General features: G+C 70.0%; 46 protein-coding genes, 1 other RNA gene and 9 pseudogenes (1 of these 56 cut by a window edge). 35 read left to right on the top strand and 21 right to left on the bottom strand.

All coding sequences use genetic code 11. The annotated features are described in order from the left end of the window. From ABD357_RS39720 to ABD357_RS39695, 6 genes are all read left to right on the top strand, one after another. Positions 1-425, top strand: partial view of a carbohydrate ABC transporter permease gene (locus ABD357_RS39720; RefSeq protein ID WP_344396263.1) — the end only. Its footprint begins 505 nt before the window's first position; 425 of the gene's 930 nt are visible here — the last part of the coding sequence; the start codon falls outside the window, past its left edge; the stop codon is at positions 423-425. A 4-nt stretch (positions 426-429) separates the two neighbouring features. Continuing rightward, complete coding sequence (locus ABD357_RS39715; RefSeq protein ID WP_344396262.1) at positions 430-1,380, top strand: carbohydrate ABC transporter permease; 951 nt, start codon at positions 430-432, stop codon at positions 1,378-1,380. 80 nt (positions 1,381-1,460) lie between these two features. Further along, positions 1,461-2,795: an ABC transporter substrate-binding protein gene (locus ABD357_RS39710; protein WP_344396260.1), complete on the top strand. Its 1,335-nt coding sequence runs from the start codon at positions 1,461-1,463 to the stop codon at positions 2,793-2,795. 48 nt (positions 2,796-2,843) lie between these two features. Continuing rightward, the gene (locus ABD357_RS39705; RefSeq protein WP_344396259.1) at positions 2,844-4,886 is read left to right on the top strand and encodes a beta-galactosidase; all 2,043 of its coding nucleotides are present in this window, start codon (positions 2,844-2,846) and stop codon (positions 4,884-4,886) included. 111 nt (positions 4,887-4,997) lie between these two features. After that, positions 4,998-7,049: an RICIN domain-containing protein gene (locus tag ABD357_RS39700; RefSeq protein ID WP_344396258.1), complete on the top strand. Its 2,052-nt coding sequence runs from the start codon at positions 4,998-5,000 to the stop codon at positions 7,047-7,049. 158 nt (positions 7,050-7,207) lie between these two features. Then, entirely contained in the window at positions 7,208-8,623 is a 1,416-nt protein-coding gene (locus tag ABD357_RS39695) for a DHA2 family efflux MFS transporter permease subunit (RefSeq protein ID WP_344396257.1), read from the top strand. Between the two features lie 234 nt (positions 8,624-8,857). Here the strand turns inward: ABD357_RS39695 and ABD357_RS39690 are convergent, their stop codons facing one another. Genes ABD357_RS39690 through ABD357_RS39675 form a run of 4 tightly spaced genes read right to left on the bottom strand, consistent with a single transcriptional unit; the run spans position 8,858 to position 12,518 of the window. Continuing rightward, positions 8,858-9,490: a response regulator gene (locus ABD357_RS39690; protein ID WP_344396279.1), complete on the bottom strand. Its 633-nt coding sequence runs from the start codon at positions 9,488-9,490 to the stop codon at positions 8,858-8,860. Positions 9,491-9,542: 52 nt separating this feature from the next. Further along, positions 9,543-10,826, bottom strand: a complete 1,284-nt coding sequence (locus ABD357_RS39685; protein WP_425585197.1) for a sensor histidine kinase — start codon at positions 10,824-10,826, stop codon at positions 9,543-9,545. Between the two features lie 33 nt (positions 10,827-10,859). Further along, positions 10,860-11,579, bottom strand: a complete 720-nt coding sequence (locus tag ABD357_RS39680; RefSeq protein WP_344396278.1) for an ABC transporter permease — start codon at positions 11,577-11,579, stop codon at positions 10,860-10,862. 18 nt (positions 11,580-11,597) lie between these two features. Continuing rightward, on the bottom strand, positions 11,598-12,518 hold the full coding sequence (locus ABD357_RS39675) for an ABC transporter ATP-binding protein (RefSeq protein WP_344396255.1): 921 nt from the start codon (positions 12,516-12,518) through the stop codon (positions 11,598-11,600). A gap of 288 nt (positions 12,519-12,806) precedes the next feature. Here ABD357_RS39675 and ABD357_RS39670 point away from each other — a divergent pair, with 288 nt between their 5' ends. The 3 genes from ABD357_RS39670 to ABD357_RS39660 all read left to right on the top strand — a co-directional run bounded on the left by ABD357_RS39670 (position 12,807) and on the right by ABD357_RS39660 (position 15,797). Next, complete coding sequence (locus ABD357_RS39670; RefSeq protein WP_344396254.1) at positions 12,807-13,667, top strand: MaoC/PaaZ C-terminal domain-containing protein; 861 nt, start codon at positions 12,807-12,809, stop codon at positions 13,665-13,667. 21 nt (positions 13,668-13,688) lie between these two features. Further along, a complete protein-coding gene (locus ABD357_RS39665; RefSeq protein ID WP_344396253.1) occupies positions 13,689-14,765 on the top strand; it encodes a Zn-dependent alcohol dehydrogenase in 1,077 nt (358 codons plus the stop codon). An 84-nt stretch (positions 14,766-14,849) separates the two neighbouring features. Further along, on the top strand, positions 14,850-15,797 hold the full coding sequence (locus ABD357_RS39660) for a 3-oxoacyl-ACP reductase (RefSeq protein ID WP_344396252.1): 948 nt from the start codon (positions 14,850-14,852) through the stop codon (positions 15,795-15,797). A 288-nt stretch (positions 15,798-16,085) separates the two neighbouring features. Here the strand turns inward: ABD357_RS39660 and ABD357_RS39655 are convergent, their stop codons facing one another. Together ABD357_RS39655 and ABD357_RS39650 are read right to left on the bottom strand one after the other, a co-directional pair. Then, positions 16,086-16,277 carry a hypothetical protein gene (locus ABD357_RS39655; RefSeq protein ID WP_344396251.1) on the bottom strand — a complete coding sequence of 64 codons (192 nt, stop codon included), beginning with the start codon at positions 16,275-16,277 and terminating at the stop codon, positions 16,086-16,088. 88 nt (positions 16,278-16,365) lie between these two features. After that, entirely contained in the window at positions 16,366-17,658 is a 1,293-nt protein-coding gene (locus ABD357_RS39650) for a hypothetical protein (RefSeq protein ID WP_344396250.1), read from the bottom strand. A 245-nt stretch (positions 17,659-17,903) separates the two neighbouring features. On the opposite strand from ABD357_RS39650, the gene ABD357_RS39645 reads away from it, so the two are divergent. The 4 genes and pseudogenes from ABD357_RS39645 to ABD357_RS39630 all read left to right on the top strand — a co-directional run. Beyond that, entirely contained in the window at positions 17,904-18,941 is a 1,038-nt protein-coding gene (locus tag ABD357_RS39645; RefSeq protein ID WP_344396249.1) for an ABC transporter substrate-binding protein, read from the top strand. A gap of 46 nt (positions 18,942-18,987) precedes the next feature. Next, on the top strand, positions 18,988-19,911 hold the full coding sequence (locus ABD357_RS39640; protein ID WP_344396248.1) for a Nif3-like dinuclear metal center hexameric protein: 924 nt from the start codon (positions 18,988-18,990) through the stop codon (positions 19,909-19,911). Then, positions 19,908-20,651: a zinc ribbon domain-containing protein gene (locus ABD357_RS39635; protein WP_344396277.1), complete on the top strand. Its 744-nt coding sequence runs from the start codon at positions 19,908-19,910 to the stop codon at positions 20,649-20,651. The genes ABD357_RS39640 and ABD357_RS39635 overlap by 4 nt, the downstream gene beginning before the upstream one ends. A gap of 22 nt (positions 20,652-20,673) precedes the next feature. Beyond that, positions 20,674-21,345 (top strand): annotated as a pseudogene (locus ABD357_RS39630) (histidine phosphatase family protein); the annotation flags it as partial. Here ABD357_RS39630 and ABD357_RS39625 read toward each other — a convergent pair. Genes ABD357_RS39625 through ABD357_RS39610 form a run of 4 tightly spaced genes read right to left on the bottom strand, consistent with a single transcriptional unit; the run spans position 21,320 to position 24,258 of the window. After that, positions 21,320-22,009, bottom strand: coding sequence for a bifunctional 4-hydroxy-2-oxoglutarate aldolase/2-dehydro-3-deoxy-phosphogluconate aldolase (locus tag ABD357_RS39625; RefSeq protein ID WP_425585196.1), 690 nt, complete (start codon positions 22,007-22,009; stop codon positions 21,320-21,322). The pseudogene ABD357_RS39630 and the gene ABD357_RS39625 overlap by 26 nt on opposite strands. A 60-nt stretch (positions 22,010-22,069) precedes the next feature. After that, the gene (gene yaaA / locus ABD357_RS39620; protein WP_344396245.1) at positions 22,070-22,852 is read right to left on the bottom strand and encodes a peroxide stress protein YaaA; all 783 of its coding nucleotides are present in this window, start codon (positions 22,850-22,852) and stop codon (positions 22,070-22,072) included. Between the two features lie 12 nt (positions 22,853-22,864). Then, positions 22,865-23,422: a hypothetical protein gene (locus tag ABD357_RS39615; protein WP_425585200.1), complete on the bottom strand. Its 558-nt coding sequence runs from the start codon at positions 23,420-23,422 to the stop codon at positions 22,865-22,867. Positions 23,423-23,466: 44 nt separating this feature from the next. After that, positions 23,467-24,258 (bottom strand): MerR family transcriptional regulator, encoded by a 792-nt coding sequence (locus tag ABD357_RS39610; protein WP_344396242.1) that lies wholly within the window; start codon positions 24,256-24,258, stop codon positions 23,467-23,469. Positions 24,259-24,433: 175 nt separating this feature from the next. Between ABD357_RS39610 and ABD357_RS39605 the strand changes: the two genes are divergently transcribed. The 5 genes and pseudogenes from ABD357_RS39605 (at position 24,434) to ABD357_RS39585 (ending at position 28,173) form a co-directional block, all read left to right on the top strand. After that, complete coding sequence (locus tag ABD357_RS39605) at positions 24,434-25,012, top strand: Uma2 family endonuclease (protein ID WP_344396240.1); 579 nt, start codon at positions 24,434-24,436, stop codon at positions 25,010-25,012. 45 nt (positions 25,013-25,057) lie between these two features. Further along, a pseudogene (locus ABD357_RS39600) lies at positions 25,058-25,942 on the top strand (helix-turn-helix transcriptional regulator). A gap of 19 nt (positions 25,943-25,961) precedes the next feature. Further along, positions 25,962-26,542, top strand: a pseudogene (locus ABD357_RS39595) (EamA family transporter); the annotation flags it as partial. Between the two features lie 202 nt (positions 26,543-26,744). Then, positions 26,745-27,157, top strand: an RNA gene (gene rnpB / locus ABD357_RS39590) — RNase P RNA component class A. A 533-nt stretch (positions 27,158-27,690) separates the two neighbouring features. Then, complete coding sequence (locus tag ABD357_RS39585) at positions 27,691-28,173, top strand: hypothetical protein (RefSeq protein ID WP_344396239.1); 483 nt, start codon at positions 27,691-27,693, stop codon at positions 28,171-28,173. Here ABD357_RS39585 and ABD357_RS39580 read toward each other — a convergent pair. Beyond that, on the bottom strand, positions 28,159-29,256 hold the full coding sequence (locus ABD357_RS39580; protein ID WP_344396238.1) for a LacI family DNA-binding transcriptional regulator: 1,098 nt from the start codon (positions 29,254-29,256) through the stop codon (positions 28,159-28,161). The genes ABD357_RS39585 and ABD357_RS39580 overlap by 15 nt on opposite strands. A 181-nt stretch (positions 29,257-29,437) precedes the next feature. On the opposite strand from ABD357_RS39580, the gene ABD357_RS39575 reads away from it, so the two are divergent. The 5 genes and pseudogenes from ABD357_RS39575 to ABD357_RS39555 form a co-directional block, all read left to right on the top strand. Continuing rightward, the gene (locus tag ABD357_RS39575; protein ID WP_344396237.1) at positions 29,438-30,220 is read left to right on the top strand and encodes a TIM barrel protein; all 783 of its coding nucleotides are present in this window, start codon (positions 29,438-29,440) and stop codon (positions 30,218-30,220) included. Between the two features lie 120 nt (positions 30,221-30,340). Beyond that, the gene (locus tag ABD357_RS39570) at positions 30,341-31,360 is read left to right on the top strand and encodes a sugar ABC transporter substrate-binding protein (RefSeq protein ID WP_344396236.1); all 1,020 of its coding nucleotides are present in this window, start codon (positions 30,341-30,343) and stop codon (positions 31,358-31,360) included. A gap of 95 nt (positions 31,361-31,455) precedes the next feature. Next, complete coding sequence (locus ABD357_RS39565; RefSeq protein ID WP_344396235.1) at positions 31,456-32,475, top strand: Gfo/Idh/MocA family protein; 1,020 nt, start codon at positions 31,456-31,458, stop codon at positions 32,473-32,475. Between the two features lie 73 nt (positions 32,476-32,548). Beyond that, a complete protein-coding gene (locus tag ABD357_RS39560; RefSeq protein ID WP_344396234.1) occupies positions 32,549-33,511 on the top strand; it encodes a sugar phosphate isomerase/epimerase family protein in 963 nt (320 codons plus the stop codon). A 149-nt stretch (positions 33,512-33,660) separates the two neighbouring features. After that, positions 33,661-33,906, top strand: a pseudogene (locus tag ABD357_RS39555) (transposase); the annotation flags it as partial. 160 nt (positions 33,907-34,066) lie between these two features. Here the strand turns inward: ABD357_RS39555 and ABD357_RS39550 are convergent. Further along, positions 34,067-34,990 (bottom strand): helix-turn-helix domain-containing protein, encoded by a 924-nt coding sequence (locus ABD357_RS39550; protein ID WP_344396232.1) that lies wholly within the window; start codon positions 34,988-34,990, stop codon positions 34,067-34,069. Between the two features lie 173 nt (positions 34,991-35,163). Between ABD357_RS39550 and ABD357_RS39545 the strand changes: the two genes are divergently transcribed. The 3 genes and pseudogenes from ABD357_RS39545 to ABD357_RS39530 all read left to right on the top strand — a co-directional run bounded on the left by ABD357_RS39545 (position 35,164) and on the right by ABD357_RS39530 (position 39,583). Then, a complete protein-coding gene (locus tag ABD357_RS39545) occupies positions 35,164-36,510 on the top strand; it encodes an aldehyde dehydrogenase family protein (protein ID WP_344396231.1) in 1,347 nt (448 codons plus the stop codon). 553 nt (positions 36,511-37,063) lie between these two features. Then, a pseudogene (locus ABD357_RS39535) lies at positions 37,064-38,128 on the top strand (alkene reductase); the annotation flags it as partial. Between the two features lie 366 nt (positions 38,129-38,494). Beyond that, complete coding sequence (locus ABD357_RS39530; RefSeq protein WP_344396230.1) at positions 38,495-39,583, top strand: alkene reductase; 1,089 nt, start codon at positions 38,495-38,497, stop codon at positions 39,581-39,583. Positions 39,584-39,585: 2 nt separating this feature from the next. On the opposite strand, the pseudogene ABD357_RS39525 reads toward ABD357_RS39530, so the two are convergent. The 4 genes and pseudogenes from ABD357_RS39525 to ABD357_RS39510 all read right to left on the bottom strand — a co-directional run. Beyond that, a pseudogene (locus ABD357_RS39525) lies at positions 39,586-39,897 on the bottom strand (Tat pathway signal sequence domain protein); the annotation flags it as partial. Then, positions 39,894-40,190, bottom strand: coding sequence for a glycoside hydrolase family 88 protein (locus ABD357_RS39520; RefSeq protein ID WP_344396276.1), 297 nt, complete (start codon positions 40,188-40,190; stop codon positions 39,894-39,896). The gene ABD357_RS39520 and the pseudogene ABD357_RS39525, both read right to left, overlap by 4 nt. Positions 40,191-40,707: 517 nt before the next feature. Continuing rightward, positions 40,708-40,911 carry a hypothetical protein gene (locus tag ABD357_RS44975; RefSeq protein WP_425585195.1) on the bottom strand — a complete coding sequence of 68 codons (204 nt, stop codon included), beginning with the start codon at positions 40,909-40,911 and terminating at the stop codon, positions 40,708-40,710. 141 nt (positions 40,912-41,052) lie between these two features. Next, complete coding sequence (locus ABD357_RS39510) at positions 41,053-41,193, bottom strand: pyrroloquinoline quinone precursor peptide PqqA (protein WP_344396229.1); 141 nt, start codon at positions 41,191-41,193, stop codon at positions 41,053-41,055. A 253-nt stretch (positions 41,194-41,446) separates the two neighbouring features. Here ABD357_RS39510 and ABD357_RS39505 point away from each other — a divergent pair. Next, positions 41,447-41,687, top strand: a pseudogene (locus ABD357_RS39505) (aldo/keto reductase); the annotation flags it as partial. A gap of 369 nt (positions 41,688-42,056) precedes the next feature. Then, on the top strand, positions 42,057-42,776 hold the full coding sequence (locus ABD357_RS39500) for a glycoside hydrolase family 75 protein (RefSeq protein WP_344396227.1): 720 nt from the start codon (positions 42,057-42,059) through the stop codon (positions 42,774-42,776). Positions 42,777-42,922: 146 nt separating this feature from the next. On the opposite strand, the pseudogene ABD357_RS39495 reads toward ABD357_RS39500, so the two are convergent. The 4 genes and pseudogenes from ABD357_RS39495 to ABD357_RS39480 all read right to left on the bottom strand — a co-directional run. Then, a pseudogene (locus tag ABD357_RS39495) lies at positions 42,923-43,168 on the bottom strand (pilin); the annotation flags it as partial. An 8-nt stretch (positions 43,169-43,176) separates the two neighbouring features. Then, a pseudogene (locus ABD357_RS39490) lies at positions 43,177-43,302 on the bottom strand (IS982 family transposase); the annotation flags it as partial. Positions 43,303-43,382: 80 nt separating this feature from the next. Further along, a complete protein-coding gene (locus tag ABD357_RS39485; RefSeq protein ID WP_344396226.1) occupies positions 43,383-43,778 on the bottom strand; it encodes a hypothetical protein in 396 nt (131 codons plus the stop codon). Continuing rightward, complete coding sequence (locus ABD357_RS39480) at positions 43,768-44,247, bottom strand: cupredoxin domain-containing protein (protein WP_344396225.1); 480 nt, start codon at positions 44,245-44,247, stop codon at positions 43,768-43,770. Before ABD357_RS39480 ends, ABD357_RS39485 begins: the two co-directional genes overlap by 11 nt. Positions 44,248-44,401: 154 nt before the next feature. Between ABD357_RS39480 and ABD357_RS39475 the strand changes: the two genes are divergently transcribed. Together ABD357_RS39475 and ABD357_RS39470 are read left to right on the top strand one after the other, a co-directional pair. Further along, positions 44,402-44,983, top strand: coding sequence for an RNA polymerase sigma factor (locus ABD357_RS39475; protein ID WP_344396224.1), 582 nt, complete (start codon positions 44,402-44,404; stop codon positions 44,981-44,983). Beyond that, positions 44,976-45,776, top strand: coding sequence for a zf-HC2 domain-containing protein (locus ABD357_RS39470; RefSeq protein WP_344396223.1), 801 nt, complete (start codon positions 44,976-44,978; stop codon positions 45,774-45,776). Before ABD357_RS39475 ends, ABD357_RS39470 begins: the two co-directional genes overlap by 8 nt. A gap of 309 nt (positions 45,777-46,085) precedes the next feature. Here ABD357_RS39470 and ABD357_RS39465 read toward each other — a convergent pair whose 3' ends face one another. Then, positions 46,086-47,531, bottom strand: a complete 1,446-nt coding sequence (locus tag ABD357_RS39465; RefSeq protein ID WP_344396222.1) for an ATP-binding protein — start codon at positions 47,529-47,531, stop codon at positions 46,086-46,088. Positions 47,532-47,680: 149 nt separating this feature from the next. Between ABD357_RS39465 and ABD357_RS39460 the strand changes: the two genes are divergently transcribed. The 5 genes from ABD357_RS39460 to ABD357_RS39440 are packed head-to-tail and all read left to right on the top strand — an operon-like array spanning position 47,681 to position 56,520. After that, positions 47,681-47,803: a hypothetical protein gene (locus ABD357_RS39460; RefSeq protein WP_344396282.1), complete on the top strand. Its 123-nt coding sequence runs from the start codon at positions 47,681-47,683 to the stop codon at positions 47,801-47,803. A 59-nt stretch (positions 47,804-47,862) separates the two neighbouring features. Then, positions 47,863-49,551, top strand: a complete 1,689-nt coding sequence (locus ABD357_RS39455; RefSeq protein ID WP_344396221.1) for a TIGR02677 family protein — start codon at positions 47,863-47,865, stop codon at positions 49,549-49,551. Further along, positions 49,551-50,945, top strand: a complete 1,395-nt coding sequence (locus tag ABD357_RS39450; protein ID WP_344396220.1) for a TIGR02678 family protein — start codon at positions 49,551-49,553, stop codon at positions 50,943-50,945. Before ABD357_RS39455 ends, ABD357_RS39450 begins: the two co-directional genes overlap by 1 nt. Further along, positions 50,942-55,189 carry a TIGR02680 family protein gene (locus ABD357_RS39445; RefSeq protein WP_344396219.1) on the top strand — a complete coding sequence of 1,416 codons (4,248 nt, stop codon included), beginning with the start codon at positions 50,942-50,944 and terminating at the stop codon, positions 55,187-55,189. Before ABD357_RS39450 ends, ABD357_RS39445 begins: the two co-directional genes overlap by 4 nt. Continuing rightward, the gene (locus ABD357_RS39440) at positions 55,186-56,520 is read left to right on the top strand and encodes a TIGR02679 family protein (RefSeq protein ID WP_344396218.1); all 1,335 of its coding nucleotides are present in this window, start codon (positions 55,186-55,188) and stop codon (positions 56,518-56,520) included. The genes ABD357_RS39445 and ABD357_RS39440 overlap by 4 nt, the downstream gene beginning before the upstream one ends. The last annotated feature ends 579 nt before the right edge of the window (positions 56,521-57,099 follow it).

Genomic DNA, 57,099 nt, shown 5'->3' with positions numbered 1-57,099 from the left:
CCGACCTGGTCCTGGCGTCGATCGGCAACATCGTCACCTGGGAGTTCGTCGGCTACAACATGCTGATCTTCTACTCCGCGCTGCGGGTCATCCCGCACTCGCTCTACGAGGCCGCGGAGATCGACGGCGCCGGACAGTTCCGCGTCATCACCGCGATCAAGCTCCCCGCCATCCGCGGCGCCCTCGTCATCGCGACGATCTTCTCCATCATCGGCAGCTTCCAGCTCTTCAACGAGCCGAACATCCTGCGGCAGTTGGCGCGCAACGCCATCACGACGGACTACACGCCGAACTTCTACACGTACTCGCTGTCCTTCAACGGCCAGCAGCAGAACTACTCCGCGGCGGTCGCCATCATCATGGGGCTGATCACCATGGTGATCGCCTACATCGTGCAGCTTCGCGGCATGCGCAAGGGAGCGTGACCCGATGAGCACCCCTCTCACCGCCGCCGCAAAGACCCCGACCACTCCGGCCGCAGGCTCCGGCAAGGGCACGCCCCGGCTGCGTACACCCAGCAAGAAGCACACCCCGGGGCGCCCCAAGCGCAGCGTGCTGCTGACCGTGCTCACCGGCCTGATGCTGCTCTACACCGTGGTGCCACTGATCTGGCTGGTCATCAGCGCCACCAAGACACAGGAGGGTCTTGCCGACTCGTCCGGGCTGTGGTTCGCCGACGACTTCGCCCTGTGGTCCAACATCAGCGACACGTTCACGTACAACGACGGCATCTTCACCCGCTGGCTGCTGAACACCCTGCTGTACGTCGTCCTCGGCGCCGGCGGGGCCACCTTCCTGGCGATCCTGGGCGGCTACGCGCTGGCGAAGTTCGACTTCCCCGGGAAGCGCGGCGTCTTCGCCACGGTCATCGGAGCCGTCGCCGTCCCGGGCACCGCCCTCGCGGTGCCGACCTTCCTGATGTTCAGCAAGATGGGGCTGACCGACACCCCGTGGGCGGTGATCCTGCCCTCGCTCGTCTCGCCCTTCGGCCTGTATCTGATGTGGGTCTTCGCCACCGAGGCCATCCCCACCGAACTGCTGGAGGCGGCCCGGGTCGACGGAGCGAGTGAGGCGCGCACCTTCTTCCAGGTCGCCCTGCCGCTGCTCGCCCCCGGCATCGTGACCGTCCTGCTGTTCACCACGGTCGCGACCTGGAACAACTACTTCCTGCCGCTGATCATGCTCAAGGATCCGGACTGGTACCCGCTGACCCTGGGACTGAGCGCCTGGAACTCCCAGGCCGAGACGATCGGCGGTGACGTGATCTTCAACCTGGTGATCACCGGTTCGCTGCTCACCATCGTGCCGCTGATCGCCGCGTTCCTGCTGCTGCAGAAGTACTGGCAGTCCGGGCTCGCCGCCGGAAGCGTCAAGGAGTGACCGGCCCCGAAGGCCCCACGCCCCCACACAACGTCAAAACCCTCGCCCTGTCCCACCCACGAAGAAGTGGAAGCACCTCCATGCGCAAAACCACAAGCCGCCTGATGCGCGGCATAGCAGTCCTCTCCGTCCTCGCCCTCGGCGCGACCGCCTGCGGCGGCTCCGACGACAGTGCCGGCTCGGAGCCGGTCTCCGGCGACGACATCACGGCGGCTCTGGAGAAGGGCGGCACGATCAAGGTCTGGGCCTGGGAGCCCACGCTGAAGACGGTCGCCGCCGACTTCGAGAAGAAGTACCCGAAGGTCAAGGTCGAGCTTGTCGCCGAGCGGTCCGGCGACAAGCACTACACCGCCCTGACGAACGCGATCTCCGCCGAGAAGGGCGTCCCCGACGTCGCGCAGGTCGAGTACTTCGCACTGAGCCAGTACGCCCTCACCAAGGGCCTCACCGACCTGGCGCCCTACGGCGCCGACAAGCTGAAGGACAAGTACACCCCGGGCCCGTGGAACGCCGTGAGCGAGGGTGACGCCGTCTACGGCCTGCCCATGGACTCCGGCCCCATGGCGATGTTCTACAACAAGACGATCTTCGACAAGCACAAGATCGCGGTGCCCACCACCTGGGACGAGTACGTGGACGCGGCCCGCAAGCTGCAGAAGGCCGACCCCAAGGTCTTCATCGCCAACGACGCGGGCGACGCCGGCTTCACCACCAGCATGCTGTGGCAGGCCGGCTCCCGCCCCTACAAGGTCGACGGCACCAACGTGAAGGTCGACTTCTCCGACGCCGGCGCCAAGAAGTACACCGACACCTGGCAGCCGCTCATCGACGAGAAGCTCCTCGCGCCCATCACCGGCTGGACCGACGACTGGTACAAGGGCCTGGGCGACGGCACCATCGCCACCCTGACCACCGGCGCCTGGATGCCCGCCAACTTCGTCACCGGCGTGCCGCAGGCCTCCGGTGACTGGCGCGCGGCCCCGATGCCGGCCTGGACCAAGGGCGACAAGGCGAGCGCGGAGAACGGCGGCAGCTCCCTGACCCTGCCCGAGCTGGGCGAGAACGAGGAACTCGCCTACGCCTTCGTCGAGTACGCGAACTCCGGTGCCGGTGTGCAGAGCCGGATCAAGGAGGGCGCCTTCCCGGCGACCAAGGCGGAGCTGGAGTCCTCGGAGTTCCAGAACACCGAGTTCGAGTACTTCGGCGGTCAGAAGGCCAACGAGATCTTCGCCGAGTCCGCTGCCAACGTGTCCGACGACTGGTCGTACCTGCCCTTCCAGCAGTACGCCAACTCGATCTTCAACGACACCGTCGGCAAGGCGTACGTCTCGAACACCAAGCTCTCCGAGGGTCTGAAGTCCTGGCAGGACGCCTCCGTCAAGTACGGCAAGGAGCAGGGCTTCACCGTCGAGTAGTCGAGGTGCGCCCTCACGCCGCCCGTGCCGCACACCGGAAGGACCACCATGATCTCCACCCTCCTGTCCCAGCTGCACGGGCCGGACGGTGACTCCACGCCACGCCTCGTGTACGGCGCCGACTACAACCCCGAGCAGTGGCCGCGCGAGGTGTGGGAGGAAGACGTACGGCTGATGCGTGAGGCCGGCGTCAACCTGGTCTCCGTGGGGATCTTCTCCTGGGCCCGCATCCAGCCGGCCCGGGACGAGTGGGACTTCGGCTGGCTCGACGAGATCATGGACCTGCTGCACGCGGGCGACATCGGGGTCGACCTCGCCACCGCCACCGCGTCCCCGCCGCCCTGGCTCACCACGGCGCACCCGGAGATCCTTCCGGTGACCGCCTCCGGTGAGACGGTGTGGCCGGGGGCGCGGCAGCACTGGCGGCCCACCTCGCCGGTGTTCCGGAATTACGCGCTCCGCCTGGTGCGGAAGATGGCCGAGCGCTACGCCGGCCATCCCGCCCTGGTGGCCTGGCACATCTCCAACGAGCTGGGCTGCCACAACATCTACGACTACTCGGACGACGCCGCCAGTGCCTTCCGCGACTGGCTGCGCGCCCGCTATACGACCCTGGATGCGCTCAACCACGCCTGGGGTACGGCGTTCTGGTCCCAGCGCTACAGCGAGTGGGAGCAGATCCTGCCGCCCCGGCTGGCCGCCTCCCACCCGAACCCCACACAGCAACTGGACTTCAAGCGGTTCTCCTCCGACGCGCTGAAGGAGTATCTGCGCGCCGAACGGGACGTACTGCGGGAGATCACCCCCGACGTGCCCATCACCACCAACTTCATGGTGATGGGCGGCACCAAGGGCATGAACTACGCCGACTGGGCCCCCGAGATCGACTTCGTCTCCAACGACCACTACGTCCACCCCGGCCCCCAGGACCGCGACGAGCTGTCCTTCTCCGCCAACCTGACCGGCGGCATCGCGGGCGGACAGCCCTGGTTCCTCATGGAGCACTCCACGAGCGCCGTCAACTGGCAGCCCGTCAACGTGGCCAAGCGGCCCGGCGAGCTGGCCCGCGACTCGCTGCTGCACGTCGCGCACGGCGCCGACGCCGTGTGCTACTTCCAGTGGCGGCAGTCGGCGGCCGGAGCCGAGAAGTACCACTCCGCGATGGTGCCGCACGCCGGCGAGGACAGCGACCTCTTCCGCGCGGTGGTGGCCCTCGGCGACACCCTCAAGACCCTGGCCCCCGTCGCAGGCAGCGAGCGCGAACCCGCCCCGGTGGGCATCCTCTTCGACTGGGACTCGTGGTGGGCGAGCGAACAGGACTCCCACCCCACCTCCCTGCTCGACTACCGCCAGGAAGCACTCGACTGGTACTCCGCGCTCCTCGCCCTCGGCATCCGAGCCGACCTCATCACCACCCGCGCCGACCTCGACCGCCACCGGGTGCTGATCGCGCCCGTGCTCCACGTCGTCCCCGCCGAACTCGCCAAGGAGCTCACGCGGTACGTCGAGAGCGGCGGCCACCTGGTCACCACGTACTTCTCCGGAGTCGTCGACGAGAACGACCACATCTGGCTCGGCGGCTACCCGGGAGCGCTGCGCGAACTGCTCGGCATCCGCATCGAGGAGTTCGGGCCGCTGCTCGACGGCGAGACCGTGGAGCTGGACGGCGCCGGTACGGGCTCGCTGTGGACCGACCGGATCACCGTCACCGACCCGGAGGCGGAGGTCCTGGCGCGCTACCGCACCGGTGCGTACGCCGGCCTCCCCGCCGTCACCCGCCGCGCCACCGGCCGGGGTTCGGCCGCGTACGTCTCGACCCGGCTCGGCGCGGAAGGGCTGGCCGGACTGCTGCCCGCGCTGCTCGCCCCGGCGGGCGTCGAGAGTGAACTGCCCGCCGCAGCACGCGGGTTGGTCGAACTCGCCGTACGCCGTGACGCCGGCAGCCGCCATCTGTTCCTGGTCAACCGCACCGACGAGACGGTGCTCCTGCCCGGACTCGCCGGAGAACTCCTGGTGGGCCGGGCGGACGACGCCGGCGCACTCGTCCTGCCGCCGCGGGACGTCGCCGTACTACGTCAGCCCACCACCTGATCCCCACCCCCGACCTCCTCGGACAGCACCGCACCCGTCCGGGGGCCATCCCTCTTGCCCGACGGGCGGGAGGACGAGCACAGCGACCACCACCGAAGTTGGGAGCACTTGATGGCACGCCGTACCCGCAGCAGACGGCTCCTCGGAGCCGCCGGCCTCACCGCTCTGGCCACCGGGGCCGCCCTGGTCTCCGCCCCGTCGTCCACGGCGCAGGTCGCGGCAGCGGAACCCCCCTCCGTCACCGTCCGGCCCGACCCCTCCTACAAGCACGACAAGTTCGAGGGCTGGGGCACCAGCCTCGTCTGGTTCGCGAACGCCACCGGCGACTATCCGCCCGCGATACGGGAGAAGCTGGCGAAGCTCCTCTTCGACGACAGCGGTCTCGCCCTGAACATCGCCCGCTACAACATCGGCGGCGGCAACGCCCCGGACGTCAAGGACTACCTGCGCGCCGGAGGAGCCGTCGAGGGCTGGTGGAAGGCCCCCGCGGGCACCACCCGCGAGGACACCGACTGGTGGAGCGCCGGGGACAAGAACGACTGGAACCCGAAGGCCGACGCCACCCAGCGCTGGTGGGTGGACCGGATCAAGAAGGACATCACCCACTGGGAGACGTTCAGCAACTCGCCGCCCTGGTTCATGACCGAGAGCGGCTATGTCTCCGGCGGCTTCGATTCCAGCAAGGACCAGCTGAAGACCGAGTCCGTCGAGGACTTCGCGAAGTACCTGGTGGGCGCCACCGAGCGCCTTGAGAAGGCCCACAAGATCGACGTCGACACCCTCGACCCGTTCAACGAGCCGAACACCGACTACTGGGGCACCCGCCTGGGACCCGACGGCGAGCCCGTCGGCGGCCGTCAGGAAGGCGCCCACATGGGCCCCGAACTCCAGCAGAAGGTGCTCCGCGCGCTGGCCCCGGTCCTGAAGAAGTCCCGTACCGACGCGGAGATCTCCGCGATGGACGAGACCAACCCGAGCACCTTCACGCAGAACTGGCTCAGCTACCCGCAGGAGGTGCGCGACTTCGTCGACCAGATGAACGTCCACACCTACGGCACCGGCGGCCGCACCAGCGCACGCGACCTCGCCAAGGCCGAGGACAAGCCGCTGTGGATGAGCGAGGTCGAGGGCGACTGGGGCGACGGCCAGAGCTTCACGGACATGCGGCCGGGCCTGGGCCTCGCCCAGCGCATGGTCGACGACCTGCGTGAACTGGAGCCCAGCGCCTGGGTGTTCTGGCAGCCGGTCGAGGACTACGACAACATGAAGCCCGGCGGCGAGTCCGCGAAGGGCGGCAACTGGGGCAGCATCCAGCTCCCGTTCAGCTGCACCTCCGAGGACACCCTCGAGACCTGCCCGATCTACACCAACACGAAGTTCGACACCGCCCGGAACTTCACGCACTACATCAAGCCCGGTGACCGGCTGATCCAGGTGAACGACACCTCCAGCGCCGCCGCCGTCTCCAAGAAGGGCAACGGGGCGAGCGTCGTCCACGTCAACAGCACCACCGAGGCCCGTACGGTCACCGTCGACCTGTCCAAGTTCGGCAAGGTCAGCCGCAAGGCCACCGTCACTCCCGTGGTGACCAGCGCCGACGACAAGCTCGAGCGGCACAAGGCCATCAGGGTCAGCGACCGCAAGGCCACCTTCACCGTGCCCGCCCAGTCTGTGACGTCCTTCGTCGTCAAGGGCGTGTCCGGTGTCGCCAAGGACGCCGCGCTGCTCCAGAAGGGCCACACCTACGAGCTGACCGGTGTGCAGAGCGGCAAGGCACTGACCGTCGCCGACAACGGCACCAACCTGGTCATCAGGTCGGCCGCCACGGGCACGGCCACCGCCGGCCAGCAGTGGAAGCTGCGGAAGATCAGCGGTGGCACGGACAACCGTCAGCGGTACGTGTTCACCAACCCGGTGGAGGGCAAGCGCCTGGCCGTCCGTGACGGCGCCCCGGTGGTGGAGCCCGACAAGGGCCGATGTGACAAGGCCACCCAGTGGATCATGTCGACCACCGGTGACGGCACCTTCACCCTCGTCAACGCCGCAACCGGCCGCCTCCTGGAAGTCGGCGGACAGGCCACCCACGAGGGTGCGGCCGTGACGCTGTGGACGCCCAACTCCGGCTCCAACCAGCGCTGGAGGGTCACGGATGTGACCGACTGATCCACGAGCACCTGTGCGTGGGGCGTGACGCCTCCGGTCCGGCGGCCGGAGGCGTCACGTTTTTCTGCCGTACTGGTGGGTGGTAGGTCCTGCGGCCGAGCGCCCCTGGGACGAAATTCCCATGTACGGGGCGCGGGCCGGTTGAGAGCATGACTGCCATGCTCAGAGCCGCCGCCGTCAGACCCGTGTCCCGAAGTTCCGCGCCGCCCACCTGGGTGGTCGTCGCGCTCGCCTGCGCGGGCCAGTTCCTCGTGGTGCTCGACATCTCCGTGGTCAATGTGGCCCTGCCATCGATGCGGGCCGACCTGGCGCTGAGCGCGACGGGCCTCCAGTGGGTCGTCAACGCGTACACGATCGCCTTCGCCGGATTCATGCTGCTCGGCGGGCGGGCCGGGGATCTGTACGGGCGCAAGCGGATGTTCCTGATCGGGCTCGCCCTCTTCACGCTCGCGTCCCTCGGCGGCGGACTGGCCCAGGCGGAGTGGCAGTTGCTGCTAGCGCGGGCCGTGCAGGGGCTCGGGGCGGCGGTGCTCGCGCCCTCGACACTGACGATTCTGACGTCGGCCGTACCGGAAGGGGCGGCACGCGCCCGTGCCATCGCGACCTGGACGGCTGTCGGCGCGGGCGGTGGCGCGGCGGGCGGGCTCGTCGGCGGGCTGCTGGTCGAAGGACTGTCATGGCGGTGGGTGCTGCTGATCAACGTGCCCGTCGGCGCCGTCGTACTGGCCGGTGCCCTGCGGTGGCTCCCCGAGAGCCGGGCCGGTGACCGACGGCGGCTCGATCTGCCGGGGGCGCTGCTGGCCACGGCGGGGCTCGCGACCCTCGCATACGGAATCGTGCAGACGGAGGCCGAGGGCTGGACCTCGTCCGCGGCCGTCGCCCCGCTGCTCGCCGGGGCCGCGCTGATCGGGCTGTTCCTGCTGGTCGAGGCGCGGACGAAGACGCCGCTGATGCCCCTGAAGCTGTTCCGCATACGGTCGGTGTCGTCGGCGAACGTGGCGATGTTCCTGTGCGGCGCGGCCATGTTCTGCATGTGGTTCTTCATGACGCTGTACGCCCAGAACGTGCTCGGCTACACGCCCCTGGAGGCCGGCCTCGCGCTCATGCCGAGCTCGCTCGCGGTGATCCTCGGTTCGAAGGCCGCGCCGCGCCTCATGCGTGTCGCCGGGGCGCGCCATGTCGCGGTTTTCGGGACCCTGGTGGCCGCCGTCGGGTTCGGCTGGCAGTCGACGATGAGCGCGGACGGTACGTACCTCACCGCGATCATGTTCCCCGGGATCCTGATGATGCTCGGTGCCGGACTGGCCGCGACGCCGCTCGGCTCGCTGGCCACATCGGGGGCGGCGCCAGGAGACGCCGGGCTGGTCTCGGGCCTGGTCAACACCTCGCGCACGATGGGCGGTTCGCTCGGCCTCTCGGTGATGTCGACGATCGCGGCGGCCCGGACCGGGGGCGGCACATCGGCCGCGGCACTGACGGAGGGCTACGCACTGGCCTTCCGTACGGGCACGGGGGTGCTGCTGGGGGGCGCGGTACTGATGCTGCTGTGGCTGCCACGGCGCTCCGCTGGTTAGGCGGTTCGAAAGCTGCGGGTTCGTTGCGGCCCGCGGCCCTAACCCCGCCAGATGGTGGGGGGTGACAGTCGTGTCGCGGCTGCGGGCGCGTTGTGGCTGGTCGCGCAGTTCCCCGCGCCCCTAAGAGGCCTGCGGCCTCCTTCGGGGCGCTGGTCGCGCCCGCGCGGCGGAGCCGCAAATCGATACAGCCCCGCGCCCCTTAGAGGCCTGCGGCCTCCTTCGGGGCGCGGGGCCTCAGAGCCAGCCCTGCTGCCGTGCCTCCCGCATCGCCTCCATGCGGTTGCGGGTGCCCGTCTTGCCGATCGCGGAGGACAGGTAGTTGCGGACGGTGGACTCGGAGAGGTGGAGTCTGGTGGCGATGTCGGCGACGGTCGACCCGTCGGCGGATGCCTTGAGTACGTCGCACTCGCGCGCCGTCAGCGGACTCGGCCCGGCGCTCAACGCGGCCGCGGCGAGTGCCGGATCTATCACCGTCTCGCCCGTCAGCACCCGTCGGATCGAGGCGGCCAGTTCCTCCACGGGCCCGTCCTTCACCAGAAAGCCCGCGGCGCCCGCCTCCATGGACCGCCGCAGATACCCCGGCCGGCCGAAGGTGGTGAGGATCAGCACCCGGCAGTCGGGTACCTCGTCCCGCAACCGCGCGGCGGCGTCGAGCCCGCTGATCCCCGGCAACTCGATGTCCAACAAGGCGACATCGGGCCGCGACTCCAGCGCCGCGTCCACGATCACGTCCCCGGCAGCCACCTGCGCGACCACCTCGATGTCCTCTTCCAGCCCGAGCAGCAGGGCGAGGGCGCCCCGCATCATCCCCTGGTCCTCGGCGAGCAGCACACGGATGGACCTGGCGGGCCGGTGGTCCCGGGGCATCTCGTTCACGGCCCAAGCGTAGGCCGGGCAGTTGCACTCCGGACCTGGCCCTTCAGGCCGCCGTCCCCGGCAGGTTCAGCACGCTCGCCTCCTGCGAAGCGCCCGCCGGGTCCCCCTCCTCACCCAACTGAGCCCTCTCCACCGGCAGTTCCGCCGTCACCACGAAGCCGCCCCGCGGACCGGGCCCCGCCTCCAGCGAGCCGCCCGCCGCTGAGAGGCGTTCCGTGAGGCCCTTGAGCCCGGTGCCGCCGATGCCGGGGATCGACGGGGGCGGGTCGGACGCGGGAAGCGCACCACGGCCGTCGTCCGAGATACGTACGCGGACGTGTTCCGGGCCGCCCGCGACCGTGATCTCGCAGCGGGTCGCGCCGCTGTGGCGTACGGCGTTGGTGACGGCCTCGCGGATCACCCAGCCCAGCAGTGCTTCCGTCCGGGCGGCGAGGGCCGGGCCCGACTGGCGCACGACCGGTTCGATGCCGACGGCCTGCAACGCCGAGCGGGCCCGGTCGAGTTCGGTGGCCAGGCTGCCCTCGCGGTAGCCGGTCACCGCCTCGCGGACCTCCGTGAGCGCCTGGCGGCCCACCGACTCGATGTCCCCGACCTGGACGAGCGCCGCGTCCAGGTCGCGGCGGGCCAGCCGCCGGACCGCCTCCGACTTCACCACGATCACGGAGAGGGTGTGGCCCAGCAGATCGTGCAGGTCGCGGGAGAAGCGGAGCCGTTCCTCCTCGACGGCGCGGCGGGCCAACTCCTCGCGGGCGGCGCGGAGTTCACGTACCGCCTCGGAGAGGGAGAGGATCGCCGCCGTCACCATGGTGGAGAGGAAGGTGCCGTACGCGACGTTTATCGCACCCCAGCCGTCGCGGACTCCCGCCACGACACCCGAGAGCAGGGTCAGGCCGAGCCCGACCCTGCCGAGCCACCGGCCTCGTACGATGGCGCCCGTCGCCAGGCCGAGCAGCGGGAAGAAAAGCAGCCAGCTGCCGCCGTAGGTGATGGCCAGGGCGCAGGTCACCACGCCCAGCGCGATCAGCATCACGCGGGTGGAGCGGGCCTCGCGCGCCTCCTTCACGAAGGCGCGGAAGACCACCGCGATGTAGAGGGAGTTGAAGGCCACCAGGCCGATGCCGCCGATCCAGGGGTTCGGGGTCTTGCCCTGGAACAGGTTGGAGAAGGCGCCCATGCCCATCAGAAGCCAGGGGAGGAGGGCGAAGCCGCTGGGCGGCGGGCCGAGTTCCTCCGGCGGCCGTCCGGTCTTCTTCCGGGCCCGGGCTCGCTCACAGCCCTCGGCGTGCCGCAAGGCCAGCCAGTAATTGACCCTGCTCATCCAGGACATGCCCTGCCCCCGCTCAAACGGTTCCAGACAGATTCAGACGGTTCGCGCGGTCCTGCGGTACGAGGTAACAGCGTACGAGCCGAAGGCCAGCAGCCAGAGGCCCAGCACCAGGACCGCCCCCGGGGTCGGCGCATGCCCGTCGGCGACGGCCGTGCCGAGCTGCGCGAACCGGTTCGTCGGTGTGTACGCGGACAGCGAGCGCAGCCACTCCGGGAAGAGGACGAGCGGGAACCACAGGCCGCCGACGACGGCCAGCACCAGGTTGCAGGCCATGTTGGCGACCCCGGTCGTCTGCGCGGTCAGCCGGTAGCCGTTGCCCAGACCGAGCAGCGTGAACGGGATCGAGCCCAGCCACAGCAGCAGCGCGATCGCCGCCCACTTCCACAGATCCAGCCGTACGCCGTTGACGAGACCGCCCGCCGCCAGCACCGCGACGAGCGCGGGCAGCACCGTCACCGCCCCGGTCAGCGCCCGGCCGATCACGACCTGTCGCGGAGTCATCGGCGTGATCCGCAACTGCCGCAGCCAGCCGGTCGACTTGTCCTCGGCGACACCGGCACCGGTGTTCAAGGCAGAGCCCATCGCCCCGTATGCGGCCATGCCGACCATCGAGGCGGTCTTCCAGCCGCTGTCGTCGCCGTCACCGAGGTTGGTGAACAGCAGGTACATCGTCACCGGCATCACGACGGTTCCGACCACAAAGCCGACGTCGCGCAGCGTCCGCCGCACTTCGAGCCGCAGATACTCCCACACCACACCAGTCACCCCCCATCACACCCTCTCCAGCACGCCGGACGAGCCCGACGTCAGCGCCATGAACGCGTCGTCCAGCGACGCGGGCGCCACCTCCAGGCCCCGTATGGCACCCATCCCGGACAGCGCGATCACCGTCGCGTCCGAGTCCTCGGTACGCAGCCGGGCCCGGTCCCCGCGCACCTCCACCGACACCACGCCGGGCAGCAGAGTCAGGCCCTCCGTGGAGCGGCCCGCCAGGTCGAAGGCGACCAGGTTGCCGCCCGCCGACCGCCTGAGCTGCTCACCGCTGCCGTCGGCGACGATGCGGCCCCGGTCGATGACGACGATCCGGTCGGCGTTGGCGTCCGCCTCCTCCAGGTAGTGGGTGGAGAAGAGGACGGTGTGGCCGCGCCGGGCGTAGGCCCGCATCGAGTCCCAGAAGGCGTACCGCGCCTCCACGTCCAGCGCGGCGGTGGGCTCGTCGAGCACGATCAGCGCGGGGTTCCCGATGAGCGCGACCGCGAACCGCACCCGCTGCGTCTGGCCCCCGGAGAGCCGGTCGACGCGCCGCCCGGCCAGCTCGGCGATGCCCGCGAGCTCCAGTGCGTCGGCGACCGGCATCGGCGCCGGATACGTACGGGCCACAAAGCCGACCAGCTCGCCCACCGTCACCCGCGGCACCGGCCGGCCGTCCTGCAGCATGGCGCCCACCCGGCCCGCGCGTACGGCCACTTCCGGCGCCGCGCCGAAGAGCCGTACGACACCCTCGTCGGGCTCGTTCAGGCCGAGGAGCAGCGAGATCGCGGTGGACTTGCCGGCGCCGTTGCGGCCGAGCAGGGCGACCGTCTCGCCGCGCGCCATCTCCAGATCGATCCCGTCCACGGCCCGTACCGAGCCGAAGGTCTTGACCGCCCCCGTGAAGGACACGGCCTGATGCGTCCCAGTCGTTTTCGTCATGGGTACGACGCTACGAATCCGGGGGTCGGGGGCGGCAGATGCGCTTGTACGGACTCGGGCGGGACAAATGTCACTGCCGGCCTCCGTAGTCCTGGGCCAGCTCATCTGACATGGCGTCAGGAGTCTTCACAAGTGCTGGGAGCTGGGCTATACAGAGGGTCGCCGTACTGGAACGCGTTCTAGAACGGGCGGGTTCCGCGGCCCAAGGTCGACCTCGGTGCGTCCGACGGTGCGGACGGTCGCACCGAGGTCTTCTCCGCCGAAGATCCGCCAGCAGTCAGGAGCCGCATGCCCATCGACGCCGCCAAGGCCCTCGCCGCCGAGCCCCGGACCGGCGAGATCACCTGGAACCACAAGGACGTCCAGCTCTACCACCTGGGAGTCGGCGCGGGCGTCCCGGTGACCGACCCCGACGAGCTGCGCTACACCCTCGAGTCCAGGCTGCAGGTCCTGCCGAGCTTCGCGACCGTCGCGGGCGCGGGCTCCCCGGGCGTGATCGGCGGACTGTCCATGCCGGGCGTCGAGGTCGACCTCGCACACGTCCTGCACGGCGGCCAGAGCATCGAGCTGCACCGCCCGATTCCCGCCGAGGGCAAGGCCGTTGCCACCGCACGGATCGCAGCCGTGTACGACAAGGGCAAGGCCGCCATCCTCGTCATGCGCACCGAAGTCGCCGACGACGAAGGCCCGTTGTGGACGAACGACGCACAGATCTTCGTACGCGGCGAAGGCGGCTTCGGCGGCGAACGCGGCCCCTCCACCCGCCTCGACCCGCCAACCGGCGACCCGAGCAGGGAAGTCGAGCGGCACGTCCGCGAGGACCAGGCCCTGCTCTACCGCCTCTCCGGCGACTGGAACCCGCTGCACGCCGACCCGGAGTTCGCCAAGCGCGCCGGGTTCGACCGGCCGATCCTGCACGGGCTGTGCACGTACGGGATCACGCTCAAGGCGGTCGTCGACACGCTGCTCGGCGGCGATGTGGCACGGGTCCGCTCCTACCGCACGCGCTTCGCCGGGATCGTCTTCCCCGGTGAGACCCTCCGCATCCGGATGTGGCAGGAGGACGGCCGGGCCGCCAGGGTCCAGGTGACGGCGGTCGAACGGGACGACGCGCCGGTGCTGGCCGACACGATCATCGAACACGCGTGAACTCTTGAGGGGAGCCGCACCATGCGGGCAGCCGTACTGCACGAGATCGGCCAGGACAAGCTGGAGGTCCTCGACGACGTCGAGGCGGCAGGCTTTGGTCCCGGCCGGGTGAAGATCCGGGTACGGGCCACCGGACTGTGTCACTCGGACCTCTCGGCGATGTCCGGGGTCCTGCCGCAGCCGGGGCCGTTCGTGCCCGGGCACGAGGGCGCGGGCGAGATCCTGGACGTCGGGGAGGGCGTCACGAACGTCAAGCCCGGCGACCGCGTCGTCGTCTGCTGGCTGCCGGCCTGCAACGCCTGCCCCGCCTGCAAGCGCGGCCAGACCGAACTGTGCCTGGCCGGGTTCATGAACGCGGGCACGCCCAACTTCAAGCGGCCCGCAGGAGACGTCTTCGGCATGGCGGGCACCGGGACCTTCACCGAGGAGGTCGTGGTCGACGCGGGCTGCGCCGTCCCCATCCCGGACGACGTGCCCTTCGACATCGCGGCCCTCATCGGCTGCGGGGTCACCACGGGACTCGGCGCCGCCCTCAACACCGCCGATGTGGAAGCCGGTTCGTCGGTCGCCGTCATCGGCTGCGGAGGCGTCGGCATCTCCGCGATCCAGGGTGCGCGGCTCAAGGGCGCCGCCGAGATCGTCGCCGTCGACCCGGTGGCCTCACGCCGTGAGTCCGCGCTGAAGTTCGGCGCCACCAGGGCCGTATCGCCGGACGAACTCCCCGACACCAAGCAGACGTTGACCGCGGGCGAGGGCTTCGACTACGTCTTCGAGGTCGTCGGCAAGTCCGCCACCGCCCGCACCGCGTACGAGAACACCCGCCGCGGCGGCACACTCGTCGTCGTCGGCGCCGGCGCCATGGACGACTTCCTGCAACTCAGCATGTTCGAGCTGTTCTTCGACGAGAAGCGGATCCTGCCGAGCATGTACGGCGGCGGGGACGTCATGCGCTCGTACGAGCGGACCATCGCGCTCTGGCGTGCCGGACGCATCGACCTGGAGGGGCTGATCACCCACCGGGTGCCGCTGAGCGAGATCAACCAGGCGCTGGACCAGATGCGTACAGGGGTCGCGCTCCGTACGTGCATCGAGATCTGACCCAGGTGTATTCGCGAAATGTGACACATCGGGGTCTTTGTGTCACATTCCGCCAACCGACTGCCGACGGCTGAAGGGACCTTGATGTCACTGCCACTTGAAGGGCGTTCCGCGATCGTCACCGGCGCGGGCCGGGGGCTCGGCCGGGCGGAGGCGCTGGAACTCGCCGGCCTCGGCGCCGCCGTCGTCGTCAACGACTTCGGCCGGCCCGGGCGGGACGGTTCCGGCGACGCGTCGGCCGGGCCCGCCGAGGAGGTCGCGGACGAGATCCGTCAGGCCGGTGGTCGCGCGGTCGCCCACACCGGTGACGTGGCCGACCACCAACAGGCCGAGGGACTCGTCGAGTTGGCGGTCGCCACATTCGGGCAGCTGGACATCCTCGTCAACAACGCGGGCATCCTGCGCGACAAGATGGTCTTCTCGATGTCCGAGGACGAGTGGGACTCCGTCATCCGCGTCCACCTGAAGGGCCACTTCAACACAACCCACTTCGCCGCCGCACACTGGCGCAACCGCTCCAAGGCGACGGGCTCCCCGGTGTACGGACGCATCGTCAACACCTCCTCCGAGGCCTTCCTGGCAGGCTCCGCCGGCCAGCCCAACTACGCGGCGGCCAAAGGCGGAATCGTAGGGCTCACGACCTCCACGGCCCTTGCCCTCGCCAAGTACGGCGTCACAGCGAACGTGATCTGCCCGCGCGCCCGCACCCGGATGACCGCGGACGTCTTCGCCGGTTCCGGGGACTCAGCCGACGGCCTCGACCCGCTGGCCCCCGAGCACGTAGCCCCACTCGTCGGCTACCTGGCCTCACCCGCCGCCTCACGCATCAACGGCCAACTCCTGGTGGTCCACGGGGGCATGGTCGCAATAGTCGAACGCCCAAGGGTGGCAGCCAAGTTCGACACCAAGCAGGACGCTTTCAGCTACGACGAACTGGACACGCTCCTCACCCCGCACTACGCGGAACGCCCGCCGAACGAGACGTTCGCAGCGGTGGAGGTGCTTGGCCTCAAGCGCGGGACGTCCACCTGACGCCTACCGGGGTGGTGGGTTCGGTTCGCGGGCGACTGCGGGTGCGTGGGTGGCCGGTCGCGCAGTTCCCCGCGCCCCTGAAAGCAAAAGCCTGCGACTTCCCCGGCGCCCCGGGAAAGCCCCGCCCTGAAAGCCCGCGCCCCCAACTGCCCGCAGCTTCCCACCGGCCCACGGCTCCGCACCCACCCGCGCACCCCAGGGGCGCGGGGCTGTGACATCAGCGGCTCCGCCGCGGGGCGCGAGCAGCCACAACGCACCCGCAGCTTCATCCGCGCCCCAGCGGAGCGCTCAGGCCACGTCGGTCTGACCGGCCGGCTTGCGGTGCCGGCCGCGAGGGGTCACCTCGTCGTCCGACGAGGAGATGGGCCCCCGGTGCCGCCCGCCCCCACCATCGGCCGGCTGGGACATCGCCATCCGCGGGTCCCGCGGATCACCGCCCGCCACACGCGGGTCGGTAACCGTGTCGCTTACGTCGTTCATGTGGAAATTCACCCCGTCAACAAGATCCTTCTTTGCAGCGCGGGCGAGTCTAATAGCCACACTTTCGGCCGGTGAGAGGTGGTAGGGGCTACTCGACGGTCACTTCTTCGACGGCCCCCCGCTCAGCGCGAGCGGCCTGCGCCAACCGCCGCCCGGCGAAGGCGCTCGAGAGCCTCCGCACGGTGAACGGCGCCTGTTGCAGAGGCACGGGACGGCCCGAACCGGGCAACTCGTCGTCAGGTTCCGCGGGTTCCTCCAAGGGGGCCACGGAATCTGCAGAGTCCGGGAAAGAGCGCGCGGAGGAATCCGCGTACTCCGCAGGATGCGTGATCAACGACGCCTCGTCCACGGCCTCCGCAGGCGCCACCACCCGCGAAACCCCACACGGCAACGTCTCCGTCGCATACGGCAGCCGAAGGACCCCGTCCTTGGTCCACAACCCTGAACCCGTCAACCACCCTTCCGGCGCAGGCAGTTGGTGGATCCGTCGCTCCACGGGCCGCCACACCCCGAGCCAACTGCCCTCGCCGGCGCGAGCGCCCCCGCCGGCGATCCGCAACGCCACCGCACAGTACTCCGGCGTCAGCATCTGCCCCGGCTGGATCGCGAACGGCGTCACCGTGTGGTCCGCCAGCCGCAGCGAGTCCGGAAAGCGCACCGGAAGCGTGCTCCCCAACACGCCCCAGCCGAGCCGGTCCTGGCCCGGTGACGGCGCGTCCGAGCGGATCAGCAGCAGCCCGCTGTCGGCGTCCGCGAGCAGCAGCCGGTCGTTGCTCCCCTCGGCGATCTGGAGGAGCGGCGACACCTCGCCGTCGCGCTCCAGGTCGACCACCACCGTCTTGGTCCGGCCGCCCAGCTCCCGGTCCAGGGCGAGCAGCCGGTCCCCGCCGGACAGCCACACCCCGCCCGAGCAGCGCCCCGGCACCTCGGCGAGCCGCTCGGGCCCGAAGGGACCGCCCGCCACCAGCCACACGGTGGTGGAACTCCGGCCCACGGCAACGGCGTACGCCCGAAGGCCGCCCGGCGCGGGTGGCAGCAACCGCAACTCCGTTGTCCCGTCCCGGCATTCCACCGCGCCGAGCGGTACTTCACCCGTCCCGGGCCCTGTGGGATACAGCAGCGAGAACGTGTGCCGCCCGTCCGGCACACGGTGGATGAGCACCCGCCCGTCCGCCATCGGCTGCACCTCCGTGCCGGGCTCCTCGGGCTGCTTGCCCGGCAGCGGTACGGCGTACGGCTCGGGGCCGTCCAGGGTCCAGCGCTCCGGGAACAAGGAGTCGCCGCGCGGGGCGAGGCGGGCCGCGTAGGACCCGTCGGCGGTGATCACGCATCCTGCCCGCGTGCCGTTCTCAGCGGCGGATTCGATGGCACAGGCCGTCATCGTCTGGGACACCTCCGGCCACGAAGGTAGTTTTCGTACGCACAGACGGGGCATCGACGGGCAGGCGCTTCACACAAATGGGTGGCCAACTGGCGATTCGCCTGAGGAAATCAGGGCGTGTGTGCTCGCCGGGACTCGACGGTTTAAGGTGAGGCTCACCTAAGTGCGGCCTGTGTGCCGCCCAAGACCGATCCTCTGAGTCCTGAGACTGATCCTTGGGGCCGAAACTGTGGAGTGTGTGCCTGATGTCCCTTCGACGACGCGGTGTTGGCGCCGTCGCCCTGACCATGGCCGCCGCGCTCTCCCTCGCGGCCTGCGGCTCCGGTGACGGCGACTCAGGCTCCGGAAAGTCCGACAACGGCAGTGGCAGCAAGTCCGTCGCTCAGGGCGGCGAGGACTTCACGAAGGCGGCCGAGGACACGGCGAAGATGGGCACGACGGCGAAGGCCGGAGAGTTCCCGCGCACGATCAAGCACGCGAGGGGCGAGACCGAGCTGAAGGCGGAGCCGAAGCGGGTCGTCGTCCTGGACGTCGGTGAGCTAGACAACGTTGTGTCGCTGGGCGTCAAGCCCGTCGGCTACGCGCCCACCGAGGGCTCGGCCGCCATCCCCTCGTACTTGAAGAAGGACACGGGCAGCCCCAAGGACGTCGGCACGATCAACTCCCTGAACCTGGAAGCGATCGCGAACCTCAAGCCCGATCTGATCCTCGGCAGCGAGCTGCGTGCCGCCAAGCTCTACCCGCAGCTCTCCCAGATCGCGCCCACCGTGTTCTCCATCCGTCCCGGCTTCACCTGGAAGGAGAACTACCTCCTCAACGCCGCCGCCCTCGACAAGACCGCCGAGGCGAAGGCCAAGCTCGAGGCGTACGAGAAGAAGGCGAAGGCCCTCGGCGACGAACTGGGCGCCGACAAGCCGACCGTCACCATGCTCCGATACATGCCGGGCATGATCCGCCTCTACGCGAAGGCGTCCTTCATCGGCACGATCCTCGACGACGTCGGCATCCCGAGGCCCAAGAACCAGCAGATCAACGATCTCGCCGTGGAGATCAGCCCGGAGAAGATCGACGAGGCCGACGCCGACTGGGTCTTCACCGGCGTCTACGGCGACGCGAAGAAGACCGACCGCGCGAGCGCCGAGGACAACCCGCTCTGGAAGAAGCTCGGCGCGGTCGAGAACGGCCGGGCGAAGGACGTACCGGACGAGACCTGGTACCTCGGGCTTGGGGCCACCGCCGCGGACGAGGTACTGGACGACCTGCGCGGTTACCTCGTGAAGTGAGCCGGCGCCGACGGGGCACGCGGAAGAGGCGGGTAGCCTTTCTTACGTGCCCCGTCTGTCTGAAGTCATCGCCGCGCTCGAATCCCTCTGGCCCCCCGAGAGGGCGGAGGACTGGGACGCGGTCGGCACGGTCTGCGGCGACGTCGACAATCCGGCCGCCGAGGTCACGCGCGTACTGTTCGCCGTCGACCCGGTCCAGGAGATCGTGGACGAGGCGGTGAAGCTGGGCGCCGACCTGCTGGTCACCCACCACCCGCTCTACCTGCGCGGTACGACGACGGTGGCCGCCTCGACCTTCAAGGGCCGCGTGGTCCACACCCTCATCAAGAACGACATCGCGCTGCACGTCGCCCACACGAACGCCGACCGGGCGGATCCCGGCGTCAGCGACGCCCTCGCCGGCGCGCTGGACCTCCGGGTCGTACGGCCCCTCGTGCCGGACCCGACCGACCCCGAGGGCCGCCGGGGCCTCGGCAGGGTCTGCGAGCTGGACCATCCGCTGACCGTCCGCGAACTCGCCGCGCGCGCCGCCGAGCGGCTGCCCGCCACGGCGCAGGGCATCCGGGTCGCGGGCGACGATGATGCGCTCGTACGGACCGTGGCGGTGAGCGGCGGATCCGGCGACAGCCTCTTCGACGACGTACGCGCCGCCGGTGTCGACGCCTTCCTCACCGCGGACCTGCGCCACCATCCGGCGGCAGAATTCATGGCGGCCCGCGCCCACAGTCCTCTCGCGCTGCTCGACGCGGCGCACTGGGCCACCGAATGGCCTTGGTGCGAGCTGGCCGCCTCCCAGCTCGACGAGATTTCCGACCGGAACGGATGGGGACTTCGCGTCCACGTCTCCAAGACGGTCACCGACCCCTGGACGGCCCACGCGGCGTCCGCCCACCCGTCGCCCACCACCGCCCTTCCAAGGAGCGCTTCGCGCGCCCCCTCCGATTCGAACACCCCTGGAGCCCCCAACTGAACGCCGCGCCCGCCGACCAGATCCGACTTCTCGACGTCCAGGCCCTCGACGTACGCCTTCAGCAGCTGGCGCACAAGCGGAAGTCGCTGCCCGAGCACGCCGAGATCGAGTCGCTGAACAAGGACCTCACCCAGCTGCGTGACCTGCTCGTCGCCGCGCAGACCGAGGAGAGCGACTGCGCCCGCGAGCAGACGAAGGCCGAGCAGGACGTCGACCAGGTGCGCCAGCGCGCCGCCCGCGACCAGCAGCGCCTGGACTCCGGCGCCGTCACGTCCCCCAAGGACCTGGAGAACCTCCAGCACGAGATCGCCTCCCTCGCCAAGCGGCAGGGTGACCTCGAGGACGTGGTCCTGGAGGTCATGGAGCGCCGCGAGTCCGCGCAGGAGCGGGTGGCCGAGCTGACCGGACGGGAGGCCTCCGTCCAGTCGAAGATCGACGATGCGATGGGGCGTCGGGACGCGGCCCAGGAGTCCCTGGACAGCGAGATCGCCACGGCGACCAAGGAGCGCGAGGTCATCGCGGGCTCGGTACCCGCCGACCTGCTGAAGCTCTACGACAAGCTCCGCGCGCAACAGGGCGGCATCGGCGCGGCCCGCCTCTACCAGCGCCGCTGCGAGGGCTGCCGCCTGGAGCTCAACATCACCGAGGTGAACGAGGTGAAGGCGGCTGCTCCGGACGCGGTACTGCGCTGCGAGAACTGCCGGCGCATTCTGGTCCGTACCTCCGAGTCGGGGCTGTAGGGGCTGCGTGTTGCGTGAGTCCGTGCGGGCGGCGCGGAGCGTCGCCTCCGCCGCCGCGCCTGCTGATCTCGGGGCGCCCGTGAGCCTCGTACTGCTGCGGCACGGGGAGACGCCGCTGACGCCTCAGAAGCGGTTCTCCGGGAGCGGGGGGAGCGATCCGGGGCTGTCGGATGTGGGGCGGAGGCAGGCTGAGCGGGTGGCGGAGGCGCTCGCCGGGCGGGGGAGCGTACGGGAGATCGTTTCGTCGCCTCTCGCCCGGTGCCGGGAGACCGCGGGAATCGTGGGAGCGCGGCTCGGCCTTGACGTGCGTATCGAGGACGGGCTCCGTGAGACCGACTTCGGGGCGTGGGAAGGGCTGACCTTCGGAGAGGCGCGGGAGCGATATCCGGGGGACCTGAACGCGTGGCTGGGCTCGCCGGACGCCGAACCCACCGGCGGCGGCGAGAGCTTCGCGGCGGTCGCCGAACGCGTGGCCGCCGCCCGGGACAAGCTGCTCGCCGCCCATCCGGGCCGTACGGTGCTCGTCGTCTCCCACGTCACGCCCATCAAGACCCTCGTACGGCTGGCCCTCGGCGCCCCGCCCGAGTCCCTGTTCCGCATGGAGCTGTCGGCCGCCTCCCTCTCGGAGGTGGCGTACTACGCGGACGGCAACGCGAGCCTGCGCCTGCTCAACGACCAGTCCCATCTGGGCTGAGCGCCGCCGCCTCGCGGGCCAGCGTCTCCACCTGGGCCCAGTCCTTCGTGGCGATGGCATCCTCCGGGAGCATCCAAGTCCCGCCCACACAACCGACGTTGGGCAGCGCCAGATAGTCGGGAGCCGACCCGAGCCCGATCCCGCCCGTCGGGCAGAACCGCGCCTGCGGCAACGGCCCGGCAAGGGACTTCAGATAGGCCGTACCGCCCGCCGCCTGAGCCGGGAAGAACTTCATCTCCCGCACCCCGCGCTCCAGCAACGCCACCACCTCCGACGTGGTCGACACCCCCGGCAGGAACGGCACCCCCGACCCCCGCATCGCCTCCAGCAGTACCTCCGTCCAGCCCGGGCTCACCAGAAACCGCGCCCCGGCCGCCACCGAATCCTTCACCTGCTCCGGCGTAAGCACCGTCCCCGCCCCGACCACCGCGTCCGGCACCTCGGCGGCGATCGCCCGGATCGCGTCCAACGCGGCCGGCGTCCGCAGCGTCACCTCGATCGCGGGCAGGCCGCCTGCGGCGAGGGCCCGCGCGAGGGGAACGGCGTCGGCGGCGTCGCTGACCACGACCACGGGGATGACGGGCGCGAGGTCCAGCAGGGACGACGGCATGGGGAGGGAAGGCGATGCCGAGTGCGAGGGCGCATGCGGGGTCATGCGCTCCATGCTGCCCGCGGCAGGCAACATACGCAAAGGGCGTTGCACATGATGCAATGAGCGGGGGTGTCAGTGGACCTCGTCCACCAGCACATCCAGCCCCCACGCCAACCCCGCACGCCCCGGCGCCTCCGCCTCCACCACATACCCGAGGTCCCGCAGCGCCTCCACCAGCTCCGCAGGCCCCTTCGGCGCGGCCCCGGCCAGCAGCAGGCTCCGTACGATCCGGCCCTTCGTCGCCTTGTTGAAGTGGCTGACCACCTTCCGGGTCGGCGCGTACAGCACCCGCACACTCGCCGTACGCCCCGCCACATCCCCCTTCGGCTTCCACGCCGCCGCGTACGCGGAGGAGCGCAGATCCAGCACGAGCCCGTTCCCGGCGACCTCGGGCAGGACGGCGGCCATCGGCGTACGCCAGTGCGCGCCCAACGCCCCGAGCCCCGGCAGCTTCACGCCCATCGAGCAGCGGTACGAGGGAATCCGGTCCGTCACACGGACCGCGCCCCACAGCCCAGAGAAGACGAGCAGCGAACGCGCCGCCCGCCGCTTGGCCGCCGCGTCGAGCGAGGCCAGGTCAAGGGCGTCGTACAGCACCCCCGTGTAGATCTCCCCGGCGGGCCGCGCCCCCGCGGTCCGCAACGCCGCGTTCTTGGCGACCTCGCCCCGCAGCCCCTCGCTCAGCCCGAGCACCTCACGGGCCTTCTCCTCATCGCCCGCACACAGCTCGACCAGATCATCGAGCACCGCCCGCCGCGCCTCGGCAAGCCCCGGCAGCGACAACGACTCCGGCTTCAGCGGCGCGCCCCGCCCGGAGGGAGCCTTTCCTTCGGACGGCGGCAGCAGCACGAGCACGGTGGTTCTCCTTCAATGCGTACGAGGGGCAGGCGCCAGCGTACGCATCTCGCGTATCGCCTGAACGAGTACGTCCGGTTCGTCGGCATGGAAGCGGACCAGGCGTACGTCCGTGGGGCGGCCGAGGAAGGTGAAGTGCCGTACGGGTTCGGTCAGTTCGAGAGTGATCGTGGTCTGCGAGCCGATGGCCAGGTCGAGCTCGCCCTCGCGCTTCTCGTGTGTGTAGCGCGTCTCACGGCGTACGGACGCGATGAGGTCCAGGGGGACGCGGAGGTCGACGTGGGCGGCTCGGCGGATCCGCAGCGCGGTGTCGTCCAGGACGTGCGGGCGGCTCACGGAGGCCGCGTGCATGCCTACGACTTGGAGCACGCCGTAGAGGTCGAGGACGAGTACGGGCCGCTCGATGGCGGGCCAGGGCCGCAGAAGCACCGCCATGGTGAACGTCTCGAGCACACACACGAAGGCGAACCCCAGCATGGGCGCACCCTGGCCCCGCGCGTACCCGAACGTCCGCCCGCTCCGGGCGCCGTGCTGACGCCGGGCGGTCCAAAGGGCGATGCTCACGAGCAGCCGCAGCTCCTGCGCGGCCAGGCGCCGAACGAGCCCGAGGGCCTTCACCGGGCACCGCCTGCGTGGCGCTGCACGAGGAGCCGCATCGTGCGCCGTATCGCCTCCGCCTGCGCGGGCGCGAAGTCGTCGAGGAAGGCTCGCCTGAAGCTGTGCTCCTTGCTTACGTTCCCGATGCCGAGCCCGTCGAGAGCGGAGTCCGGCAGGCAGGAGGCGAGCAACTCGGCGGCCTCGTCCACGCGGGGGTCGCCCGGGTCGGCGTCCACGAGTGCGTCGAGCAACGCGTACGCCTCGTGCGCCCGGTCCACCGCACCCGGCTCGCCGGCAAAGCTGCCCAGCGCGGACAGCAGCCGCTCCCGCTCCTCCGGGGGCGCGGCGGTGTCCAGCAGGGCGATGATCTCTCGGTCCTTGGCGGCCATGGGGGACTCGGACAGCCCCGTCGAGGTCTGCGCCAAGTCGGCGAAGAGCGCGGCCAGTTCGGGAGACACCGGCCCCTCGACGGGCAACCGCCCCGCCGCGGCATCGGCCAGCAACGCCCGCAGCCGAGCCCGCCGCTCCCGGATGGCTGTCTCCTGCCGCGCCAGGTCGTCATCAAGCTCGGCAAGCACCTCGGCGAGGTCGCGCCCAGCATCGTCCGCGAGCACGTCCCGCACCTCGGCGAGCCCGAGCCCCAGCTCGGTCAGCCGCCGGATCCGGGCCAGCACGACGGCGTGCCGCAGTCCGTAGTCGCGATACCCGTTGGGGCGCCGCCCGGGTTCGGGCAGCAGCCCGAGGTGGTGGTAGTGCCGCAGGGTCCGCGTGGTGACACCGACGGCCGCGGCCAGCTCTCCGATTCGCATGCGGTCAGTAGAAACGTTGACGTTGCGGCGGGGTCAAGCGAGCGGCGCGTGGACCCGGGCGATCCCGGGTGGGCGCCGCGGTGCTGTGACACGATCGAGGGGACGGGTCCCGATCTCATGGACGGGTGATCAGCCGATGTCCGAGTCTGGCGAGCGACAGAAGGAGGGGCGTGACATGACTGCCATGGCCCATGAGCCGCTCACACAGGAAGAGGTCCTGCTCGAGGGCTTTCTCGCCCTGGACACCCCGGAGGGTTTCCGGGCGGAACTGATCGAGGGGGACATCGTCGTGACACCGCCGCCGGACGGGGAGCACGAGGACTACATCAGCCTGGTCTTGGAGCAGGTTCTTGAGCGGTCCCACACCAAAATGCAGTTCTCCGGCAACAAGGGCCTGAAGCTGCGGAGCCCACTCGACATCCTGAAAGATCACGTCATCCCTGACGGCACCTTCGCGCCGAAGGCGCTGCGCCTCTTCCGCAGCGGTGAGTCATGGATGCCCTGCACAGGTGTGGCCATGGTCGTGGAGGTCACCTCCTCCAAGCCGTCCGTCGACCGCGAACAAAAACGCCGCTCCTATGCCCGCAGCGGCATCCCCCTTTACCTCCTCGTCGACCGGGGCAAGTCCTCCGTGACGCTGTTCAGCGAACCCGAGGACGACGACTACAGGCAGCACTGCCGGATCCCCTTCGGCAAGCATCTGACCCTCCCTGAACCCTTCGGCTTCGACCTGGACACCTCGGAGTTCGTCTGAGCCGCACCGGGCATAGAAAAAGCCCGCACGGGTGTTGCACCGAGCGTGCGAGGCGAGACAGCGACCAGCCGTGAACAGGCAGTCTGGACCAGGGCAACCCTGGGCCAGACCGGCCGCCCCCTCGACCTCCTCACCGCCCGCTTCGACCGCCACCGCTACGCGCCCCACGCCCACGAGGAGTTCACCGTCGGCGTCTGCGTCGGCGGCGAGGAGGTCATCGACTACCGAGGCGGCCGGATCCGCACCGGCCCCGGCTCGATCGTCGTCCTCGCGCCCGGCGAGACCCACACCGGCGGCCCCGCCGCGTCCGACGGCTACGCCTACCGGGCCCTGTACGCAGACCCCACTCTCCTCACCGAAGGCACGCGAAGCGTCCCGCACTTCCGCGAGCCCCTCCTCGACGACCCCGAACTGGCCACGGCCCTGCGCCTCACGCACACCGAACTCAGCGCCTGCCCCGACCATCCCCCAGCGCCTTAAGGGCCTGGGGGGACCCCCAGGGCCGAGTCCCGCATCCCGTGGCTGCTCACCGCCCTCGCCCGCCGCCACTCCACGGCCCGCCCGGTGTGCGACAGGATCCCCGGCGCGAGCCGCATAGCCCACGCCGTGCGCGATCGTCTCGCCGACGAACTCCTGACCCCACCCTCCCTCGCCGACCTGGCCACCGACCTGGGCCTGTCCCGCTACCAGCTCCTACGCGCCTTCCGTACGATCATGGGTCTGCCCCCGTACGCCTGGCTCGCCCAGCACCGGGTGACCCGGGCCCGTGGCCTGCTGGAGTCGGGCCACCGCCCCGCCGAGGCCGCAGCGCTCGTCGGCTTCGCGGACCAGGCGCATCTGACGCGCTGGTTCCGGCGGGTGCTGGGGGTGACCCCGGCGGCGTACCGCAACAGCATTCAGCGCAACAGCGTTCAAGACGTACGCCGTTGACCCGGCCGAGACTGCGCGTATGACTGCACGCGGCTGGTTTCTGTTCTCCCTGATGGGTGTGCTCTGGGGCATCCCGTACTTGATGATCAAAGTGGCCGTGGACGGTGGTGTGTCTCCGTCCACGGTGGTGTTCGCGCGCTGGGCCTGGGTGGAGTGGCGGTGCTCACGGCCCCGCACTTGACGGGCGGCAACGCCCGCTCTCTAGCGGAAATGGGAGTGACGGTCGCGGGCTACGCGACCGCGCCGCTGATCATGGCCCGCCACCTCAAGCAGGTCCCCACGCTCCAGCTGATCGCCCCATGCCTGCTGCTCGCGGCAGTGGTGTACGCCCCCGCGGCGGCGCTGACGCGGCCGTCTGAGATCCCCTCGGCCTCGGTCCTGGCCTCACTTACGGGCCTCGGCGTCATCTGCACGGCACTCGCCTTCGTCGTCTTCGTGGAACTGATCCGCGAGGCGGGCCCGACACGGGCAGTGGTCTTCACCTACGTCAACCCGGCAGTGGCGGTGGCGGTAGGTGTGCTGTTCCTGGACGAACAGCTGACAGCCGGGGTCGCGGTGTCCTTCACTCTGATCCTGCTGGGCTCCTTCCTGGCCACGGTTTCGGGGGGACGGGCTTCGGGACCGGGCTCGGGTTCGGGACCGGGCTCGGGTTCGAGCTCGGGATCGGGCTCGGGTTCGAGCTCGGGATCGGGCTCGGGTTCGGGTTCGGGTTCGAGCTCGGGATCGGTTTCCGGACCCGCTTCCGCACCGGCATCCGGTCCGGGGCAGGCCGCCCGCCCGGTACCATGGTCGACACGGCAGACGAGCCGGGCGGACGGTCGCGTGGAGGTCCCTGTGGACCTCCCCGAGGAACGTCCGGGCTCCACAGGGCAGGGTGGTGGCTAACGGCCACCCGGGGTGACCCGCGGGACAGTGCCACAGAAAACAGACCGCCGAGAGCTCCGGCTTTCGGTAAGGGTGAAACGGTGGTGTAAGAGACCACCAGCGCCTGAGGTGACTCAGGCGGCTAGGTAAACCCCACCCGGAGCAAGGTCAAGAGGAGCCGCCCCTTCGAAAGAAGGACGGCTCTGCGCGGACGTCCGAGGGCTGCCCGCCCGAGTCCGCGGGTAGACCGCACGAGGCCGGCGGCAACGCCGGTCCTAGATGGATGGCCGTCGCCGGAGGGTTCGCAAGGACCCCCCGGAACAGAACCCGGCGTATAGCCCGACTCGTCTGCCGCTCTTTATTTTCGCAGGTCAGAGGCCATGTTTACCGACTGAACAAACCCTCGGGGTCGAATCCGGGGCGAATTCGGGCTGTGGGTATCGTCGTTTCTGTCTGCCGTCCATGCGGCACATCCGGGCATTCTGGGTGTCAAATGCGGTCCAGGGCCGCTCTGGAGCAGACATCTCGGACTCTGATGTACTCGGAAGTACATGTACGAGGTGTCTCCTCGTCGGCCTGCTCTGGCTGAACCTGAGCACTGATGGTGCGGCCTCCAGCGAGCCGTGCCCGGCCCGCGATAGGTGACATTGCGTGCGGCATGTCGAGGCAGCTGCCAATAGCGCCCTCTCGGGTGTCGCTGGGACGCGCCGGACTGAACCCCCGTGCGGCGGTGAAGTCTGCCGTGAATGGGCATGGGCGCGTGTGCGCGGCACGGAGTTGGTGCGGCGGTGGTGGTCAGGCTCTCCTGTGAGATCTCCGAGGCCTGCCCGTCTCTGTACTGCCTTCGTCGCGGCCAACCACTTCGATGTCCGGTGGATGGATTGTTGCTGCTGGCGACGGTCGGCCTGCTGAAACCGTCGCCGAATGTTGGCCGTCGGGGACGGTATGCAGTGTGGCTCGCTTTTCTGTTGGGGATCGCGGTGTCCCTGGCCGCGAATATTGCGGCGGCGCCTGCGCTGGCGTGGAAGCCGGTGCTGGTAGCGGGTTGGCCGCCGGTCGCGTTGCTGCTGTCGGTGGAGTTGTTGGCGCACCGGTCGACTGTCCGGGCGGAGACGGGGCGCGGGGGTGTGGGGGACGCCGAGGGCGACGGCGGCCGTGAACGTGGGGGTGGTGATCCGCTGTTGGAGCGTGCTCGGCGCATGGATGCCCGGCATCGGGACCTGCATCAACGCCCGGTGTCGGCTGAGTCGCTGCGCAAGGAGCTCCGGATCGGCGCGGACCGGTCGAGGCAGCTGGTGGCTTTGGTGCGGGCGAGTTTGCAATGGCGGCGTCCGAGAGTGAGTGCCGACGCTTCAAGACTGCCTTGACAACCTCCAATCGCACCCGTTTGGAGCGGTTTTCTCGCAGAGCCCGCAGCCAAGAGTTGCAGGTGCCCTTGTGGTGCTTCGTATGACGAGGTGTGGTGTGACGACGACTTCTCGTTCGTCGTCTGTCGCCCCACCCTCCAGCCGGGCGACGGCCCGGCTCACGGCCCGGCGCGCCAGCTGGCGGGCTTCTTGCCCGACCGTGGTGAGTTGGACGTGGGCGAGGCGGGCGAGGTGGCTGTCGTCGAAGCCGACGACCGAGATCTCGTCGGGCACAGGGATACGGGCGCGCAGGAAGGTGTCGAGGACGCCGATGGCGCAGTGGTCGTTGAAGGCGAGGACGGCAGTGGGGCGGGAGGAGTCGGTGAGGAGTGTCCGGGCGGCTGCGGCGCCGTGGTCCTCGGTCAGCCCGCCCGGCACGAGGCGGACGTGGTCGGTAAGGCCGTGGTGCTTCATGGCCGACTTGTAGCCGCGGCGCCGGTCGGCAGCGCCCGGCGCCCTGCCCCCGTCGATGTGGACGATGTCGCGATGGCCCAGTGCCACGAGGTGGTCGACCGCCTGGCGGGCGCCCTCGTCGTCGGCCGCGCGGACGACGTCGAGGCCCTCGGCGAGCGGACGCAGCCGGCGGGCCACGGAGACGACGGGCAGCTGTGCCGCGAGTTCCGCCAGCCGGGCCGCCGGGGCATGGGGGCTGAGCAGGATCAGTGCCTCGCAGCGGTCGTCGAGCAGCGTCTCCACCGCCTCCTGTTCGCTGCGGCTCGCGGCGACGGCGCTGAGTGCGATCTGATAGCCGGCCGCCCCGGCCGCGGCGTAGAGCGCCTCAACCATGTCGGCGTGGAAGGGCTGTCGCAGGTCGAACTGCACTCCCACCAGGTGCGAGCGGCTGCTGCGCAGGAGGCGGGCCCTGCTGTCCGGCCGGTAGCCGATTTCCTGCGCGGCCCGCAGCACCCGCTCGCGACTTGCCGCGCTGGGCCCCTTGGCACCGCGCATGACCATGGAAGCAAGCGGCACGGAGACACCTGCCCGCGCCGCGAGGTCGCTGAGTGTCGGCCGCTTTCCGTCCGGGACGGCAGAGCGCGATGGCACCGTCGGCCTTCCTGATCGAGGGTCTTCTCCGAGGTGATCGTAGACCGGGCCCAGCAGGACACACACTGATCAGCGTTGTTACAACGTTATAGATCGAATGTCCGCACAAACCCTTGACAGGCGGCCCGGCGCCTGGCGTACTGCTCCTGTTCTCTTAGAACGTTATAGGTCTGGAGCTGCGATGTACACGTTGGCGGTCTGTGCCGAGATGGTCTACCGCGACCTGCCGATCGAGGAGCGGGCCCGGCGCATCCACGAGGCCGGCTTCCAGGTGGAGATCTGGGACTGGACCCGGCACGACCTGAACGCACTGGCCCAGACTCCCGCCGAGTTCTCCTCGATGACCGGCTACATTCGCGGCACCCTGACCGACCCGGACGGCGCAGCCGAACTCCTGCGCACAGCCGAGGAGTCGATCAAGGCCGCCGAGCATCTCGGCTGCCCCCGGCTCAACCTGCACGGCACCGGCCTGGACGGCGAGGGCCTGCCCGTGGTGCCGGTGACCGGCGAGGCCACCGGCGAGATGTGGATCACCGCCCACCGCACGCTCACCCGCCTGGCCGAACTGGGCGAAAGCGCGGGCGTCACCTTCACTCTGGAGAACCTCAACACCGCCGTCGACCACCCCGGTGTCCCGTTCGCCACAGCCGCCGACGCCTTCTCCCTGGTCGCGGCAGTTGATCGGCCCGGTCTGCGGATGAATCTGGACCTGTACCACGCCCAGATCGGCGAGGGAAACCTCATCGAGCTCGTCCGCCGCGCGCATGGCGCGGGGCTGATCGGAGAGATCCAGGTCGCCGACGTGCCCGGCCGCCGTGAACCCGGCACCGGAGAGATCAATTATCCGGCCGTCGCCCGCGCTCTTACCGACCTCGGTTACGACGGCACGGTTGCCCTGGAGGCATGGCCCTCCGGCGACAGTCACACCGCCATGGAGCGGTTCCGTGCCGCGTTCACCCTCTGATCCCCACCCCGAGTCGCACAGCAGGCCACCCAATAGCTCCCCGTCCGACCCACAACGGGATGTGTGGCGTCCCGCTGGTGGATCACCCCTTCCCGCAAGTCAGCACAGTGAGGTGCCGAAATGAACCGCTCGCTTCCCTCCCGCTCCCGCAGATTCACCGTCCTGGTGGCCGTGGCTGCCAGTACAGTCCTCACGGTCGCCGGCTGCTCCAGCAGCTCGGGCGGCAAGAAGTCGGAGGAGAGCGCCGGTGGCGTCTCCGTAGGTAAGGCCACCACGCCCCGCATGACCATCGCGATGATCACCCACGCGGTCCCCGGTGACACGTTCTGGGACACCATCCGCAAGGGCGCCCAGGCCGCGGCCGCGAAGGACAACATCAAGCTGGTCTACTCCTCCGACCCGAACGGAGGCAACCAGGCCAACCTGGTGCAGAACGCGATCGACCAGAAGGTCGACGGCATCGCCGTCACCCTCGCCAAGCCCGATGCCATGAAGGGCACCGTGGCCAAGGCGGTGCGGGCCGGTATACCCGTGGTCGGCTTCAACTCCGGTGTGGACGACTGGCAGAAGCAGGGCCTGCTCCAGTACTTCGGCCAGGACGAGACCGTCGCGGGCGAGGCGGTCGGCAAGAAGCTGAGTTCCCTCGGTGCCAAGAAGGTCGCCTGTGTCATTCAGGAACAGGGCCAGGTCGCCCTCGAGGCACGCTGCGCGGGAGTCAAGAAGGGCTTCTCGGGCACGACGGAAAACCTGTTCGTCAACGGCGCCGACATGCCGTCCGTGCAGTCGACCATCACCGCCAAGCTCAAGCAGGACCCTTCCATCGACTACGTCGTCACCCTCGCCGCCCCGGTCGCGCTGACCGCCACGCAGGCGGTGTCCGGCGGCGGCAGCAAGGCCAAGGTCGCCACCTTCGACCTCAACAAGGAACTCGTGAAGGCGATCCAGGGCGGCAGCATCCAGTTCGCCGTCGACCAGCAGCCCTACCTGCAGGGCTACCTGGCGGTCGACTCCCTCTGGCTCTACAAGAACAACGGCAACTATAGCGGCGGTGGCGTGGCGCCCGTGCTGACCGGCCCGGCCTTCGTCGACAAGTCCAATGTCGCCGCCGTCGCCACGTTCGCGGCCAAGGGAACACGGTGACGCGTACGACCCGGGTCACGGCCGGACCCGTGTGGGTTCGGCCGGCCCTCTGCTGACCGTCACCGCCATCGCCCACCCTCAAGTCAAGGAACCACATGACCTACCGCACCTCCCTTGGAGTCGCCGTGATCGGCGCCGGCCGCATGGGAGCCGACCACGTACGCCGGATCAGCGAGGTGAGCAGCGGCGCCCATGTGGCCGCCGTCGTCGACGTCGACATCGATCGCGCCAAGACGGTCGCCGCATACGTCGAAGGATGCGCGGCCTACGGCGACGTCGCCGAAGCGATGGCCTCACCCGACGTCGACGCGGTGCTGCTCGCCTCCCCGGGCGTCGCCCACGAGGCGGCACTGCTCACCGCGTTCGAGTACGACCTGCCCGTCCTGTGCGAGAAGCCCCTCACCCCCGACGCCGCCTCCGCCCTGCGCGTGCTGGAGGCCGAGCAGCGGCTCGGGCACCGCCGGGTGCAGGTGGGCTTCATGCGCCGTTACGACCACGAGTACATCAAGCTCAAAGCGCTGCTGGACAGCGGGGAACTGGGCCGGCCGCTGATGCTGCACCACCGGCACCGCAACCCGTCCTGCCCGCCGGACTTCACCAGCGCCATGCTCATCAACGACTCCGTGACCCACGAGATGGACATCACCCGCTGGCTGCTCGGCCAGGAGATCACATCCATCACCGTCATGCGGCCGCGGCCCTCCGGCAACGCGCCCGAAGGGCTGGCCGATCCGCAGTTCGTCGTCTTCGAAACCGACGGCGGCGCCCTGGTCGACGTCGAGATCTACGTCAACGCCCGCTACGGCTACCAGGTCCAGGCCGAGGCGGTGTGCGAGCACGGCACCGCCCGCATCGGCGACCGGCACGACATGCTCGTCAGCACCGGCGGACGCTGGGGCGGCAGGGTCACCCCCGGCTTCGTCGAGCGGTTCGAGGAAGCGTACGACCGCGAGGTCCAGGCATGGATCGACGCCACCCGGCGTGGCGAGGTGACCGGCCCCAGCGCCTGGGACGGCTACGCCGTGGCCGCGGTCTGTGAGGCGGGCATCCGCGCCCAGACCGAGGGCCGCCGCGTCGAGGTGGAACTCGCCGACCGCCCAGCCCTCTACATCTGACCCCACCGCCGGCACACCGAACCAGCGGGGAACGACCGCTCCCCGCCCGACCACACCGCAGACGGGACGCATCATGAAGATCGGTCTGAACACCGACAGCGTCGGGCACCTCACGCTCGACGAGACCCTGGACCTGGCCGCCGAACTAGGCCTGGACCACGTGGAGTTCGCCACCGGCGCTTGGTCCACCGCCCCGCACATCGACATCGACCGGCTTCTCGACAGCGACGGCGCGCGCCGCGAACTGCTGGCCAAGGTCGCCGACCGAGGGCTCACGATCAGCGCCCTCACCTGCTCAGGCAACCCCCTGCACCCCGGGCCCAGCGGCCGCGAGCACGACCAGGTCGCGCGCAGGACGATCGCTCTCGCCCCGCTCCTCGGCGTCGACCGCGTGGTGATGATGTCCGGGCTGCCGGGCGGGCCGGGCGACGCCAACCCCAACTGGATCACGGTCTCCTGGCCGCCGGAGACCACACAGATCCTCGACTGGCAATGGACCGAGGTCGTACTCCCGTACTGGCGAGACCTCGTCGCCCACTCCCGTGACCGGGGCGTACCCAAGCTCGCTCTGGAGATGCACGCCCACCAGGCGGTCTACAACGTCCCCACCCTCCTGCGCCTGCGGGAGGAGGTCGGGCCCGTGGTCGGGGCCAACTTCGACCCCAGCCACCTGATGTGGATGGGCGCCGACCCGCTCGCCGCCATCGAGATCCTGGGCGAGGCGATCTACCACGTCCACGCCAAGGACACCCGGCTGGAACCCTCCCGCCAGGCGCTGACCAGCAGGCTGGAGACGCTGCCGGTCATGGCCGCCAAGGAACGCTCCTGGAACTACGTCACCCTCGGCTACGGCCACGACGACGCGTTCTGGCGCGCTTTCTGCCTCGCCCTGCGCCGAGCCGGCTACGACGACGTCCTGAGCATCGAGCACGAGGACGTTCTTGTGGCCCCCGTCGAGGGCGTCACCAAAACCGTCGACCTCCTAGGTCGCGTCGCCCTGCGCGAACCCAGCTCCTACAAGCCCCAGGAGATCTGAGCGGACGTCAAGTCCGATCTTCCTCGGTTCGTGATCGCTCGATCGAGGTACTGATCGTCGGGCAGGCCATCTGCTGGGCATGTGCATGCAGAGATGCGGGCATGGAGCGAGAGCCGTACCCCAGCGACTTGGCGGACGAGCAGTAGGCGTTGATCGAGCCGATGATCACGGCCTGGAAACAGGACCGGGTGGCACGGTCAGCGACTGGAGATCCCGGATCCTGCGATCTGCGGGAGATCGTGAACGCGATCTTCTACCAGAACCGGACGGGCTGCCAGTGGCGTTACCTCCCGCATGATCTGCCGTCCTGGTCGGCGGTGTTCTACTACTTCGGCCTGTGGCGCCAGGACGGGCTCGACCAGCGGATCTCCGAACTCCTGCGCTGCCAGGTGCGTCGCGCGGCGGCACATGTACCGCCAGGCTGAGCCACCGCGGCCCCAGGCACGCCCGCGCCACCCGGGCCGTCCTGAATCCGACACCCCCCGGAGGCGTCTGGCGTGCGAAAGGACGCGGGGTGTGGCGCCCAGCCGACTACCGGTGATCAAGGGGAGTTGATCAAGCCGTGCGTGCCGACGACGTGTCCGTTCCCGCCCGGGTCGCATCCGCGCCCCAGTTGGCCAGCAGTCGCAGAGCCTCCGCCGACGGGGAGTTCGGTTCGGCGTGGTAGGTCACCAACATCTGCTCGTGGGCGTCGGCCTGGTGGAACGACTCGAGGCGGAGATCGAGTTCGCCGACGAGCGGGTGGTGCAGGCGCTGGATACCGTGGCACCTCTCCTTGACGTCGTGGGTGGCCCACAGCCGCCTGAACTCTTCGCTCTTCACGGAGAGTTCGCCCACCAGCGCGGACAGCCGAGGGTCGTCCGGATGGGAGCCGGCGTCCATGCGCAGCTGAGAGACGACGTCGCTCGCTTTGTGCTCCCAGTCCACGAACAGGTCGCGGTACTCGGGCCGCAGGAACACCAGCCGCGCCCAGTTCTGCTCCCTCGCCGGCAGCTCGGCCCAGTCGCCGAAGACCGCCGCGGCCATCCGGTTCCAGGCGAGGATGTCCGAGCGCCGCCCCACGAGGATCGCCGGAACACCGTCCATGGTGTCCAGCAGCGTCCGCAGGGGACCCCGCACCTGCTGGGCGCGGCTGGCCGGCTTCTTCTTCTGCTGCTTCGGTTTCGCCAGGTGCGTGAGGTGGGCGTGCTCGGCGTCGCTCAGTCTGAGCGCGCGGGCGATGGCGTCGAGGACCTCCGCCGACACGTGCCGTCCGTTGCCCTGCTCCAGCCGCGTGTAGTACGCCACCGACACCCCGGCCAGCTGCGCCAGCTCCTCGCGGCGCAGCCCCGGCACCCGCCGGTACCGCCCGTAGTCCGGCAGCCCCACGTCCTCCGGCTTCAGCCGGGCGCGTCGGGTGCGCAGGAACTCACTGAGCTCGGCACGCGGGTCCAGAGCGCCGGCGGCGAGCTCGTGCACCGGTTCGGGGTATTCGTCCATGCCTCGAGTATCCACGGTCGCACGCACACCATCCTGACCCAACCAGTGGTAGGCACAGCGCACGTACGCAAAGCCGTGACCTGGGTGGATGCCGGATCGTCCAGCACGCTGGCCACTGTGCCCGGCTGGAAGACGGCCGGGGCGTGGCCTGGATCAAGAACGGAGTACATCCCATGAGCGCAACACACGGGATCGAGTCGAGGACGCACCAGAGCGAGACGGCTGCGGAGGTGGTGGGCCGCCTTCGTGCGACGTTCAACACCGGTGTCACCCGCCCACTGGACTGGCGCGTCGACCAGCTGCAGCGGCTGCGGGCCCTGCTGGTGGAGAACGAGCAGGAGCTGCTCGATGCGCTCTGGGCGGATCTGAGGAAGAACGCCGCCGAGGCGAAAATGCAGGAGATCGACTTCACCGTCGCCGACATCGACGAGGCACTGGCGAACCTCGAGAGCTGGCTTGAGCCCCGCCCGGTGGAGGTTCCTGCCCACTTCGGTCCCACGACCACGGCGTACACCACGTACGACCCGCTCGGGGTCGTCCTGGTGATCGCTCCGTGGAATTTCCCGCTGCACCTTCTCATCGACCCCATCATCGGCGCGCTGGCCGCCGGGAACACCGTGGTGGCCAAGCCGAGCGAGATGTCCGTGCACACCTCGGCGGTGGCTTCCCGCCTGCTGCGCCAGTACTTCGACGCCGACGTGCTCACCGTCGTCGAGGGCGGCGCCGAGGAGACCACGGCCCTGCTGGCACAGCGTTTCGACCACATCTTCTACACCGGTAACGGCACGGTCGGCCGGATCGTCATGGCCGCGGCAGCCAAGAACCTCACCCCGGTCACCCTCGAACTCGGGGGCAAGTCGCCGGTCTTCGTGGCGCCTGATGCCGACGTGGACGAGACCGCGCAGCGGCTGGTCGGCGCCAAGTTCGGCAACGCCGGACAGCAGTGCATCGCCCCCGACTACGTGCTGGCTGATCCTGCCACCGCCGCCGCACTGGTTCCCGCCCTGCGCGCGGCGGTCGACGCCCAGTTCGGGACCACTCCGCAGACTTCTGCCGGCTTCGGCCGGATCATCAACGAGCGGCATTTCGACCGGCTCACCCGTCTGCTGGATTCCGGCCAGGTGGCGGTGGGAGGCCAGCACGACCGTGACGACCTGTTCATCGCACCGACCGTGCTGACCGATCTCGACCCCGCGTCACCGGTCATGCAGGAGGAGATCTTCGGCCCGATCCTCGCCGTCGTCGAAGTCGAAGACCTCGATGCCGCCATCGCCTTCATCAACGAACGCGACAAGCCACTCGCGCTGTACGCCTTCACCACGTCCGAGGACACCAAGTCACGCCTGGTGAACGAGACGTCCTCCGGCGGCGTCGCCTGGGGCCAGCCGGTGATGCAGCTGCTCATGCCGGGACTGCCTTTCGGTGGCGTCGGCGAAAGCGGCATGGGCCGCTACCACGGCCGCTACTCCCTGGAGACGTTCAGCCATCTCAAGGCCGTCGCGGACGTCCCGCTCAACTAGGCCCGCGCCTGCGTGGAGCAGGCTGTCCGAGGGGCGATCGGCCGGCGGAAGTGCCTCAGGCCGGTGAGGATGAGGAGCGCTGAGATCGCTGTTCCCGCCACCGCCGGAAGCGCGTTCCAGGTGAAGCCGTGTATCGGTCCTCTTCGCGGGGGCGCGTCGAGGGAGTCGGTCGCGGCGCGGCCTGCAGGCACCGGTCCGTACCGACTCCGGCGGCGGCACCCATGACTTCGTCGCCTGGCTGACTGCTGATCGTGCGCAAGGAGCGAACGCCCGTACTCCGGCGGGCAGTTGCGCTTGACCGGCGTCGACGCCGACGGCATGCGGCTCTCACCGCGTTCGCCGCCAACACCACGCACACCCCGATCGCGGTCATGGAACCGCGTCACCGTCAGCGGGCCCGCGCCTGCCCGAGGACCTCATCCGCGCCTCCGCCGGGACAGCGTGGACCCCCTGCGTCGCAGACCTTCATCCCGTTTTCCTCCGTATTGCAGAAAGAAAGAAACCCATGACTGTCAACATTTCAGACGTTTAGCCTGTTTCATCGCTTTTCTCCCCCGTCTCCCTCGGGAAGATCGAGCTCGCCAACCGCATCGTCATGGCACCGCTGACCCGGGTCCGGGCCGGTTCCTCCGGCATTCCCGGGGACCTGATGGTCGAGTACTACCGGCAGCGGGCGAGCGTCGGAATGATCATCACCGAGGGCACCTACCCCGACCACGCGTCGCAGGGGTATGTCGGTGAGCCGGGCATCGCCACCGACGAGCAGGCGGCCGGCTGGCAGCGGGTGTTCGAGGCGGTGCACGCCGAGGGCGGCCGTATCGTCCTGCAGATCATGCACGCCGGCCGCGGCACCCACCCCGACATCAACGGCGGCCGCCGCATCCTCGCCCCCAGCGCGATCGCCATCGACAATAAGACGTTCACCGAGAAGGGCGAGCAGCCCTACCCCGTACCGGAAGCGATGACCACCGCAGAGATCCGGGCAGCCCTGGAGGACTTCGTCGCCGCGGCCCGCCGGGCCATCGAGGCGGGAGCGGACGGCGTGGAAATCCACGGCGCCAACGGCTACCTGCTCCAGGAGTTCCTCTCCCCGGCGGCCAACCAGCGCACCGATGGATACGGCGGCTCGCCGCAGAACCGCGCCCGCTTCGTCGTCGAGGTCGTCACGGCGGTCGCCCAGGCCGTCGGTGCCGAGCGGGTCGGGCTGCGGATCTCGCCGGAGGTCGACCTCGGGGACGTCTTCGAGACCGACCGGGACGACGTCCTGGCCACCTACGGCACCCTGGTGGACCAACTGCGCCCGCTGGGCCTGGCCTACCTCTCCATGCTGCACGGCGATCCGGGCGGCGACCTTGTACAGGAGCTGCGGCGGCGCTTCGACGGCAAGCTGATCGTCAACAGCGGCCCCTTCGGGGGGCAGACCACCCGCGAGCAGGCGCTCCAGCAGATCGAGGCCGACCACGCCGACGCCGTGGTCGTGGGCCGGGCCCTCATCGCCAACCCCGACCTGGTCGAGCGCTGGCAGGGTGGCCACCCGGAGAACGAACCGCGGCCGGAACTGTTCTACGGGCCGGGCGCCGAGGGCTACACCGACTACCCCTTCCTCGAAGCGGCTTGAGGCCCACGGTCACGCCTGTCCATGCGGCAGCCCCACTCACACATGGACAGGCGCCCGACCGGCGACACTGTGCCCGCCCCTTTGAGCCCGCGGTCACACCGGCGATCACCGGCTCGAGGACCGTCGGGTCCGTCAGGGCGTTGACGGTCCGCAAGTTCCTGGTCAGCAGCCTGCGTTCGGTGACCTCGGCGAGCACATCGCTCTCATGCGTGGCCACCGCGGCGGCCTTCGGCCACAGCTGACGCCTATGACTGTTTTCCGGCGGCGGCCCACCCTGGCCTTGCCGATCACCAGTTCCCCGACACCCCGCAGGACCGTGCCGCCGCCTGCCTCTTTCACCCGAACCATTCTTCGAAGGAAGCTGCCATGACCACCGCATTCGACCCGATCGACCTGGGCGGCAAGACGCTCGCCAACCGCATCGCGATGGCACCGATGACCCGCAGCCGCGCCGACGCTCCCGCAGCCACGGCGACGGAGCTGATGGCCACCTATTACGCCCAGCGCGCGAGCGCCGGCCTGATCATCACCGAGGGCATACAGCCGTCGGCCGGCGGCCAGGGCTACACCAACACCCCCGGCCTGCACTCCGCCCAGCAGGTCGACGCCTGGCGGAAGGTGACCGACGCCGTCCACGCCCAGGGCGGCACGATCTTCGCGCAGCTGATGCACACCGGCCGGATCAGCCACCCCAGCCTGCTGCCCGACGGACTCATCCCCGTCGCGCCCTCCTCCGTCGCGGCGGCGGGCCAGGTGTTCACCTACCAGGGCCCCCAGGACTACGTCACGCCGAAGGAACTGGACCAGGACGACATCACCCGGACGATCGCCGACTACGCCGACGCCGCGCGCAACGCGATCGCCGCCGGTTTCGACGGCGTGGAGATCCACGGGGCGAACGGCTACCTGATCCACCAGTTCCTCGCCCCCAACACCAATGTGCGCACCGACAGCTGGGGAGGTGGCGCCGCGAACCGGGCCCGCTTCGGCATCGAGGTCGCCACGGCCATCGCGGAGGCGATCGGCGGCCACCGGACCGGCTTCCGCATCTCCCCCGGCAACCCCTACAACGACATCGCCGAGACCGACCCGGCGGACGTGCTGGAGACCTACGCCACCCTGATCGCCGGTCTCGCCCGGCTGGACCTCGCCTACCTGCACCTGGTCGAGAGCCCGGACCGCGTCCTGACCGCCCGGCTGCGCAAGGACTGGCCGACGGAGTTCATCCTCAACCCCTTCACCCACCCCGAGACCACCGGCCCCGGCGCACTCGCCCACATCGAGGACGGCACCGCGGACATCATCGCCTTCGGCGCGCTGTTCCTGGCCAACCCCGACTTGCCCGCCCGCCTCACAGCCGGCGGCCCCTACAACACCCCCGACGCGGGCACCTTCTACGGCGGCGACCACCGCGGCTACACCGACTACCCGACGCTGCCCGCCGACAACGCGTGACCTGAAGAGACGCCGTTGCGCAGGCCGGTGACCTCGTGGCGCTGGCGGTCGGTCGAGGTGTCGCGGTCGACGGTGTGCATGTTGAAGCGCCAGTTGTCGCCGGTGGCGAAGATGTGCGGGGACCCGGCGGGGTGCGAGTCGGCTCGGTCGTCCTCGATGGTCTCGAAGGCGCCGAGCTTGTCGCTGCTCGCCGACGGTGCCCACTTCTGCTGCCAGGAGGCGGCGTATGCGGTGGTGGCAGGCAGGCCACCGACCGCGGCTCCTGCGCCGGCGCCGAGCGCCGCGCCCAGCAGAGTCCTTCGGGATGTGCTCATGGCTGACTCACCTCGTCCTGAGTGGGTTGGTTCCGAACTCGTGTTCTGAGCTGCTCGTTCATGATCAGAAAGGCGCCGAGGCCGTGGAAATCGTTGGTCTCCCGGGGCCGGGCGATGTAGAAGGCGTAGTCGCCGACGTTGGTGCCGATGGAGATGTCCGTGAGGTTGGTGCGCCCGTCGGAGCCGAGCGAGATCTTGGCGAGGACGCCCTCGTAACCGCGCTGGGCGACGGACTTGTAGTGCGCGTCGAGGTAGCCCTGCTGGGCGCCGCGCGAGAGGGCGTAGGTGAACATGCTGGAGCAGGAGGTCTCGGTCCAGTTGTCGCTCGATAGCGCGCGTCGTGCGTGCGCCGGTAGGTGAGGTACTGGCCGTAGAGATACAGGCCGACGGGGTACGACCAGCCGCCGATGGTCCTCGGCGTATAGCGGGCCGTCGTCGAGTCGACCATGGCGACGGACCAGTCGGTGGCGGCGGCCGGTCGCGCGACCGCCGTGTGCTCCAGGGGAGTTGCCGGGGCGGTCGCGGCGACCGTCAGCAGCCCGGCGGTGGCGAGCACGCCCGCCGTCAGCGCGGCGCTCAGACGTCTCATGATCCTCCCTCTCAATAGGGTCGACATCAAACGGGTCGACAGCACGGGTAGTGGCGTTCGAAGGCGGCGATGCAGTGCGCATCAGGCCGGGAGCCGACAACTCGGTGAGCGCGGCGGCGACGGCGTCCAGTCCCGGGCTCAGGCGGCAGAAGCTCACCTGACCCCCGACCGCGAGCCGTACGCCGGGCAGCGCCCGGGACGCGTCCAACAGCCGGTGCGGGTCAGGCCGGCGGCCTCGCCGGGCCGCAGCCAGCGCTCGATGCCGCCCTCGCCGTCCCGCACCCCGCCGTGGTCCTGGATCCGGCGCAGGCGCGGCGCAGCGCCGGGCCGTCGAACTCGGCCAGGATCAGGGCGTCCTTGACGGGGATGTGCCGCTGGTGGTGGAAGCGGTTGGCGATCCAGCGGCGCAGCTCGTCACTCTTCAACTCCCCCCGGTGCATCCGGAGGTTGAAGGGATGCCGGTCGTGGTGAAGCTCCTCGGCGCCGGCGCGGCCGCTCGGTGAACTCGGGGGTCCGCCAAGGGGCCGCGGCGCCGTCGTCGCGCACGGACGTTGCGGGCACGCTCGTTACCGGTCGCTGAGCGCGTAGGCGGTGACCTCCAAGGCGGTCTCCACGACGAGATGCCCGGGTGTCTCCCAGACCATGTCCTCCGATGTCTCCTGAATGATTCGTTCCGTGTGCTGGGTGTCGTACGCCGCCTCGTTCATGTGTGCGTACCCGCTTTCCCGAGAGGTGGGGGTTGTGGGGCCCGAAGAGGTCCCAGGCAGGAGCCTGGTGTTCACATGTGCGCACTGGGTTCAGCAGCGTGCAATAGGGTTCCGGTATGAGCGGACGCGGTCAATGGTCCGGACCGATAAGGTCGGATCCATTTCTGGCCAATCTCCGGCCCGCACCCCACAATCCATAGCAAACCCACCGGTCAGGAATGCATCACGGCCCGTGATCTTTGACGATGGGAGTAACAAGGCGGAGGGGCGCGTCGCCACCGCACTGGAGGCCGGGTAACCGCAGTATCGACACAGTGGCGATCTACGGCAACGAAGAGGGCGCCGGCGGGCGATCGCCGCCTCCGGCGTAGTCCACAATGACCTCTTCGCCATAACCAATCTCTGGAACAGCAGCAGCGACCAGGGTTACGGCTCCACACTGCGCGCCTTCGGCGCGCCCCTGGAGATACCTGGACCTCGAGTACCTGGACCTCGAGTTTCGCCCGCATCCATCGACCTGTCCGGTGCCGACGCCGGTCGAGGACGAGACCCCAACGTGGGACGCAGGGAGGAGAGTTGGCGGCGGGCCTCCCGCGAGCGCCGCGGGTACGCCCTCTGCGTGCGCCGGAGCCTGCGGGGACGGTCGGGGCACTGCGCAGCTTCCTCGCCACGGTTCGGTCAAGGTTCCGCCGAGTACCCGCGTGCCAGGCCTGCCATACGTCCCTGTGAGCTGGCGCTTCTTGGTCCAGACAAATAAACCGGACAAAATGGACTCGCCGGAAGGGTCTTGACGCGGTCACGGGGGCGGTCCACCTTGTACGCACCCGGTAAGGAAACTTTCCTAACAGAAGGGTCTCCCCACAGTGCGCTATCGAACACTGACCCTCACCGCAGCCGCCGGCGCCACACTCCTCGCCGCCGCCGCGCTCCCGGCGAACGCCTCCGGCCTGTACTCGGGTTCCGCCTCGGACACCGCCAACCCCACGTCGGCGCAGGAGGGTTCGGTCAGCGCGGCCGACCTGCTCGCCAAGGTGACGTCCTGTTCACAGATCTCCAACAGCAAGTACAAGACCGACGACGATTCCTCGGCCTCCATCCCGGTGTGCGGCAAGAACGGCGCCGTCTTCTGGAAGGCCGACATGGACATCGACTGCGACGGACAGCGCACTTCCAAGTGCAACGAGGACACCGACCCCTGGTACCAGGACGACACCGCGTTCCACCAGTCGGACGGCAAGCCGCTCAGGGCCGACTCGCTGCCGTACGTCGTCGTGCCCAGCTCCAGCAACATCTGGAACTACAGCTCCGCGGGCATCAAGGGCGGCGCGGTCGTCGCGGTGATCTACAACAACCAGGTCCAATACGCGGTCGTCGGCGACACCGGACCCACGAAGATCATCGGCGAGGCCTCGTACGCCACCGCAAAGGCACTCGGCATCAATCCGGACCCGGAGAACGGCGGCACCGACGACGGCGTCACGTACATCCTGTTCAAGAACTCGAAGGTCACCCCGATAGAGAGCCACAGCGCGGCCGTGACGCTCGGCGAGGAGCTGGCCAAGGAGTTCATCCGGAACAACTAGGTGCGTACAAAGGCCAGGTGCGTACAAAGGTTCCGGCCCGGCACCGCGCGTCCCACGGGCCGGGCGGTGCCGGGCCGGCGGGACCAGGGCCAGGACGGCCAGGGCGAACAGCAAGGGCATGGCGTGGGCGAGACGCCTTGTGCAGGTCACTGCCCGCCCCCGCCGTCGTCCGCGCCGACGATGCCCTGCAGCACGGTCACGAACACCGGGGCCAGGATCGCCAGCCCGTAGCCGATGGCTGCGGCCTTCAACGCCCGCTTGGCGGCCTCGACTTCCCCCGGATCGCCGCCGGCCATCAGATAGCGCAGCCCGCCGAAGGTCAGGAACAGGCTGGCCAGTCCGGCAAGGATGCCAACGACCCAGTTCCGCAGATTCGTGATGACGGTCGGGAGTCCGCGACCGCCCCCTTCAGTTGCGGAGCGATCCCGACGGCCGGACGCCAGGGCGCCAGATGCGGTGATGCCTTCAGCAGGTCGTCGGTCTTCACATAGAGTGCGGTCGCGAGGGAGTCCAACTCTGTCTTCACATACTGACGTTGGGCTCCCTCCCGTTATGCGCGCAGCCGATCGATCATCTAGGACCGCGCAGCGGCCGGAAACTCATCGGTCACATCCGTCCGCGTCTGCTCAGCAAGGCCAGCGCCACCAACAGAACGCACCCTGCGGCTTCGACGGCGAGGGTGGGCTTGACCAGGTTCGCGTCGAGAGTCTCCTGGAACCCGAAGAGACCGGAGGTGAGGCTGACGATCAGGGCCACCAGTGTGCCGGCCGCGAAGAGCGCTCCCAGCGTCGCGAGGACGGGCAGGAGACGGGTGGGTGTGATCAGCAGCGACAACGCGAGCAGCCCGGCCCCGATCGCGTTGAGCAGGAACAGCGTGCCGATCGTGTCCAGATATCGGTAGCCGTCGTACCAGAGGTGGAGGTGGATCGCGCCCATGGCCACGACCGTTCCCGCCGCGGCCAGCCGGAGGGCGATGAGCGCGACCGTGCGCTCAGTAGCCATTGCCGTCGGTCGTGTTGGTGCCGCTGCCCGTTGAGGCGCTGCCGCCCACGGTGAGCTCGGTCTTCATGCCCAGGTCCTTGTGGCCGTCGACAGGGCAGTAGACCTGGTACTTGCCGTCCTTCAGCGAGACGGTGAGGTTCGCCGACTCCCCGGGGGCCAGCGTCCGCGTCTTCTGTTCCGTTCCGGAGCCCTCGATCTCCATGGAGTGGTCGTGATGGCCGTCGTTCTTGACGACGAAGGTGTAGGCACCCGCCTTCAACGTCTTCTCGGACAGCTGCATCTTGAAGTCGACCAGCTTCACGTCCACCTGGGTGGTTCCCGCCTTGCCACTCTTTTCCGGGGCTGACGGTGACGAGCCGCCACCGTTGCCGTTTCCGCCCCCGCACGCCACGAGGATGCCCGCCAGTGCCCCGGCGGTCAGCCCGGGCCCGACGTTCCTGCGCACGAACGTCATGAGCGTCGTCGTCATGTCTCGGCCCTCCATGAGAAATCGTTCCTGCCCAGAGATACGGACGGACCGCGCCAGGGGATTTCCGGCAAGCGGGACCAAGCGGGAGAATGGGGCTGTGGTCCCGCGTGGAACTGGGGGAATCCGTTCGGCGAGGTTCGCCGTATCCACTGGTATGCGGAGATTGGGCCTACCACTCGGACGGCTCTCGGACGAGGCGCTGCTGGCGGGAATGGCGGCCGGCGCCCCGGAGATCGCCCTCGCGTTCGTCCGCCGGTTCCAGCGCATGGTCTTCGGTATCGCCATCGCTGTCGTCGGCGACCCCCAGCTCGCCGAGGACATCGCCCAGCAGACCTTCGAAAGGGCTTGGCGTCATGCGCAGGTCTACGACTCCCGGCGTGGATCGGTGAAGACCTGGCTGGGGACCATCACGCACAACCTGGCGATCGACGCCGTCCGCGCGCGCAAGGCGACCCCGGTCTCCTCCGAGGACCTCGACACACTGCTCGGCATCGTGACCCGGACGCCCGAACAGTGGGCACTGGCCGATGAGGCGGCATCCCGGATACGGGCCGCAGTGGCGGGCCTACCGCGCGAGCAGGCGCGGGCCGCGGTCATGGCCGGGATCTACGGGATGACCGCACGGCAGATCTCCGAGTTCGAAGGGATCCCCCTGGGCACGGCGAAGACACGGATCAGGACGGCGATGGGGAAACTGCGGACGGTTCTGGAACCCGAGCGAGCCGATCATGACTGACAGGGGCTGCGAGTGGCTGAGGGCCGTCGCCGACGAGCTGGCTCTGGGTATCCTCCCCGGTCAGGAGCGCGCCGAGGCCATCGCCCACCTGGACGGCTGCCCCACCTGCCGGGAGCACGTCGAGCAGCTGACGCTCGTCGGAGACGGACTGCTCTCTCTCCTGCCGGGCAGCGAGCCGCCCGCCGGCTTCGAGACACGGGTGACGGACGGGCTGGGCCTGAACCGGCCGGTGCGACGGCGGCGACCACGGGCCGGCGTGGCGGTCGCGGCCGCCGCCGCGATCGCCCTCGGGTTCGGCTTCGGTGGCTGGGCCGTCGGAACGGCCATCGAGGGAGCGTCGGCTCCCTCCTCGCGGAGTTCGCAGCCCCCCGGCTCGGAGCACGGCCTGCTCACAGCGTCTCTGCTGGCCCACGACCACCGCCCGGTGGGCCGGATCTTCGCCTATACCGCATCTCCGGGCTGGGTCTACATGTCGGTCCACCTCGGCCGGGCCGGGTCCGCATCCGACTCCCAGGCCGGGGACGGGTCCGGATCCGACTTCCAGGCCGGAGACGAGTCCGAGGCCGCAGGCTCGCGCGACGGATACCCGGAGGCCGGAAAGGTCAGCTGCCGACTGGAGCGTACGGACGGCACGTCGGTCCACATCGGGGAGTTCTCCCTCGACGACGCCGGCCGGGGTTACTGGGGAGCACCCACGCGTGTCGACCCGGACACGGTGTCCGGTGCCCGGCTGCTTGCCGCGGACGGCTCCGTACTGGCAACGGCCCACTTCGACGCACGGCAGAACCCGTGACCGCAGATCACCCCTCATGCCCGGTCCGGTTCGGTCCCCTCGCATCATGGGTGCTGCCTTGTAGGTGTTGCCATATGAGCGCTGCTTCGCGGACGGGCGCTACTGCGCAGGCATGAGGCAGGACGGGAAACGTAAGTAGCCATCAAAGTAGCCGTGGAGCGGGCCATCCTGCATGTTTACGCAGGTGATAGCGCTGTAGTGACTCTCCCCGGCGTACAGCCCGACTCGTCTGCCGTTTCATATTTTTGCAGGTCAAAGCTCTGTTTCAGATCCGCTGATGCGCCTTCTGCCTACCAGTGGGCGCGCGCGTCACGCAGTGGAACCCCAGCCCTCCATCAGTTGCGCGGGCTCGTACGCCGCCGCCAGGCCGTCCACCGTGAACCCGGAGCGCGACACCGCGATCAGCGGTGTGTCCTCGTCCGCGCCGGGTACGGCCAGGGCGTCTCGTGCGAGCGTGGCCAGGGCCCGGCGGTCGAAGGAGCCGCGCTCGTGCCACTTGATCGAGCCGACGAACCCGATCTCGCGCGCGGGCGACCGGTCTGCCCCCACCAAGTCCACTTCGGGATTGTTCGTACGAGGCCACCAGCCGCCTACTTCCCGTACCTGCGGCCAGGTGTCGTCGGGGAGCAGCCGGGCCAGGGACTCCCGCACGACGGGTTCGATCGCCCGCCCGCGCCATGAGGTCCATCCGCGTTCGATGGCTTCGATGACGATCCGGCTGCGCCCTCGCTCGATCTCCGGGATCCCCTGCTCCAGGAAGGCGAGCCAGAAACGGAGGTAGGGATCGGCGACTCGGTAACGGCGGTCGCGGTCTCCGGGGCGGGTGGAGAGAGGGGTGTCTACGGCGACGAGTCGTTTGCCGGCGAGGGTGCGCAGGGCGGGGTTCAGCGAGCCGGGTGGGAGGGGGCGGTCGGCAGCCCCGGCTTTCGCGGCGATCGTCCCGAAGGTCCGCTCGCCGCTGCCGATCACGGAAAGCACGTGCCTGGCCTGGAGGGCAGTGGGGAACTCGGCGGCCAGTGCCCGCTCGGCCGAGACGAGGAGGGGCGAGGTGGGGTCGTCGAGTGCGCGGGCGAGGAAGTCGGTGCGGCTCTCGCCTTCCTGCCACTCCTGGCAGATGAGTGGGAGGCCGCCGGTGATCAGATGGGCGTCGAAGGCCTCCGCGGCCGGGAGCCCGGTCATCGCCATGACCTCGGCGGGCGAGAGGGGCGCCAGCACCATCTCGACCCCGCGCTGGTGGAAGGGGCGGCCGTAGGCGGAGAGCTGTTCCATCATCGCCAGGTCACTGCCGATGAGGATGAGCAGCACGGGCTTGTGGCTCAGTACCCGGTCCCACACGGTCTGCAGGGTGCCCTCCAGGACCGGGTCGCCTTCGATCATCCAGGGCAGCTCGTCCAGGACGACGACGCTGGGGGTGTCGTCGGGGAGTACCGCGGCGAGCTGGCGAAGGGCGGTGTCCCAGTCGGCCACGCTGTTGACGCCTGCGAGGAGGGCGGTGTCGGGGAGCTTCGAGTGCCGGACCTCGGCGAGGAGGCGGGCTCGCTCTCGCTGGGCGTCCTCGCCGCGGGTGGCCTGGTGGACGACGTACGGTACCTGGGCGCGCTCGCAGAACAAGTCCACCAGGCGCGACTTGCCGACCCGGCGCCGACCGCGGAGCAGCAGGGCCCGGCCGCGCTGATCGCCGCGACCCTCGCACACCCAGGCGAGGTGGCGGTTCAGCGCGGTCAGCTCGGAATTGCGGCCTACGAAGCCTGGCATGGTTCACCTCTGTTCACCCGTGCATTGCTCGTGCTCTGCATACTCAAGTGAACCATAGTATGGAGAATGCGAGTAACTGACCAATTGCCATGTGTGACGAGGGGAGGGGGTGCCCTGCAGTATGGAGAGCAGGCGGAGGCAGGTCGGTGATGCCGCGCAGCCGTGGTGCCGGGCGCACCGGCGTGCATCGTGACGTCAAGCCCGGCAACGTCATGCTCGGCGCCGAGGGCCGTGTGATGCTCACCGACTTCGCCGGGCCGGCGTCCGCATGAGCGGTCGGTTTTCGCCGACTTCCTCCGGAGTGTCAGTGGGGGTCCGTACGCTCGGCGGTGTGAAGGGGGACGAATTGCACGAAGAACTGCCCGATGATCTGCCGAACGAGGGGAGCGGCACCGACGCCTGGCAGCGGCTGAGCGCGTACGCCTATCTCAGTGCACCCGAGCGCCTGGAGTACGTCGCGGTGATGCGGGTGTTCTGCGGGACCCTGCTCGCGGACCTGGCCGTACCCGACGTGCTCGCCAAGCTGGCCCAGGCGGGCCTCCCGGGCAACCCTGGCGACCCGGGCGCCCCAGGGGCGGCGCTCGACGCCGAGACACTCACCGCCCGGCTCGAACAGCTCGTGCGCTGGGGCAATCTGCTGCGCAGCACGCACACCGTCACGGCGAGCAGCATCGCCGAGTACCAGCGCTCCCGGTCCCGCTACCAGCTGTCCAAGCTGGGAGAGCGCGTGCAGCGCGACGCGGATGAGGTGCTGGCCGGAGCGGACGCCGCGCGCGAGGTCAGCAGCGAGCTGCTCACGCTTGTCGACCGGGGCCTGCGCGACATCGCCGCCATGGCCGCCGCGCCGGGTGGCGCGGATCCACAGCAGGCGCTGGAGCGGATCAGCACGCTCTTCGTGCAGTTCGCCGAATTCGCCGAGTCGGTACGGGACTTCTACGCCTACTTGGGCCAGGTGCTCGCCCGCTACGACCTCGACGGAGCCGAGTACCAGGGGTTCAAGGAGCTGCTGCTCGACTATGTGGAGGCGATCACTGAAGACGTGTCCTTCCGCGCACCGCGCATCGCCGCACACCTGCGGGCGATCTGGCCCCACCTGCCCGCAGTGCTGAGCCGCATCGACGCACACGCGGCAGGCCTTGGAGCACTGTCTGGAGCGCTCTCCGACGCGTTGCCTCAGACGCGCGTGCAGCGCAGCCGGGGACGGGACCTGGCCGACTGGGAGGGGCTGCGCGACTGGTTCGCCGACAGCGACGGGCACGGCAGCCAGGTGGACCAGCTCCGGGACGCTACCCTGCGCGCCCTGCAGTCGCTGCTCGCCAATGCCAAGCGGATGCTGCGCTCGGCGTCCGGGGAGATGTCCCGCCGTAAGGACCTGCTCAGGCTCGCGGCCTGGTTCGACGCCGCCGAGCCCGAGGAGGCCCACGACATCGCGGTCGCCGCCTTCGGGCTGTACGGAGCGCGGCATATGGGGGTGGCGCCGGATCCCGACCAGACCGTACCGGCGTACGTGAGCTGGTGGACCGGACCCGTCGTGGACGTACCGGTGGCGTTGCGCGAGCGCGGCAGTCGGGCCCCGCGCGGGCGGTCCGCTGCGGTGGAGGACCATGGCGAGCAGAAGCGCCGCCTCATGGAGCAGGCACGCGAGCAGGCCGCTGCCCGCCAGGCCGCGGCGGCCGAACTGCGCAGCGCCTCCGGCCGGTTCGACCAGGTCAGGCTGGGGTCCGCCGCCATGCGCCTGCTGCTGGAACTCCTCACCACCGCCCTCGGCAACGCCCAGCTGCACAAGGGCGATAAGGGCGATAAGGGCGACGGGGGCGACAGTGACTTTCTCCTCGACGGTGCGCAGGCCGGCGACGCGGACCTGGGCATCAAGCTCACCGCGTGGCGCACTCCGGGCAGGCACACACTCCTGCGTTCCGTGGACGGTGACCTGACGGCGGACGACCTCACCCTGGTCGTCGAGAGTGCCGCAGTGTCCGCTGCCGGGGAGACTCCCGCCGCCGAGGAGGCGAGCGCCTGATGGCCCTGCCCTCCGCGCACGACGTGGCACTCGCCGCCGAACGCCACACCGCCGCCCGCCTGCTGCTGGCCCACCCCCTGGTCACCAGCAACGGCCCGTACAGCGACACCTTCCCGCTGATCCGGCGCCACGCCGACTGGCTCGCCCAGCGCTTCCAGCAGGTGTTCGGCTACCGGCTCCTCGTCGAGGCGTCGTACGCCCGCCTGTTCAAGGCGGGTCTCGGCCCCGGCTCGGGCCACCGCCTGGAGCGACCGTCCACCGGCACACCGTTCACTCCACGGACGTACGCCTACTTGGCTCTCGCGCTCTCGGTCCTTGTCACCGCCCCGGAACAGCTCCTGCTCTCCCAACTCGTCGCCGACCTGAGGGCCGCGGCCGTGGACGCCGGGGTCGAGGTCAGCGACACCGGGCGGCAGGCGGAGCGTCGCACGCTCGCCGCCGCGCTGCGGCAACTCGTCGACTGGGGCGTCCTCGCGGAGACCGAGGGGCATGTCTCGGCCGTCGCCGAGGAGCGGGGCGGCGAGGCGCTGCTGACCGTGGACCGCGAGATCGCCCGCTCGGTCGTCGCCGGGCCGCTGGCCCAGAGCCGCGACGGAGCGGATCTCGTACGCCGCGCCGCCGACCCCGGTTTCGGCGGCCCGCGTACGTACGTCCGCAGGCGCCTCGTCGAAACCCCCGTCGTCCACCTCGACGACCTCACCGGCGCCGAGCGCGAATGGCTGCGGACCCGGCAGCGGCGCGAGTCCCAGGCCTTCTCCGAACTGCTGGGCCTGGAGGCCGAGATCCGCGCCGAGGGCATCGCCCTGGTCGACCCGGACGGCGAACTCACCGACCTGCACCTGCCCGGCACCGGCACGGTGGCCCAGGCCGCGCTGCTGCTGGTGGGGCGGCTGGTCGACCGATTGCACCCGGAGGATCCGGGCCACCCCGCGGTCGGCGGACGGCTGGTCATCGGCGTCCCCGTCCCGGACGGGCTGCTGCCAGAACTGCTCGACGAGCTGATCGAGGAGTACGGCCGGCGCAGCAACTGGCGGCGCGGCCTTTTGGAGGACCGGGACGGGCTGCTCGCCGCTGTCCTCGACCTCCTGGTCCGCATGCGTCTGATGGCGCCCGCCGGCCCGGTGCGCGCCGACGGCCACGGCCTGCCCGAGGGGTACGAGGACGCCGCGCCCGACGGCCGGTCCGTCACGGACGTCTCGGACGCCCGAGGGCAGGACGGTACGGGCGGCTGGGTGCTGCTTGCCGCGGCCGCACGGTTCGCCACCAAGGTGGCCCTCAAGTCGCGTACCGGTACCGAACAGACCGCAGCAGATCACGTCACCGAACAGTCCACAGCGGACAACACCGACCATGTCACCGACGTCGACCACGTCACTGAGGAGCCGCCCCGGTGAACCGCCCCCCATCCCCGCACCGTTACCGCCTGCACCGCGCCGGCATCCGGAACGTCTGGCAGTACGACGAGCAGGAGTTCTCCTTCGGAGACGGCCGCCTGCTGCTGCGCGGCAAGAACGGCGCGGGCAAGTCCAAGGCCCTGGAGATGCTGCTTCCGTACCTCCTCGACGGGGACGCCCGCGCCCTGGACGCCACCGGAACGGGCCGGACCACGCTCCTCTGGCTGATGCTCGACGGCTTCGAACAGACCAACCGACTGGGCTACCTGTGGGTGGAGTTCGTGCGGACGGACGAGGAGGGGGACGACCACCACCTCACCCTCGGCGCGGCCATCCGTGCCTCCCAGTCGACCAGGACGGCCAAGCCGTTCTTCTTCGTCACCCCGCTGCGGGTGGGCGAGGACCTGCATCTGGCACCCGCCGGCCAGCCGCTCCCCGTGGACCAGCTCAAGTCGCTCGTCGGTGCTGAGAATGTCACCGACCGCGCAGTGGAGCACCGGGCCCGGGTCGCCCGCCACCTGTTCGGCCTCACCGACCCCGCGCGCTACCGCAACCTGCTCCACCTGCTGCACCGCCTGCGCCGCCCCACCATCGGCGACCGCATCGACTCCGGCGGACTGGTCTCCGTCCTCGCGGAGACGCTGCCCGCGCTCGACGACGAGATCGTGGACAAGGTGGCCCGCAACCTCGACGACCTGGACGCCGTACGGACCGACCTCGGGCGCCTGGAGCGGACCGACGAGGCGCTGCGGACCTTCCTCACCGGTTACCGCGGCTACCTGCACGGGGCGCTGCGCCGCCGGGCCGATGGGGTGAGCGGCGAACTGGAACGGCTGACGGAGCACCGACGTGCGGCTGCCGAGGCTGCGGAGAAAGCGGCGGAGCTCCGCACGAGTGAGGAAGAACTCGCCGCTCGCCTCGGTGTCCTCAGGGCGGAGTCGGAGGCAGCCGAGACGGATCTCGCCGCCCTGCACGACAGCGCCGCCTACCGCAGCCTCCAGGAACTGGCGGAGAAGCGCGCCACTGTGACCGCGCTGCACAGCGCGGCGGCGACCGCCTTCAAAGCCCTGCGCCAGGCCCACAGCACCCAGGAAGAGGTTGGACGGCGTCTCACCGACGAGGCAGGAAGGCTCGGCGAGGAGTTGGTCGAGCTCGGCACGGCGCACGGCGAGTTGCTGCGGGAGGCGGAGCGGTCCGGGCTCGACCCGGTGCACCTGGGAGAGCCCGCGGAGGTCCGCGTCACCCCGGTCGCGGCCGCGGCGGCGGCCGAACTGACGGCCCCCGACGGCGACTTCCACTTCGTCCGCCACAGCGAGGTGCTGGCCGTCGACACGGAGGCCTGCGCCGACGCGCTGCACGTCTGGGACACCCAACTGGACGCCGCGGGGCCGGTGATCAGGAACCGCGCCCGAGCCGTGACGGAACTGGTCGCGCTCATGGAGAAGTCGCGCCAGGCCCAGCGAGAGGCGTACGAGGCCGATGCCGCACGGGAGCGCCTGGAGGAGCAGGCGGAAGAGGCACGTTCGCGGGCCGGACGCCGCCGGGAGGAGACGGCGCGCGAGGGGGAGGCGTACTCCGATGCCGTCCGGGCCTGGACCGAACGGCTGCAGAGCTTCACCGGCGTGTCCCTCGATGCCGTACGCGACCTGACCGCTCACGACCCGGCGGACGGGCCGCTGCCTGCCCATGCCCCCGACGAGGTGGCCGACACCGCCCGGTCGGCCGTCGACCCGTGGCTGGCGGAACTGGGCGAACAGCGTGACGCGCGCGCCGTGGCGATCCGCGAGCTGGCCGCCGAACAGGACCGCCTGCGGCGTGAGCGGAACGACTGGGAACGCCGCACCGACCCCGAGCCCACGCCCCCGCCTCACCGCTCAGCGCCCCGCACGCAGGGCACCGGCGCGCCCCTGTACCGGCTCGTGGACTTCGCCGAGGACGTGGAGCCGGCCGCCCGGGCAGGCCTCGAAGCGGCACTCGAATCGAGCGGCCTGCTCGACGCCTGGGTGTGCGCCGATGGCACCGTCCTGGACCCGGCCACGCGGGACACCCTCCTCGGCCCCGCCGCCACGCCGCCTTCAGGGCACACGCTTGCCGAGGTGCTGCGCCCGGTCGTGGCGCCGGACAGCGGGGTGAGGACCGAGCAGGTCGAAAGAGTGCTGCGGGCGGTGGCTCTGGTGACGGAGGGAGTCACGGGCACGACGGGGGCCATGGGCGCGACGGCGGACTCCGCGATCGGCACCGACGGCTCCTGGAAGTTGGGCGTCGCCCACGGTCGTCACACCAAGGAGACCGCCGAGTACGTCGGCGCCGAGGTGCGCGCCGAGACCCGCCGCCGGGCCCTGGCCGAACTCGACCGGCAACTCACCGACGTACAGGAGAAGCTGACCGAGCAGGAGAGCAACCTGCGCATCCTGACGGAGCACCGCACGAAGGTGGCCGACACCTTGAGCCACCCGCCCACAGCACGCCGGCTGACCGACGCATGGGCCCGCGCGGCCGAGGCCGAGCGCACCGAACAGATGGCGGCCGGCAAGGCGTCCGCAGCCGCCCGCGAGGCGGAGCAGGCGCGCGTCCACGCGGTCGCCGCCCGACGTGAGACCGAGGCGGCAGCAAGCGCGAACGACCTCCCGGTCGACCCCACCGCACTCGACTCCGTACGTCTCGCCCTGGACCGCCTCGGCACGGGCACCGAACGACTGCGCCGACGGCTGCGCGCGGTCGCCTCCTCCGCCGACGGTCACCGCCAGGGCCGGGAAGGCTACGAGCGCGCTCTGGCGTCCTGTCGGGAAGCGGAGTCCGACTACGCCGAGCCGCTCGCCCGCCTGGATGCCGCCCGCCGCACGGTCCGGGGCCTGGAGGAGGCCCTGGGGGCGTCGGAGCAGGAGATCCTCGCCCGCGAGGACGAGGCGAAGCGCCGCATGGAGGCGGTACGGCGCCAACTTCCCGGCGTCCAGCGGGACATGAGCGCCGCGCACGACGAACGCGTACGCGCGGAGGAGGACGAGAGGGTACGGCACGAGGCGCTGGCCACGCAGGAGGGCGAGGTGATCGCGAGCGGCAGGCGACTGCGTACGGCGCTGTCCTTGCCGGGCGTGAGCAGGGGCGCGGCACTCGACATTCCGGCGGAGGGAAAGTCGAATACGGCGGACATGGCGGACAGGCCAGGCACGGCGGACAGGGCGGATTCCACGGATGACGATGCGCGGGACCGTACGGCACGGGACCGTACAAAGTCGCTGCGCCGACTGGTCGGGGCCGTACGGAGCGGCCTTGACGCCGAGCGACGCGACATCTCGGACACCACCCTCCTCAACCGGCACACGGAGCTGCGCGACCAGCTCTCCGGAGGCTACGACGCCACGCTCGAGGAACACGACGGCATCAAGGTCTGCCGCCTCGTCGACGACCACGGGCCGGCCGACATCGCCGTGGTGGGCGAGCGCATCGCAGCCCAGGCAGCCGAGGCCCGCGAACGGCTGACGGAACGCGAGCGTGAGGTGTTCCAGCGGTTCCTGACGGGAGAACTGGGCGATCATCTGTCCTCCCAGGTCCTGGCAGCAGGCGCCCTGGTGGCTGCACTGAACGTCACCTTGTCCACGGTCCGTACGTCACACGGCTTGGGCGTCACGCTCGACTGGAAGCTGGCCGACGGCGTCGAGGCCGACGTCAAGGCGGCCGTCGACCTCCTGCGCAGCCCCTCGGGCCTGCGCACCCGCGAACAGTCCGAGCAACTCCGCGACGTGCTCCAGCGCCGCATCGAGGACGCCCGCCGCGCCGCCCCGGGCGCGGGCTATGCGGCCCACCTGCGTACAGCCCTCGACTACCGCGACTGGTTCACCTTCACCCCCTGGGTCGTGAACGACGCCGCCCCCGGCAGCCGCCGCAAACTATCGGGCCGCACGGGTCTCAGTCAGGGCGAGCAACGTGTCCTTTCCTACCTGGTCCTCTTCGCCGCCGCGGCCGCCCACTTCACGAGCCTCGCGGAAACGGCCCCGCACGCACCCCGGCTGATCCTGCTCGACGATGCATTCGCCAAGGTCGACGAGCCCACCCACGCACGCCTCGGCCGCATCCTGGTCGACCTGGACCTGGACTTCGTCCTCACCAGCGAACGCCTGATCGGCAACTGGCCCGAGGTGCCGTCGCTGCACATCTACGAGTGCCTGCGCGACCCGCACGTGCGAGGCGTGGCCACTCTGCACTACACGTGGAACGGGCGGCAGCGGCGGCTGGTGTCGGTATGACGAGACGGGACGCACCCGGGGCGCCCCCGGACGCCGACGCCCTGGCGTTCCTCACTCGCCCAGGTCTCACCCGCCTCTGGACGGCCGTACGGGCGCGCCTGGAACGCAACGGCCTCCAGCCGACCGGCACGGTCAGGCTCCAGAACCTGGACGCACAGGAGTGCGAGGCCCTGTCCCTCCTCCTCGCGAAACCGCTCACGGCCCCCAACGCCACGATCCGCCTGGCGGATCTGGACACCCGCCTGCGCGCCAGCGCGGTCGGCCGAGGCCTGGCCGCGACGTTGGCGGAACTGGGCCCACCCCTGACCGACCGCCGCGCGGCCCGCGAGGCGACGGCAGCCGAACGCACCCGCCTGTGGTCCACGGCAGAAGAGACTCTGACTGCCACGCCGCTTGGCGATCAGCCCTGGTCCCGACAATGGCTGGAGGAGATACGACGAAGCGGCACGCTCACCCGCCAGTCGTCCCGCCGGCCATCCGATCATTCGTCCCAGACGGCGCTCACCACCGTCACCCAGGCCATCCAGACCCTCGCCACCCTTTTCCCCGGCACGGGGCCCGACTCCACACCCACACCCACCCCCGCCACCTGGGGCCGTGGCGAACTGGCCACACGCACCACGGGCTCGGCCCACGGCCTGGACGACGGCACGCTGCTGGCCCGCCTGGTCCTGCGCGGCATCGCGCTGGCCCAGGACGTCGAGTTCCCGACCGACGCCCCGAGTCGCCGCGCGTTGTGGCGCCGGGCCTCGGTCACCCCGGACGAGGTCTCCAGCACGGTCCTGACCTACGGTCTGCGCCCGACGGGCGGCACTTGGCAGGAGACGGCCCTCCGCGAACGCGCCGACCACCACCTGGAGACGCACCTGACGCTGCGCGAACTACGCACGGTGCGCCTGGAGTTGACCCCGCGCACCCGCATCCACGTCTGCGAGAATCCGCGCATTGTGGAGGCCGCGGCGGACGCCGGCTGCACCGCACCGTTGATCTGCACCTCGGGCAGCGCGACGACGGTCGTCCTCACCCTCCTGGACGCCTTGGCCGCGACCGGCTGTGCTTTCGCCTACCACGGAGACTTCGACTGGGCGGGCATCGCCCTGGCCAACCGCGTCATGCAGCGGTACGAGGCGACGACTCCTTGGCGTATGAATGCGGCCGACTACGAGTACCTCATAACCCGCTCTCAGGTGCACGGCACCCCGCAGCTCTCCCTCACCGGCGCTCCGGTCGTGGCCATGTGGGACCGTGAACTGACGCCGCTGATGCAGGCGTTGGGCATCGCCCTGCACGAGGAAGGTGCTCTGGACCTGCTGCTGGAAGACCTCGGATGAACCAGAAGGCCTGCGCACCGCCCAGAAACGCAAGCGGATCCTGCTTCGCCTGATGGATGAGCACGGCTGGGAGTCGGACGGCACCACGGCGACTTACGCGACGCCCCATGTCGCCGTGCACGCGATGTGCACGGCGTCTGGTCACGGGGAACGTCCGCGCAGGTCACAGGCAATTTCCACGGTTCACACCGCTATCCCCGGCGTACAGCCCGACTCGTCTGCCACTCAGGGTCCCTGATCAGCGAAAATGCTGTTCAAGGGCCCTTTTTCGCAGACCAGGGGACTGGATAAGACCCTGTTCCCCACCGGTTCAAACGGGGTCGCACGGCCACGTACGTAGCCACGAAAGCAGCCATGAAGGCCCGCTGGTTGCGTTGCCGTGGGCGAACGGCTGGGCAGCGGGCCCGGTGACGCAAGGGTGCCGAGGCATGCGACGTGGCTGGGACGAACCCGCTGCCCCGGCAGCGCAGTTGCCCCGCACCCGCGCCGAACGACCGCGGGTGTCTTCGGGCCTGGGCAAGGTGCAACCAGAACTCACCGTACCTGCGGCCAGGTGTCGTCGGGGAGCAGCCGGGCCAA

It is taken from the genome of Streptomyces vastus (genome assembly GCF_039532825.1).
In the GTDB taxonomy this organism is placed as follows: domain Bacteria; phylum Actinomycetota; class Actinomycetes; order Streptomycetales; family Streptomycetaceae; genus Streptomyces; species Streptomyces vastus.
This window is presented reverse-complemented; position numbering and strand designations above follow the sequence as displayed.

Excerpts from the sequence above, each read along its gene's own strand:
- ABD357_RS39715 (WP_344396262.1), top strand. The coding sequence starts at position 430 with ATGAGCACCCCTCTCACCGCCGCCGCAAAGACCCCGACCACTCCGGCC.
- ABD357_RS39710 (WP_344396260.1), top strand. The coding sequence starts at position 1,461 with ATGCGCAAAACCACAAGCCGCCTGATGCGCGGCATAGCAGTCCTCTCC.
- ABD357_RS39705 (WP_344396259.1), top strand. The coding sequence starts at position 2,844 with ATGATCTCCACCCTCCTGTCCCAGCTGCACGGGCCGGACGGTGACTCC.
- ABD357_RS39700 (WP_344396258.1), top strand. The coding sequence starts at position 4,998 with ATGGCACGCCGTACCCGCAGCAGACGGCTCCTCGGAGCCGCCGGCCTC.
- ABD357_RS39695 (WP_344396257.1), top strand. The coding sequence starts at position 7,208 with ATGCTCAGAGCCGCCGCCGTCAGACCCGTGTCCCGAAGTTCCGCGCCG.
- ABD357_RS39690 (WP_344396279.1), bottom strand. The coding sequence starts at position 9,490 with ATGCCCCGGGACCACCGGCCCGCCAGGTCCATCCGTGTGCTGCTCGCC.
- ABD357_RS39685 (WP_425585197.1), bottom strand. The coding sequence starts at position 10,826 with ATGTCCTGGATGAGCAGGGTCAATTACTGGCTGGCCTTGCGGCACGCC.
- ABD357_RS39675 (WP_344396255.1), bottom strand. The coding sequence starts at position 12,518 with ATGACGAAAACGACTGGGACGCATCAGGCCGTGTCCTTCACGGGGGCG.
- ABD357_RS39670 (WP_344396254.1), top strand. The coding sequence starts at position 12,807 with ATGCCCATCGACGCCGCCAAGGCCCTCGCCGCCGAGCCCCGGACCGGC.
- ABD357_RS39665 (WP_344396253.1), top strand. The coding sequence starts at position 13,689 with ATGCGGGCAGCCGTACTGCACGAGATCGGCCAGGACAAGCTGGAGGTC.
- ABD357_RS39660 (WP_344396252.1), top strand. The coding sequence starts at position 14,850 with ATGTCACTGCCACTTGAAGGGCGTTCCGCGATCGTCACCGGCGCGGGC.
- ABD357_RS39655 (WP_344396251.1), bottom strand. The coding sequence starts at position 16,277 with ATGAACGACGTAAGCGACACGGTTACCGACCCGCGTGTGGCGGGCGGT.
- ABD357_RS39650 (WP_344396250.1), bottom strand. The coding sequence starts at position 17,658 with ATGACGGCCTGTGCCATCGAATCCGCCGCTGAGAACGGCACGCGGGCA.
- ABD357_RS39645 (WP_344396249.1), top strand. The coding sequence starts at position 17,904 with ATGTCCCTTCGACGACGCGGTGTTGGCGCCGTCGCCCTGACCATGGCC.
- ABD357_RS39625 (WP_425585196.1), bottom strand. The coding sequence starts at position 22,009 with ATGGAGCGCATGACCCCGCATGCGCCCTCGCACTCGGCATCGCCTTCC.
- ABD357_RS39610 (WP_344396242.1), bottom strand. The coding sequence starts at position 24,258 with ATGCGAATCGGAGAGCTGGCCGCGGCCGTCGGTGTCACCACGCGGACC.
- ABD357_RS39605 (WP_344396240.1), top strand. The coding sequence starts at position 24,434 with ATGACTGCCATGGCCCATGAGCCGCTCACACAGGAAGAGGTCCTGCTC.
- ABD357_RS39575 (WP_344396237.1), top strand. The coding sequence starts at position 29,438 with ATGTACACGTTGGCGGTCTGTGCCGAGATGGTCTACCGCGACCTGCCG.
- ABD357_RS39570 (WP_344396236.1), top strand. The coding sequence starts at position 30,341 with ATGAACCGCTCGCTTCCCTCCCGCTCCCGCAGATTCACCGTCCTGGTG.
- ABD357_RS39565 (WP_344396235.1), top strand. The coding sequence starts at position 31,456 with ATGACCTACCGCACCTCCCTTGGAGTCGCCGTGATCGGCGCCGGCCGC.
- ABD357_RS39560 (WP_344396234.1), top strand. The coding sequence starts at position 32,549 with ATGAAGATCGGTCTGAACACCGACAGCGTCGGGCACCTCACGCTCGAC.
- ABD357_RS39550 (WP_344396232.1), bottom strand. The coding sequence starts at position 34,990 with ATGGACGAATACCCCGAACCGGTGCACGAGCTCGCCGCCGGCGCTCTG.
- ABD357_RS39545 (WP_344396231.1), top strand. The coding sequence starts at position 35,164 with ATGAGCGCAACACACGGGATCGAGTCGAGGACGCACCAGAGCGAGACG.
- ABD357_RS39530 (WP_344396230.1), top strand. The coding sequence starts at position 38,495 with ATGACCACCGCATTCGACCCGATCGACCTGGGCGGCAAGACGCTCGCC.
- ABD357_RS39520 (WP_344396276.1), bottom strand. The coding sequence starts at position 40,190 with ATGTTCACCTACGCCCTCTCGCGCGGCGCCCAGCAGGGCTACCTCGAC.
- ABD357_RS39510 (WP_344396229.1), bottom strand. The coding sequence starts at position 41,193 with ATGAACGAGGCGGCGTACGACACCCAGCACACGGAACGAATCATTCAG.
- ABD357_RS39485 (WP_344396226.1), bottom strand. The coding sequence starts at position 43,778 with ATGGCTACTGAGCGCACGGTCGCGCTCATCGCCCTCCGGCTGGCCGCG.
- ABD357_RS39480 (WP_344396225.1), bottom strand. The coding sequence starts at position 44,247 with ATGACGACGACGCTCATGACGTTCGTGCGCAGGAACGTCGGGCCCGGG.
- ABD357_RS39475 (WP_344396224.1), top strand. The coding sequence starts at position 44,402 with ATGCGGAGATTGGGCCTACCACTCGGACGGCTCTCGGACGAGGCGCTG.
- ABD357_RS39470 (WP_344396223.1), top strand. The coding sequence starts at position 44,976 with ATGACTGACAGGGGCTGCGAGTGGCTGAGGGCCGTCGCCGACGAGCTG.
- ABD357_RS39465 (WP_344396222.1), bottom strand. The coding sequence starts at position 47,531 with ATGCCAGGCTTCGTAGGCCGCAATTCCGAGCTGACCGCGCTGAACCGC.
- ABD357_RS39460 (WP_344396282.1), top strand. The coding sequence starts at position 47,681 with ATGCCGCGCAGCCGTGGTGCCGGGCGCACCGGCGTGCATCGTGACGTC.
- ABD357_RS39450 (WP_344396220.1), top strand. The coding sequence starts at position 49,551 with ATGGCCCTGCCCTCCGCGCACGACGTGGCACTCGCCGCCGAACGCCAC.
- ABD357_RS39440 (WP_344396218.1), top strand. The coding sequence starts at position 55,186 with ATGACGAGACGGGACGCACCCGGGGCGCCCCCGGACGCCGACGCCCTG.